Annotated in this window: 51 protein-coding genes, 1 tRNA gene, 1 pseudogene and 1 riboswitch (1 of these 54 running past the window's edge); of the genes and pseudogenes, 25 read left to right on the top strand and 28 right to left on the bottom strand. The window is 69.3% G+C overall.

Annotated features, from left to right (window positions below; all coding sequences use genetic code 11):
* Positions 1 to 137: 137 nt before the first annotated feature.
* The 3 genes from ACFVH0_RS29520 to ACFVH0_RS29530 form a co-directional block, all read right to left on the bottom strand.
* Complete coding sequence (locus tag ACFVH0_RS29520; protein WP_114245532.1) at positions 138 to 1,169, bottom strand: alanine racemase; 1,032 nt, start codon at positions 1,167 to 1,169, stop codon at positions 138 to 140.
* Positions 1,170 to 1,303: 134 nt separating this feature from the next.
* Positions 1,304 to 2,422: a peptidoglycan bridge formation glycyltransferase FemA/FemB family protein gene (locus ACFVH0_RS29525; protein ID WP_124719892.1), complete on the bottom strand. Its 1,119-nt coding sequence runs from the start codon at positions 2,420 to 2,422 to the stop codon at positions 1,304 to 1,306.
* 229 nt (positions 2,423 to 2,651) lie between these two features.
* The gene (locus ACFVH0_RS29530; RefSeq protein ID WP_385825097.1) at positions 2,652 to 2,966 is read right to left on the bottom strand and encodes a hypothetical protein; all 315 of its coding nucleotides are present in this window, start codon (positions 2,964 to 2,966) and stop codon (positions 2,652 to 2,654) included.
* A 276-nt stretch (positions 2,967 to 3,242) separates the two neighbouring features.
* Here ACFVH0_RS29530 and rpsF point away from each other — a divergent pair, with 276 nt between their 5' ends.
* The 4 genes from rpsF (at position 3,243) to rplI (ending at position 4,958) form a co-directional block, all read left to right on the top strand.
* The gene (rpsF, locus tag ACFVH0_RS29535) at positions 3,243 to 3,533 is read left to right on the top strand and encodes a 30S ribosomal protein S6 (RefSeq protein ID WP_072487610.1); all 291 of its coding nucleotides are present in this window, start codon (positions 3,243 to 3,245) and stop codon (positions 3,531 to 3,533) included.
* Between the two features lie 74 nt (positions 3,534 to 3,607).
* On the top strand, positions 3,608 to 4,213 hold the full coding sequence (locus ACFVH0_RS29540; RefSeq protein ID WP_385825100.1) for a single-stranded DNA-binding protein: 606 nt from the start codon (positions 3,608 to 3,610) through the stop codon (positions 4,211 to 4,213).
* 43 nt (positions 4,214 to 4,256) lie between these two features.
* Complete coding sequence (gene rpsR / locus ACFVH0_RS29545; RefSeq protein WP_003967857.1) at positions 4,257 to 4,493, top strand: 30S ribosomal protein S18; 237 nt, start codon at positions 4,257 to 4,259, stop codon at positions 4,491 to 4,493.
* A gap of 18 nt (positions 4,494 to 4,511) precedes the next feature.
* A complete protein-coding gene (rplI, locus tag ACFVH0_RS29550; protein WP_124719895.1) occupies positions 4,512 to 4,958 on the top strand; it encodes a 50S ribosomal protein L9 in 447 nt (148 codons plus the stop codon).
* A gap of 211 nt (positions 4,959 to 5,169) precedes the next feature.
* On the opposite strand, the gene ACFVH0_RS29555 is transcribed toward rplI, so the two are convergent.
* Positions 5,170 to 6,507 carry an MATE family efflux transporter gene (locus ACFVH0_RS29555; RefSeq protein ID WP_385825102.1) on the bottom strand — a complete coding sequence of 446 codons (1,338 nt, stop codon included), beginning with the start codon at positions 6,505 to 6,507 and terminating at the stop codon, positions 5,170 to 5,172.
* Positions 6,508 to 6,984: 477 nt separating this feature from the next.
* On the opposite strand from ACFVH0_RS29555, the gene dnaB reads away from it, so the two are divergent.
* Together dnaB and ACFVH0_RS29565 are read left to right on the top strand one after the other, a co-directional pair.
* Positions 6,985 to 8,445 (top strand): replicative DNA helicase, encoded by a 1,461-nt coding sequence (gene dnaB, locus ACFVH0_RS29560; protein ID WP_206433546.1) that lies wholly within the window; start codon positions 6,985 to 6,987, stop codon positions 8,443 to 8,445.
* Between the two features lie 87 nt (positions 8,446 to 8,532).
* On the top strand, positions 8,533 to 9,909 hold the full coding sequence (locus tag ACFVH0_RS29565; RefSeq protein ID WP_385825104.1) for a serine hydrolase domain-containing protein: 1,377 nt from the start codon (positions 8,533 to 8,535) through the stop codon (positions 9,907 to 9,909).
* Positions 9,910 to 9,954: 45 nt separating this feature from the next.
* Here ACFVH0_RS29565 and ACFVH0_RS29570 read toward each other — a convergent pair whose 3' ends face one another.
* The 3 genes from ACFVH0_RS29570 to ACFVH0_RS29580 all read right to left on the bottom strand — a co-directional run bounded on the left by ACFVH0_RS29570 (position 9,955) and on the right by ACFVH0_RS29580 (position 12,139).
* Positions 9,955 to 11,118: a winged helix DNA-binding domain-containing protein gene (locus ACFVH0_RS29570; protein WP_385825106.1), complete on the bottom strand. Its 1,164-nt coding sequence runs from the start codon at positions 11,116 to 11,118 to the stop codon at positions 9,955 to 9,957.
* A gap of 27 nt (positions 11,119 to 11,145) precedes the next feature.
* Complete coding sequence (locus ACFVH0_RS29575) at positions 11,146 to 11,598, bottom strand: GNAT family N-acetyltransferase (RefSeq protein WP_385825108.1); 453 nt, start codon at positions 11,596 to 11,598, stop codon at positions 11,146 to 11,148.
* A gap of 73 nt (positions 11,599 to 11,671) precedes the next feature.
* Positions 11,672 to 12,139: a MarR family winged helix-turn-helix transcriptional regulator gene (locus ACFVH0_RS29580; RefSeq protein WP_266797268.1), complete on the bottom strand. Its 468-nt coding sequence runs from the start codon at positions 12,137 to 12,139 to the stop codon at positions 11,672 to 11,674.
* Between the two features lie 141 nt (positions 12,140 to 12,280).
* Here ACFVH0_RS29580 and ACFVH0_RS29585 point away from each other — a divergent pair, with 141 nt between their 5' ends.
* Both ACFVH0_RS29585 and ACFVH0_RS29590 read left to right on the top strand, forming a co-directional pair.
* Positions 12,281 to 13,492 carry an MFS transporter gene (locus ACFVH0_RS29585; RefSeq protein WP_385825110.1) on the top strand — a complete coding sequence of 404 codons (1,212 nt, stop codon included), beginning with the start codon at positions 12,281 to 12,283 and terminating at the stop codon, positions 13,490 to 13,492.
* A 108-nt stretch (positions 13,493 to 13,600) separates the two neighbouring features.
* Positions 13,601 to 14,026, top strand: a complete 426-nt coding sequence (locus ACFVH0_RS29590; RefSeq protein WP_385825112.1) for a heme-binding protein — start codon at positions 13,601 to 13,603, stop codon at positions 14,024 to 14,026.
* 55 nt (positions 14,027 to 14,081) lie between these two features.
* On the opposite strand, the gene ACFVH0_RS29595 is transcribed toward ACFVH0_RS29590, so the two are convergent.
* Positions 14,082 to 14,951: a GNAT family N-acetyltransferase gene (locus tag ACFVH0_RS29595; RefSeq protein ID WP_385825114.1), complete on the bottom strand. Its 870-nt coding sequence runs from the start codon at positions 14,949 to 14,951 to the stop codon at positions 14,082 to 14,084.
* Between the two features lie 5 nt (positions 14,952 to 14,956).
* A complete protein-coding gene (locus ACFVH0_RS29600; protein WP_385825115.1) occupies positions 14,957 to 15,484 on the bottom strand; it encodes a DUF2269 domain-containing protein in 528 nt (175 codons plus the stop codon).
* A gap of 324 nt (positions 15,485 to 15,808) precedes the next feature.
* Here ACFVH0_RS29600 and ACFVH0_RS29605 point away from each other — a divergent pair, with 324 nt between their 5' ends.
* On the top strand, positions 15,809 to 16,990 hold the full coding sequence (locus tag ACFVH0_RS29605; RefSeq protein WP_385825117.1) for a globin domain-containing protein: 1,182 nt from the start codon (positions 15,809 to 15,811) through the stop codon (positions 16,988 to 16,990).
* A gap of 84 nt (positions 16,991 to 17,074) precedes the next feature.
* On the opposite strand, the gene ACFVH0_RS29610 is transcribed toward ACFVH0_RS29605, so the two are convergent.
* The 4 genes from ACFVH0_RS29610 to ACFVH0_RS29625 all read right to left on the bottom strand — a co-directional run bounded on the left by ACFVH0_RS29610 (position 17,075) and on the right by ACFVH0_RS29625 (position 20,295).
* Positions 17,075 to 17,554 carry an NUDIX domain-containing protein gene (locus ACFVH0_RS29610; protein ID WP_385825119.1) on the bottom strand — a complete coding sequence of 160 codons (480 nt, stop codon included), beginning with the start codon at positions 17,552 to 17,554 and terminating at the stop codon, positions 17,075 to 17,077.
* Between the two features lie 63 nt (positions 17,555 to 17,617).
* Positions 17,618 to 18,514: a LysR family transcriptional regulator gene (locus tag ACFVH0_RS29615; RefSeq protein WP_385825121.1), complete on the bottom strand. Its 897-nt coding sequence runs from the start codon at positions 18,512 to 18,514 to the stop codon at positions 17,618 to 17,620.
* Positions 18,515 to 18,705: 191 nt separating this feature from the next.
* On the bottom strand, positions 18,706 to 19,836 hold the full coding sequence (locus tag ACFVH0_RS29620; protein WP_385825123.1) for a cystathionine gamma-lyase: 1,131 nt from the start codon (positions 19,834 to 19,836) through the stop codon (positions 18,706 to 18,708).
* Positions 19,837 to 19,917: 81 nt separating this feature from the next.
* A complete protein-coding gene (locus tag ACFVH0_RS29625; protein ID WP_385825125.1) occupies positions 19,918 to 20,295 on the bottom strand; it encodes a phage holin family protein in 378 nt (125 codons plus the stop codon).
* A 68-nt stretch (positions 20,296 to 20,363) separates the two neighbouring features.
* Between ACFVH0_RS29625 and ACFVH0_RS29630 the strand changes: the two genes are divergently transcribed.
* From ACFVH0_RS29630 to ACFVH0_RS29645, 4 genes are all read left to right on the top strand, one after another.
* Complete coding sequence (locus ACFVH0_RS29630; RefSeq protein ID WP_072488196.1) at positions 20,364 to 20,681, top strand: cupin domain-containing protein; 318 nt, start codon at positions 20,364 to 20,366, stop codon at positions 20,679 to 20,681.
* Between the two features lie 214 nt (positions 20,682 to 20,895).
* Positions 20,896 to 21,108 (top strand): DUF5326 family protein, encoded by a 213-nt coding sequence (locus ACFVH0_RS29635; protein WP_266731284.1) that lies wholly within the window; start codon positions 20,896 to 20,898, stop codon positions 21,106 to 21,108.
* 242 nt (positions 21,109 to 21,350) lie between these two features.
* Complete coding sequence (locus ACFVH0_RS29640) at positions 21,351 to 22,121, top strand: IclR family transcriptional regulator (protein ID WP_385825128.1); 771 nt, start codon at positions 21,351 to 21,353, stop codon at positions 22,119 to 22,121.
* A gap of 101 nt (positions 22,122 to 22,222) precedes the next feature.
* A complete protein-coding gene (locus ACFVH0_RS29645) occupies positions 22,223 to 22,660 on the top strand; it encodes an SsgA family sporulation/cell division regulator (RefSeq protein WP_072488197.1) in 438 nt (145 codons plus the stop codon).
* 78 nt (positions 22,661 to 22,738) lie between these two features.
* Here ACFVH0_RS29645 and ACFVH0_RS29650 read toward each other — a convergent pair whose 3' ends face one another.
* Positions 22,739 to 24,061 carry a YibE/F family protein gene (locus tag ACFVH0_RS29650; protein WP_385825130.1) on the bottom strand — a complete coding sequence of 441 codons (1,323 nt, stop codon included), beginning with the start codon at positions 24,059 to 24,061 and terminating at the stop codon, positions 22,739 to 22,741.
* A gap of 70 nt (positions 24,062 to 24,131) precedes the next feature.
* Positions 24,132 to 24,265, top strand: a riboswitch (TPP riboswitch).
* Here ACFVH0_RS29650 and thiC point away from each other — a divergent pair.
* Positions 24,258 to 26,066, top strand: a complete 1,809-nt coding sequence (gene thiC / locus ACFVH0_RS29655) for a phosphomethylpyrimidine synthase ThiC (RefSeq protein ID WP_385825131.1) — start codon at positions 24,258 to 24,260, stop codon at positions 26,064 to 26,066. Its footprint overlaps the riboswitch before it by 8 nt.
* Before the next feature lie 10 nt (positions 26,067 to 26,076).
* On the opposite strand, the gene ACFVH0_RS29660 is transcribed toward thiC, so the two are convergent.
* From ACFVH0_RS29660 to ACFVH0_RS29675, 4 genes are all read right to left on the bottom strand, one after another.
* Positions 26,077 to 27,180: a hypothetical protein gene (locus ACFVH0_RS29660; protein WP_385825133.1), complete on the bottom strand. Its 1,104-nt coding sequence runs from the start codon at positions 27,178 to 27,180 to the stop codon at positions 26,077 to 26,079.
* 129 nt (positions 27,181 to 27,309) lie between these two features.
* Positions 27,310 to 28,134: a hypothetical protein gene (locus tag ACFVH0_RS29665; protein WP_385825135.1), complete on the bottom strand. Its 825-nt coding sequence runs from the start codon at positions 28,132 to 28,134 to the stop codon at positions 27,310 to 27,312.
* A 182-nt stretch (positions 28,135 to 28,316) separates the two neighbouring features.
* Entirely contained in the window at positions 28,317 to 29,390 is a 1,074-nt protein-coding gene (locus ACFVH0_RS29670; RefSeq protein ID WP_385825204.1) for a metallophosphoesterase, read from the bottom strand.
* Positions 29,391 to 29,548: 158 nt separating this feature from the next.
* Entirely contained in the window at positions 29,549 to 30,661 is a 1,113-nt protein-coding gene (locus ACFVH0_RS29675; RefSeq protein ID WP_266416741.1) for a LacI family DNA-binding transcriptional regulator, read from the bottom strand.
* 370 nt (positions 30,662 to 31,031) lie between these two features.
* Between ACFVH0_RS29675 and hisC the strand changes: the two genes are divergently transcribed.
* The 5 genes from hisC (at position 31,032) to ACFVH0_RS29700 (ending at position 40,322) form a co-directional block, all read left to right on the top strand.
* Positions 31,032 to 32,111: a histidinol-phosphate transaminase gene (hisC, locus tag ACFVH0_RS29680; RefSeq protein ID WP_385825137.1), complete on the top strand. Its 1,080-nt coding sequence runs from the start codon at positions 31,032 to 31,034 to the stop codon at positions 32,109 to 32,111.
* Between the two features lie 279 nt (positions 32,112 to 32,390).
* On the top strand, positions 32,391 to 33,899 hold the full coding sequence (locus ACFVH0_RS29685) for a cytochrome ubiquinol oxidase subunit I (RefSeq protein ID WP_385825139.1): 1,509 nt from the start codon (positions 32,391 to 32,393) through the stop codon (positions 33,897 to 33,899).
* Positions 33,900 to 33,917: 18 nt separating this feature from the next.
* A complete protein-coding gene (cydB, locus tag ACFVH0_RS29690) occupies positions 33,918 to 34,919 on the top strand; it encodes a cytochrome d ubiquinol oxidase subunit II (protein WP_385825141.1) in 1,002 nt (333 codons plus the stop codon).
* Positions 34,920 to 35,024: 105 nt separating this feature from the next.
* Positions 35,025 to 38,558, top strand: coding sequence for a thiol reductant ABC exporter subunit CydD (cydD, locus tag ACFVH0_RS29695; RefSeq protein ID WP_385825143.1), 3,534 nt, complete (start codon positions 35,025 to 35,027; stop codon positions 38,556 to 38,558).
* A 57-nt stretch (positions 38,559 to 38,615) separates the two neighbouring features.
* Positions 38,616 to 40,322, top strand: coding sequence for a GAF domain-containing sensor histidine kinase (locus ACFVH0_RS29700; RefSeq protein ID WP_385825145.1), 1,707 nt, complete (start codon positions 38,616 to 38,618; stop codon positions 40,320 to 40,322).
* 87 nt (positions 40,323 to 40,409) lie between these two features.
* Here the strand turns inward: ACFVH0_RS29700 and ACFVH0_RS29705 are convergent, their stop codons facing one another.
* The 6 genes from ACFVH0_RS29705 to ACFVH0_RS29730 all read right to left on the bottom strand — a co-directional run bounded on the left by ACFVH0_RS29705 (position 40,410) and on the right by ACFVH0_RS29730 (position 46,695).
* Entirely contained in the window at positions 40,410 to 41,276 is an 867-nt protein-coding gene (locus ACFVH0_RS29705) for a Cof-type HAD-IIB family hydrolase (RefSeq protein WP_385825147.1), read from the bottom strand.
* A 119-nt stretch (positions 41,277 to 41,395) separates the two neighbouring features.
* Positions 41,396 to 42,307, bottom strand: coding sequence for an LLM class flavin-dependent oxidoreductase (locus ACFVH0_RS29710; RefSeq protein ID WP_385825206.1), 912 nt, complete (start codon positions 42,305 to 42,307; stop codon positions 41,396 to 41,398).
* A gap of 72 nt (positions 42,308 to 42,379) precedes the next feature.
* Positions 42,380 to 42,922: an RNA 2'-phosphotransferase gene (locus ACFVH0_RS29715; protein WP_385825149.1), complete on the bottom strand. Its 543-nt coding sequence runs from the start codon at positions 42,920 to 42,922 to the stop codon at positions 42,380 to 42,382.
* A 169-nt stretch (positions 42,923 to 43,091) separates the two neighbouring features.
* A complete protein-coding gene (locus ACFVH0_RS29720; RefSeq protein ID WP_385825151.1) occupies positions 43,092 to 44,069 on the bottom strand; it encodes a MerR family transcriptional regulator in 978 nt (325 codons plus the stop codon).
* Positions 44,066 to 45,847, bottom strand: a complete 1,782-nt coding sequence (locus ACFVH0_RS29725) for an SDR family oxidoreductase (protein WP_385825154.1) — start codon at positions 45,845 to 45,847, stop codon at positions 44,066 to 44,068. The genes ACFVH0_RS29720 and ACFVH0_RS29725 overlap by 4 nt, the downstream gene beginning before the upstream one ends.
* Positions 45,844 to 46,695, bottom strand: a complete 852-nt coding sequence (locus tag ACFVH0_RS29730; RefSeq protein ID WP_385825156.1) for a M24 family metallopeptidase — start codon at positions 46,693 to 46,695, stop codon at positions 45,844 to 45,846. The genes ACFVH0_RS29725 and ACFVH0_RS29730 overlap by 4 nt, the downstream gene beginning before the upstream one ends.
* 488 nt (positions 46,696 to 47,183) lie before the next feature.
* Here ACFVH0_RS29730 and ACFVH0_RS29735 point away from each other — a divergent pair, with 488 nt between their 5' ends.
* The 6 genes and pseudogenes from ACFVH0_RS29735 to ACFVH0_RS29760 all read left to right on the top strand — a co-directional run bounded on the left by ACFVH0_RS29735 (position 47,184) and on the right by ACFVH0_RS29760 (position 52,140).
* A complete protein-coding gene (locus tag ACFVH0_RS29735) occupies positions 47,184 to 48,185 on the top strand; it encodes an ABC transporter ATP-binding protein (protein ID WP_385825208.1) in 1,002 nt (333 codons plus the stop codon).
* The gene (locus ACFVH0_RS29740) at positions 48,175 to 49,083 is read left to right on the top strand and encodes an ABC transporter permease (RefSeq protein ID WP_385825158.1); all 909 of its coding nucleotides are present in this window, start codon (positions 48,175 to 48,177) and stop codon (positions 49,081 to 49,083) included. Before ACFVH0_RS29735 ends, ACFVH0_RS29740 begins: the two co-directional genes overlap by 11 nt.
* On the top strand, positions 49,080 to 49,991 hold the full coding sequence (locus tag ACFVH0_RS29745) for an ABC transporter ATP-binding protein (RefSeq protein WP_385825160.1): 912 nt from the start codon (positions 49,080 to 49,082) through the stop codon (positions 49,989 to 49,991). The genes ACFVH0_RS29740 and ACFVH0_RS29745 overlap by 4 nt, the downstream gene beginning before the upstream one ends.
* A 30-nt stretch (positions 49,992 to 50,021) precedes the next feature.
* Positions 50,022 to 50,741: an ABC transporter permease gene (locus ACFVH0_RS29750; RefSeq protein ID WP_385825162.1), complete on the top strand. Its 720-nt coding sequence runs from the start codon at positions 50,022 to 50,024 to the stop codon at positions 50,739 to 50,741.
* Positions 50,742 to 51,037: 296 nt separating this feature from the next.
* Positions 51,038 to 51,740: pseudogene (locus ACFVH0_RS29755) on the top strand (hypothetical protein).
* A gap of 312 nt (positions 51,741 to 52,052) precedes the next feature.
* A tRNA-Ser gene (locus ACFVH0_RS29760) sits at positions 52,053 to 52,140 on the top strand.
* A gap of 45 nt (positions 52,141 to 52,185) precedes the next feature.
* On the opposite strand, the gene ACFVH0_RS29765 is transcribed toward ACFVH0_RS29760, so the two are convergent.
* The 4 genes from ACFVH0_RS29765 to efeB form a co-directional block, all read right to left on the bottom strand.
* Complete coding sequence (locus ACFVH0_RS29765) at positions 52,186 to 52,989, bottom strand: HAD family hydrolase (RefSeq protein ID WP_385825164.1); 804 nt, start codon at positions 52,987 to 52,989, stop codon at positions 52,186 to 52,188.
* Positions 52,986 to 54,275: a serine--tRNA ligase gene (gene serS / locus ACFVH0_RS29770; protein ID WP_385825166.1), complete on the bottom strand. Its 1,290-nt coding sequence runs from the start codon at positions 54,273 to 54,275 to the stop codon at positions 52,986 to 52,988. Before serS ends, ACFVH0_RS29765 begins: the two co-directional genes overlap by 4 nt.
* A gap of 667 nt (positions 54,276 to 54,942) precedes the next feature.
* The gene (gene pheA, locus ACFVH0_RS29775) at positions 54,943 to 55,878 is read right to left on the bottom strand and encodes a prephenate dehydratase (protein WP_385825168.1); all 936 of its coding nucleotides are present in this window, start codon (positions 55,876 to 55,878) and stop codon (positions 54,943 to 54,945) included.
* A 27-nt stretch (positions 55,879 to 55,905) separates the two neighbouring features.
* Positions 55,906 to 55,937: the 3' end of an iron uptake transporter deferrochelatase/peroxidase subunit gene (gene efeB / locus ACFVH0_RS29780; protein ID WP_385825210.1), read on the bottom strand. The gene runs 1,222 nt beyond the window's last position; only the last 32 of its 1,254 coding nucleotides appear in the window; its start codon lies off the right edge, out of view; its stop codon occupies positions 55,906 to 55,908.

The following is a 55,937-nucleotide window of genomic DNA, read 5'->3' on the forward strand; positions in this document are numbered from 1 at the left end:
CGCCACCCCCCCCGGGGGGTGTTGGGCCGGGGGGTGTATGGGGGCGCGCCGCGCGGCCCGTCCCACGCCTGCGCGCGGGGCCTCCCCGGGGGGTAGCGCCCCGGCTCTGAACAGCTGTGTCGGCCGTACCGGTCGTACTAACGGTCGACGAGACGGTCGAACTGGGTGGTCGTGTGGCGCAGATGGGCCACCAGCTCATCGCCGACCTTCGGCTCCTGGGCGTCCGACGGGACGAACAGGATCGACACCTGCATGTGCGGCGGCTCGGCGAACCAGCGCTGCTTGCCCGCCCAGACGAACGGCGACAGGTTGCGGTTGACGGTGGCCAGGCCCGCGCGGGCGACCCCCTTGGCGCGCGGCATCACGCCGTGCAGGGCCTTCGGGGCCTCCAGGCCCACGCCGTGCGACGTGCCGCCGGCGACGACCACCAGCCAGCCGTCGGAGGCGGCCTTCTGCTGGCGGTAGCCGAAGCGGTCGCCCTTGACCACGCGGGTGACGTCCAGGACGGCGCCCCGGTACTCCGTCGCCTCGTGATCGCCGAGCCACAGCCGGGTACCGATGCGGGCGCGGAAACGGGTCTGCGGGAACTGCTGCTGGAGCCGGCCCAGCTCCTCGGCGCGCAGATGGCTGACGAACATGGTGTGCAGCGGCAGCCGGGCCGCGCGCAGCCGGTCCATCCAGCCGATGACCTCCTCGACCGCGTCCGAGCCGTCCGTGCGGTCCAGCGGCAGGTGCAGGGCGAAGCCTTCGAGCCGTACGTCCTCGATGGCGGCGTGCAGCTGCCCGAGCTCCTCCTCCTTGACGCCGTGGCGCTTCATCGAGCTCATGCACTCGATGACGACCCGCGCGCCCACCAGGGCGTGCACGCCGTCCACGGAGGACACCGACCGGATCACGCGGTCGGGCAGCGGCACCGGCTCCTCGCCCCGGCGGAACGGGGTGAGGACCAGAAGGTCGCCGCTGAACCAGTCCTTGATGCGGGCCGCCTCGTAGGTGGTCCCGACGGCGAGCGTGTCGGAGCCGAAGCGGATGGCCTCGTCGGCCAGCCGCTCGTGGCCGAAGCCGTATCCGTTGCCCTTGCAGACCGGTACGAGGCCGGGGAACTGGTCGAGGACGGATTTCTGGTGCGCCCGCCAGCGCGCGGTGTCGACGTAGAGGGAGAGCGCCATGGCCGGTCCGGAACCCTTCTGGTGGCTGCTGTGTGGGAGGTGTGTGAAGCCGAAACCCCATTGAAGCCAATGAAGCCGGTTTCGTCAGCGGGGCAACGCGTAACAGCGGTGCGACGCGTACGCCGCGACGCGGGTCAGCGGCGCGACATGTAGATGTCGAGCGCCTTGTGCAGCAGCTTGTTGAGCGGGAAGTCCCACTCGCCGAGGTACTCGGCCGCCTGGCCGCCGGTGCCCACCTTGAACTGGATCAGACCGAAGAGGTGGTCGGTCTCGTCCAGCGAGTCGGAGATGCCGCGCAGGTCGTAGACGGTGGCCCCCATGGCGTACGCGTCGCGCAGCATCCGCCACTGCATCGCGTTCGAGGGCCGGACCTCGCGCTTGTGGTTGGCGGAGGCGCCGTAGGAGTACCAGACGTGCCCGCCGACGATCAGCATCGTCGCGGCCGCGACGTTCTCGCCCTCGTGCCGGGCGAAGTACAGCCGCATCCGGTTGGGGTCCTCATTGTTGAGGGCCGTCCACATGCGCTGGAAGTAGCCCAGCGGACGCGGCCGGAAGTGGTCGCGCTCCGCCGTGATCTCGTACAGCCGCTGCCACTCGGCGAGGTCGGCGTAGCTGCCCTGGACGACCTCGACGCCGGCCTTCTCCGCCTTCTTGATGTTGCGTCGCCACAGCTGGTTGAAGCCCTTGTGGACGTCTTCGAGCGACCGGTTGGCCAGCGGCACCTGGAAGACGTAGCGGGGCTGTACGTCACCGAATCCGGCGCCGCCGTCCTCGCCCTGCTGCCAGCCCATCTTCCGCAGCCGGTCCGCCACTTCGAAGGCACGCGGCTCGATGTGGGTGGCCTCGACGTCGCGCAGACGCTTCACTTCCGGGTCCTGGATGCCCGACTTGATGGCGGCCGCGTCCCAGCGGCGGATGATGACCGGCGGGCCCATCTTCACGGAGAAGGCGCCCTGCTGCTTGAGGTGCGCCAGCATCGGCCGCAGCCAGTCGTCCAGATTCGGGGCGTACCAGTTGATGACCGGACCCTCGGGCAGATAGGCGAGGTACCGCTTGATCTTGGGCAGCTGCCGGTAGAGCACCAGGCCGGCGCCGACGAGCTGTCCGTTCCCGTCGAACCAGCCGAGACTCTCCGAGCGCCACTCGGCCTTCACATCTGCCCATGCCGGGACCTGCATGTGACTCGCCGCGGGCAGATTCTGGATGTACGCCAGATGCTGCTCTCGGCTGATGGTCCTCAGGGTCAGGCTCATGCGGGGCGCTCCTCGGCAGGTGTGTCCCCATCGGTCAGGGGCTCCGGCTCTCGCGCCGAAGCCTACTGTGGCCGACGAGTACGCCGTCTGGCCCTATGGCCCTTGCAGCTTCGCCGCCGTCGCGACCCGGGTTGCCGGGTCCTTCCGGTACGGGGAACGGCGCGGGAACCCCGTGAGGTTCCCGCGCCGTTCCGCTTGTCCGGATTGTGGCTGCTGTGTCTGTCGCGAATCAGCCCACCAGGCCACCGAAGAGGCCGCCGTGGGCCATGCCCAGGAAGAAGCCGATGGCGGCCGCGCCCATGCCGACGATCAGCGGGAACCGCTCACGGGTGGTCACCGAGATGTACTGCCCGTACGCGCCAGTGAGGATTCCGATGAGTCCGGCCCACGAACTGATCAGATGCAGGTTGTGGAACATCGCCGTGATGAAGGCGAGCGCACCGAGGATCAGCGTCACCGCCACCAGGGTCTCCTGGAGCGGATGAGTCTTGCCGTCCGTGGCGAGTAGGGAAACGGGGGGACGGGGTCGTATTGCCTGTGCCATGGAGTACCTCCTGGCCGAATGGGGCGCGTAGTGGCGCCGCTCACACCCGATGTGTCCAGATTGCGTCTCCTGACCACCGGATTTCAACCGGAAGCCGTTGTGCGGGTACTCTGTACGGTCTGCACCGGTGTCTGCCCAGGCCAGCACGGCAGCCTCTCCCCATGGAGGGCGTTGTCAGTGGCGGCTGTTCTACTCGGAGACACTGATGCTCACGCATCACGACCCTCCTGCCACGGAACGACCGTGGCCGCTGAGTCCAAAGGAGGTGGGTTCCACATGCGTCACTACGAGGTGATGGTCATCCTCGACCCCGATCTCGAGGAGCGCGCTGTCTCCCCGCTGATCGAGAACTTCCTCTCCGTCGTCCGTGAGGGCAACGGAAAGGTCGAGAAGGTCGACACCTGGGGCCGTCGTCGTCTCGCTTACGAGATCAAGAAGAAGCCCGAGGGCATCTACTCGGTCATCGACCTGCAGGCCGAGCCTGCGGTCGTCAAGGAGCTCGACCGCCAGATGAACCTGAACGAGTCGGTCCTCCGGACCAAGGTCCTCCGTCCCGAGTCCCACTGAGCTTCTAGCTCAGTGGTCATCGGGTTCGAGTAGCAGCAAGCAGCCAGAAGCAATCCCCGCCGAGAGGTTCATCCATGGCAGGCGAGACCGTCATCACGGTCGTCGGCAATCTCGTCGACGACCCCGAGCTGCGCTTCACCCCGTCCGGTGCGGCGGTCGCGAAGTTCCGTGTCGCGTCCACTCCCCGCATCTTCGACCGGCAGACCAATGAGTGGAAGGACGGCGAAGGCCTGTTCCTCACCTGCTCGGTCTGGCGGCAGGCGGCGGAGAACGTCGCCGAGTCGCTCCAGCGAGGCATGCGCGTTGTCGTGCAGGGCCGGCTGAAGCAGCGGTCGTACGAAGACCGCGAGGGCGTCAAGCGCACGGTCTACGAGCTGGATGTCGAGGAAGTCGGCCCCAGCCTGAAGAACGCCACGGCCAAGGTCACCAAGACCACCGGTCGCGGTGGTCAGGGCGGCCAGGGTGGATACGGCGGTGGCCAGCAGGGCGGCGGCAACTGGGGCGGCGGTCCCGGTGGCGGTGGCCAGCAGGGTGGCGGCGGCGCTCCCGCCGACGACCCGTGGGCCACTGGCGCGCCGTCCGGCGGTCAGCAGGGCGGGGGCCAGCAGGGCGGCGGAGGCGGCTGGGGCGGAAGCTCCGGCGGTTCCGGCGGCGGCTACTCGGACGAGCCTCCCTTCTAGGGCAGCTCGTACCCCCACTTCTTGATCACACAGGAGAAACACCATGGCGAAGCCGCCTGTGCGCAAGCCTAAGAAGAAGGTCTGCGCGTTCTGCAAGGACAAGACCCAGTACGTGGACTACAAGGACACGAACATGCTGCGGAAGTTCATTTCCGACCGTGGCAAGATCCGTGCCCGCCGCGTGACCGGCAACTGCACGCAGCACCAGCGTGACGTCGCCACGGCAGTCAAGAACAGCCGTGAGATGGCGCTGCTGCCCTACACGTCCACCGCGCGATAAGGGAAGGGTGACCGAATCATGAAGATCATCCTCACCCACGAGGTCTCCGGCCTCGGTGCTGCGGGCGACGTCGTCGACGTCAAGGACGGGTACGCCCGTAACTACCTGGTTCCGCGTGGCTTTGCCATCCGCTGGACCAAGGGTGGCGAGAAGGACGTGGCGCAGATCCGCCGCGCCCGCAAGATCCACGAGATCGCCACGATCGAGCAGGCCAACGAGATCAAGACCAAGCTCGAGGCCGTGAAGGTCCGTCTGGCCGTTCGCTCCGGCGACGCCGGCCGTCTCTTCGGCTCCGTGACCCCGGCCGACATCGCCTCGGCGATCAAGGCCGCCGGTGGCCCCGACGTCGACAAGCGTCGCGTCGAGCTCGGCTCGCCGATCAAGACGCTCGGCGGACACCAGGTGTCCGTGCGTCTGCACCCCGAGGTCGCTGCGAGCCTCGGCATCGAGGTCGTTGCTGCCTAAGGGCACAGCTCACCTGAGCAGTTGAAGGGCCGCACCCCCGTGGGGTGCGGCCCTTCGTCGTGGTCTTCGTGCTGGCTTTCGGTGATGTTGAGCGGCGCCGAGTCGTGTCGAATGGTGTGGAGCGGCTCCTCGGTTCCTCGGGTTCTGGCACCTCGGGTTCTCGGTTTCACGGTTCTTCGGTTTCACGTGAAACAGGAACACGGCCGGTGGTTCAGCGGGTGGCCCCGGTGACTATCCACTTGCCGGAGCGGGTGCGCAGCCAGAGTGTCACCATGCGGACGGTCATCATCAGGGCCATCGCCCACCACAGCGTCGTCAGGCCACCACCGATCACCGGCACCAGCAGGGCGACCGGGGCGAAGACCGCGAGAGTGACGAGCATGGCCCCGGCCAGGTATCGCCCGTCGCCGGCGCCCATCAGCACGCCGTCCAGAACGAAGACCACACCTGCGATCGGCTGGGACAGCGCCACCACCAGGAGCGCAGGGAGCAGGGCGTCCTGTACGGAATGGTCGCTGGTGAACAAGGGCACGAACAGCGGTCGGGCAAGGACGATCAGTGCTCCGAACACCACCCCGGAGACGATGCCCCACTGCACCATGCGACGGCATGCCTCGCGTGCGCCCTTGGCGTCGCCGGCTCCCAGGTAGCGGCCGATGATCGCCTGGCCGGCAATGGCGATGGCATCGAGGGCGAAGGCCATCAGGCTCCAGAGGGAGAGGATGATCTGGTGCGCGGCTATCTCGGTGTCGCCGAGGCGGGCAGCGACGGCCGTGGCGATCATCAGGACGGCACGGAGCGACAGCGTACGGACCAGCAGCGGTACGCCGGCCTGGGCGCTGGCCCTGATGCCTGCCGCGTCAGGACGCAGCGAGGCGCCGTGTCGCCTGGCTCCCCGGACCACCACGATCAGATAGGCGGCGGCCATCGAGACCTGTGCGATCACGGTGCCCCAGGCCGATCCGGCGATCCCGAGGCCGGCGCCGTAGACCAGTCCCGCGTTGAGGGCGCCGTTGGCGGCGAAGCCTCCGATGGCGACATAGAGCGGGGTCCTGGTGTCCTGCAGACCGCGGAGAACGCCGGTCGCTGCCAGCACCACGAGCATGGCCGGGATGCCGAGGCTGGAGATCCGAAGATAGGTGATCGCGTAGGGGGCCGCCGTGTCGGAGGCGCCGAAGACGTCCACCAGCCAGGGGGCCGTGGGGAGGGTGACGGCGATGACGGCGATGCCCAGCAGGATCGCCAGCCAGATGCCGTCCATGCCTTGCCGGATCGCGGAGGCAAGATCGCCCGCCCCGACCCTTCGTGCCACCGCCGCGGTGGTGGCGTAGGCGAGAAAGACGAAGATGCTGACGGCAGTGGTCAGCAGGGCGGCGGCGACGGCCAGGCCGGCCAGTTGCGGGGTGCCGAGATGGCCGACGATGGCGCTGTCGACCATGACGAAGAGCGGCTCGGCGACGAGCGCGCCGAAGGCGGGAACGGCGAGCGAGATGATCTCGCGGTCGTGCCGTCGACGACTGGGTGGCGGGGGCGCCGGGGCCTGGATCATGGGGGCCAATCTAATCTTCCACAGGTAATAGATGCAATGGCTTAGTAGTCCTTACATTTGCTTGGGCTCGGCGTTCTCCCGTGGGCCGTTTGTCGTGATCTTGTGCTGACTCGGAAAGTTTTTCTCCCCCACAGGCCGTGGATGGGGAAAGGCCAGGTCAGCGCGGTGATGCTACGGGTGCTATGAGTTTGTCCACAGTGCTGTCCCCCGCTCCGTGCACAGGTTCTGCGGAGTTCTCCACAGCATCTGGTCGGTCGTCCACATGCCCTGTGGATAACCAGATTGGCTGACGGTGCCGGGCGGCCTACCGTGGACCGGCGCCCGCACCCCGTTCCGGACTCGGAACCACTCGGAACTCGACGCGCCGGAACCGGAGTCGGGCGTCTTGTTTGTCGGTGCTGTGCCGTAAGAAAGAGTGGCATGGCGAGGTCCGCGGAGCGGACGGGAGGAGGTGGCCCGGTGAGCATTCCCGAGCCTTTGGACGACCCCTGGGCCGAGACCGGTCCCAGCGACCGTCTGCCCGTTTCCCGGCAGCGCCGCGGTGAAGGCAGGGACCGCGGCGAGCAGCATGAACGCGGCAGGGAGAGTGGCGGCTGGGAGGGTGGCTCGCCCGGTTTCGAGCGGGTGCCGCCCCAGGACCTCGATGCCGAGCAGTCCGTGCTCGGCGGCATGCTCCTGTCCAAGGACGCCATCGCCGATGTCGTGGAGATCATCAAGGGCCACGACTTCTACCGCCCCGCGCACGAGACCGTCTACCAGGCGATCCTCGACCTCTACGCCAAGGGGGAGCCGGCCGACCCGATCACGGTGGCGGCCGAGCTGGTCAAGCGCGGCGAGATCACCAAGGTGGGCGGGGCGCCGTATCTGCACACCCTCGTCCAGTCCGTGCCGACCGCGGCCAACGCTTCGTACTACGCGGAGATCGTCCATGAGCGGGCGGTTCTGCGGCGGCTCGTCGAGGCCGGCACGAAGATCACGCAGATGGGATACGCGGCGGACGGCGATGTCGACGACATCGTGAACTCCGCGCAGGCCGAGATCTACGCGGTGACCGAGCAGCGCACCAGCGAGGACTACCTCCCGCTCGGCGACATCATGGAGGGCGCACTCGACGAGATCGAGGCGATCGGTTCGCGCAGCGGCGAGATGACCGGGGTACCGACCGGGTTCACCGATCTCGATGCCCTGACGAACGGTTTGCACCCGGGCCAGATGGTCGTCATCGCGGCCCGTCCCGCCATGGGTAAGTCCACGCTGGCCCTCGACTTCGCACGGGCCTGTTCGATCAAGAGCAATCTGCCCAGCGTGATCTTCTCCCTCGAAATGGGGCGCAACGAGATCGCGATGCGTCTGCTCTCCGCCGAGGCCCGGGTGGCGCTGCACCACATGCGCTCGGGCACCATGACCGACGAGGACTGGACGCGGCTGGCCCGCCGGATGCCCGATGTCTCGGCAGCCCCGCTCTACATCGACGACTCCCCGAACCTCTCCATGATGGAGATCCGGGCGAAGTGCCGTCGTCTCAAGCAGCGCAACGACCTCAAGCTCGTGGTCATCGACTATCTGCAGCTGATGCAGTCCGGCGGCTCCAAGCGCGCCGAGAGCCGCCAGCAGGAAGTCTCGGACATGTCCCGAAACCTCAAGCTGCTGGCCAAGGAACTTCAGCTTCCGGTCATCGCGCTCTCCCAGCTGAACCGTGGCCCCGAACAGCGCACGGACAAGAAGCCGATGGTCTCCGACCTGCGTGAATCCGGATCCATCGAGCAGGACGCCGACATGGTGATCCTGCTGCACCGCGAGGACGCGTACGAGAAGGAGTCCCCCCGCGCCGGCGAGGCCGACCTCATCGTGGCCAAGCACCGTAACGGTCCGACGGCAACGATCACGGTGGCCTTCCAGGGCCACTACTCGCGTTTCGTGGACATGGCGCAGACCTGACCGGCCTCCGCCGCAGAGCGCCGGGCGCGGTCCGGGCGCGGTGAAATGGGCTCGCCTCCGCCCGGTTCTGCGGGTAGTTGTTTGAGCATGACCTACTCAGCCGAACAGTTGCTTCCGGGGACGCGGCGCGCCCTCCTGCACCGCATCGCCACCGCTCAGTCGGAGGGCCGGGCGCCCTCGCTCGTCGCTGCGGTGCGGAGACAGGGGCAGACCGTCTGGAGTGGTGCCCGCAGTTGTGTGGACGGCCATGCCCCGGACGGCGACACGCAGTTCAGGATCGGCTCCCTCACCAAGACCTTCACCGCGGTGCTGGTGCTGCGCCTGCGTGACGAGGGGCTGCTGGACCTGGAGGATCCGCTGGAGAAGCATCTGCCAGGCACCGGAGTCGGCGATGTGACGATCCATCAACTCCTGGGGCACAGTGCGGGACTCGGCGCCGAGTCGCCCGCGCCCTGGTGGGAGCGGACCCCGGGCACGCTGCGACCCGAGTTGGCCGATGTGCTCGGCGAGCAGACGCGGCTGCACAGTCCGGGGCACCGTCACCACTACTCGAACCCCGGCTACACACTGCTGGGCGCACTGGTCGAGAAGGTGCGTGGGACGAGCTGGGCGGAGGTACTGCGCAGCGAGATCCTGGAACCGCTCGCCATGTACCGCACAGGCCCCCAGCCGCAGGCGCCGCACGCGGGTGGCTGGGCCGTGCATCCCTGGGCCGATGTCATGCTGCCCGAACCGGCCGAGGATCTCGGGCTGATGGCTCCGGCCGGTCAGCTCTGGTCCACGACGGATGACCTCCTGCGCTTCGCGGCCTTCCTGGCCGAGGGTGACGACCGGGTGCTCCGTACCTCCTCCGTGGAGCAGATGCGTGAACCGTCCGCGCCGGGCGAGCCCGGTGACTGGCAGTTCAATTATGGTCTGGGCCTCCAGGTGGTGCGGAGCGGGAACCGCACGCTGATCGGCCATACGGGCTCGCTGCCCGGATTCCTGGCCGCCCTGTGGATCAGCGTCGAGGACGATGTGGCGGCCGTCGTGCTCACCAACACGACAGCGGGCCTGATGGTCAGTGGTGTCGCAGCCGACCTCGTGGACATCGTGGCCGAGGCCGAGCCCCGCATCCCGGAGCCCTGGCGCCCGCTGCCGGAGGTGGATGCCGAACTGCTCGCGCTGACCGGTCCCTGGTACTGGGGCACGCGCGCGAACGTAGTGCGGATGGCCCCGGACGGCGGGCTGGAGCTTGCGCCCCTGCAAGGTGTCGGCCGCGGTGCCCGGTTCATCGCTCAGCCGGACGGCAGCTGGACCGGTCTCGACGGCTACTACGCGGGGGAGACGCTGCGCGTGGTCCGTAACAGCGACGGCAGCGTGAACCACCTCGACCTGGGGTCGTTCGTCTTCACGCGGGAGCCGTACGACCCGGCGGCAGCCGTTCCCGGCGGTGTGGACGAGGGCGGCTGGCGCGGCCTGTGAGCACGGGCGTCATGTTTCACGTGAAACGGCGGAGCGTGTGTCGGCTCAGGCCGCCAACTCCCGTTCCAGCGGGGTGCGGAAGCGCGGAGTGACTCGTGCCTGACCCACCCATTTCGAAAGCCGGGATGCCTCCGCCTCGATCGCCGCGGAAGCATCCCGGCCGACGTCGGACAACAGCCGCCAGACAGCCTCACCGTCGGCTCGCTGGGCCCAGCCGCCCACGATCCTGCCGTTCCACCACACAGTCGGGCCGATGTTGCCGGACCGGTCGAAGAGAGCCTCCCGGTGCCCGTCCGGGAGGTGGAACCCGCGATCGGCCCACCCCATGGCGCTGGGATCCAGAGCCGGAAGCAATGCGGCCCAGGGTTCCGGCGCCGCTTCCTGCGCCATGTCCTGGGCCAGTACCCACCCCACGGCTCCGCCGTCGAGCCGGACCTCTTCGGCCCCGACGGCCGTCAGGGCCTTACGTACCTGCCCCAGTCCCCAGCCCGTCCACCACTTGAGGTCGGCCTCGGTCGCCGGGCCGTAGGAGCGGAGCCATCGCCGGGCCAGCTCGGCCTGTGCCTGCGCAGGCTCCTCGGACGGCCAGGGCTCGGATGCCGTCCAGCGGAACTGGCTGGAGATCCAGGAACCGCGTGGCCGGTCCCGGCGGATGCGGCCCTCCGCGGCCAGGATCCGGATGACACGGGAGGCGACGCCCTGCACGGTCTCGGCCCTCTTGCCGGGGAAGAGGGTGATCTTCGTACGCAGAGCGGCCACGGCGGCGGAGAGTTCGGTGCCGGTGGCAGTGCCGAGGTCCGCGAGCGCGGAAAGGGTCTGCCGTTCGGCGTCGGCGAGCCAGCGCTCGTCCAGGCCGCTGCCGTCGTCCGCCAGGTGCTTGAGGAAGGTCCGGCGTTCCTTGGCGGCCACGGCCCGGGCGTTCGACGCGTCCACACAGGGGGCGAGCTCCCGCGATACGACGAAGAGGGTGTTCCGCATGGAGAGCTGCCGGACCAGCGAGACATCCTCGTAGAGAGCATTCTCCACCGGGACGACGTCCGCCTCGGTCATACGGGCACATGCGGAGAGGAAGACGGTGGCCGCGTCGGTGGCGTGCAGCGCGACGACCGCGTCGGCGACGGAGACCGGAGAAGCGGTCCGCATGGACGGGGCCAGGAGATGGCGCCGTCCGAGCCTGATCCTGCGTTGTTCGTCACTGATGCGGTGCACGGACGGCCTCCCGGATTCCGGCTGCGTTCAGAGGGCGAGCTTGAAGCCCACATGGCTGGCGGTGAAACCGAGCCGCTCGTAGAAGCGATGGGCATCGGTCCGGGTCGCATCCGACGTCAGCTGCACCAACTGGCAGTCCTGGCGCCGGGATTCGTCCACGGCCCACTCGATCAGCAGGGTGCCGAGGCCGCTGCCGCGCTCATCGGCGTGGATGCGTACGCCCTCGATGACCGAGCGGGTCGAGCCACGCCTCGACAGCCCGGGAATCACCGTCAGTTGCAGGGTTCCGACGACGCGGCCCTCGCGCACGGCGACCATCAGGTGCTGGTTCGGGTCGTTCGCCAGCCGTTGGAACGCGGTGCGGTACGGGGCGAGGTCGTCCGGCGACTCACGCCGGGCACCCAGCGGATCGTCGGCGAGCATGGCAACGATCACCGGGATGTCGGTGAGGGCGGCAGGGCGTATTTCCAGATCGGTCATGACCGGCAGGGTACGCAGACCGACCGGGCGGCGCACGGGTCCGGCCTGCCCGGTCGGGGCGAAGCCGGGCGGCTCACGCGACCGGTACGGGGACTTTCAGCGCTTCGACGGCCTCGACCAGCGGGGCCAGTTCGGGGTTCTTCGCGGCTTCGTCCAGCGCGGCACGCAGCGCGCTGTCATTGGTCGGCCGGGCCTCGTCCAGCAGGGCCAGGCCGGCCTCGGTGACATCGGTGTAGATGCCGCGGCGATCGGTGTCGCAGAGATACCGCGTCAGCAGTCCGCGGTCCTCAAGGCGGGTGACCAGGCGGGTGGTGGCGCTCTGGCTGAGCACGACCGCGTCCGCGACCTGCTTCATCTGGAGATGTCCACCGGGGCCGTTGTGCTGCCTGCTCAGAACGCCGAGCAGGGAGTACTCCCGCACGCTGAGCCCGTGCCCGGACTGCAGCGCCCGCTCGATACGGGCCTCGATCTTTCCGTGGAGCAAGGAGAGAGCGCACCAGCCCTGGGAGAGGGCGGTGAGTGCGGGGTCTGTCGCTGTCATGGGGTCTCTCCTCCGTGTCGGAGCCGCTTGCCTCCAGGATAGGCGACGACCGCAATAGCCCGCGCTTGCAATTAATCGGCGCCTGCAATTATTGTGGACGCTCGTAAGACGCAGACGCAATCTTCAGGGAAGGTGAAGCCCATGCCGCTGGCGCTTCTGGCCCTCGCCATCGGGGCTTTCGGTATCGGAACCACCGAGTTCGTGATCATGGGGTTGCTCCCCGAGGTTGCCGCGGACTTCCAGGTCTCGATCCCCACTGCGGGATTCCTCGTCACGGGATACGCCCTGGGCGTCGTTCTCGGGGCCCCGCTGATGACGGCCCTCGGCACCCGGGTCACCCGCAAACGCATGCTGGTGCTGCTCATGGGGCTGTTCGTCGTGGGCAACGTCGTCTCCGCGGTCGCCCCGGTCTTCGGCGTGATGGTCGTCGGCCGGGTGATCGCCTCACTCGCCCACGGTGCCTTCTTCGGCATCGGAACGGTCGTCGCGGCGGACCTGGTCGCTCCCCAGAAGAGGGCCGGCGCGATCGCCATGATGTTCACCGGCCTCACCGTGGCCAATGTCGTCGGCGTACCGCTGGGCACCTACATCGGGCAGAGCGTCGGCTGGCGCACCACGTTCTTCGTCGTCGCCGCGATCGGCGTCGTCGGCCTTCTCGGTGTCGCCAGGCTCGTCCCCGAACAGCCGCGGAACGAGGGCGTGCGGCTCCGTGACGAACTGGCCGCGTTCCGCAATGTGCAGGTCCTGCTCGCTATGGGGATGACCGTGCTGGGCTTCGGCGGGGTCTTCGCAGCGATCACCTACATCACTCCGATGATGACCGAGGTCGCCGGATACTCCACGTCGTCCGTCACCTGGCTGCTGGTCCTTCTCGGGCTGGGCATGGTGGGCGGCAACCTGATCGGCGGCAAGTTCGCCGACCGCCGTCTGATGCCCCTGCTGTACGTGTCGCTGAGCGCCCTCGCCGTGGTCCTTGCCCTGTTCACCCTGACCGCGCACAACAAGATCGCCGCAGCCGTCACCATTGTGCTGATCGGTGGCCTGGGCTTCGCGACCGTACCGCCGCTGCAGAAGCGGGTGCTCGACCAGGCGGCCGGTGCCCCGACTCTCGCCTCCGCGGCCAACATCGGCGCCTTCAACCTCGGCAACGCGCTCTCGGCGTGGCTCGGTGGCATCGTCATCGCGGCCGGCCTCGGTTACACCGCGCCCAACTGGGTCGGCGCAGCCCTGGCCGGCTCAGCCCTGGCCCTCGCGATCGTCTCCGGCGCGCTGGAACGCCGCACGGCCACGCCCAGCCGGCTCGTCGCCCGGCACAACCCCGAGCCTGCCCTGACCCCCGCGTCCCGGAGCTGACCCCGCTCACAGAGCGACACACAGCGCTTCACCGCACCACACAGCGCCTCGGCGCACCGGACAGACCATCACCACAGCACACCGCACCATCGCACCAAGGAGTCCCCCATGAGCACCACCACTGTCGCCGTCGCCCCGCTGACGACCCAGGACGCCGAAGCGCTCATCGACGCGGCCCGCGCCGCCGCCGAGGCCGCCGATGTCGCGGTCGCCGTCACCGTCCTCGACGCCGGCGGTCACCTGCTGGCCTTCCGGCGGGACGACCGGGCCGTCCTCATCGCCGGTGAGACGAGCACCCGCAAGGCCTACACGGCCCTTCAGCTCAACGCCCCCACTGCCGAACTGGTCGACGCGGTCCAGCCCGGCGGGCTCTTCCACACCCTGCCCACCGCCCTCGACCGGCCGTTGCTCTTCATCGCCGGTGGCGTTCCGGTACGCCGCGGCGGCCGGCTCATCGGCGCCATCGGCGTCGGCGGAGGCGCCCCCGACCAGGACCACGGCTTCGCGACGGACGCCGTGCGGTCGCTCGCCTGAAACGCTCGCCGGGCCCGCGGCCGGTGATGGCTCCGGGCCGGGCGGGCGTCGGCGGTCAGCCCATTGCCACGGTCAGCGGGGCGTAGCGACGGGTCCAGTCACCGGGCAGGTCCGAGGCCCCGAGTGTCATCACCGCGGTCGTGGAGTCGGACCGCAGGCCGCACTCCTCGAACCAGTCGAGCAGCTCGGTATGGCGCGCGTCGATATCCGCGCGCAGCGGCCGATCCGTCGCCTTTGCGAGCGAGGAGACGAGTGCCTGGGCCGTGGCTGTGTCGCGCGCGACCAAGGGGCCGACCGCGTGCATCCGGTCGCTCGGCCAGACGGCCGCGTAACCGATGAGACGTCCTCCGTCCTGGGCCACCCGGATGTGGTCGGCGTACGCGGGCAGCCGGGCGAGGACATGGGTCCGGTCGGCGCCGAAGACATCCGCATCCAGCCGGACCATGGCCTGCAGGTCCTCCGCCGTGGCCGGGCGGACGGTCACGGCGGAGGACCTGCCGCCGGTCGGCCGGAAGAAGCCGGTGACCCGCCGGGCGTGGCTCACGACCGAGAAGCCGAGCTGTTCGTAGAGCGGCTGCCCCGCGGCTGTCGCGTAGAGGCTGAGCGGCGTGTCTCCGGACTCGGCGAGCACATGGTGCATCAGCTGCCGCGCGACTCCCTGCCGCGCATGGCGTTCCGCGACGAGCACCATGCCGATGGCGGCCAGCCGGGGGCCGTAAGAGGTCACCACACAGCCGGCCATCAGGCCCTTGCCCTCGGGGTCGTCCACGCCGTAGCCGGTTCCGGCGGCTAGGAGCAGGCCCCATCTGTGCTCATCGCGGGGCCAGCCACGGTCTTCGCTGAGATCGGCGCAGGCGATCAGGTCACCCGGGGTGAGGCGCCTGACAGGCAGTTCGGTGATCGGACGGGGCAGTGAGCTGGGCATGAAGGTCAGGCTGTACGACCCGATGTTCGCTCGTCCACCCCTTTACCGATTCCGGACGAGCGGCGCAGCCGACGGCCGCGCCGGGTCGGTCCCCAGGGCTTCAGCACCGATATCGCGGTGACGAAGAGATACGTCGCCGTTGCCACCGACGGCGCGACCACCAGGTCGGCGTCGACGGCACCGTGCGCCGCGGCTTCGTTGATGCCGGGCCGCAGGGAGAAGATGGACAGCGCCACGGTGATCAGCGTGAGCCAGAACTTCGTCCAGACCCACCGGTGCCTGGCCAGCCCCCATGGGGTGCGGAGTGCCAGGACGACACCGCTGAGCAGTGAGAACAGGGCGACCGGCACGATCAGCCAGTCCCCGAAGATCTTCATGGCGCGGGTGGCGGCCTGTGCGGTGGCGGGGTTCCCGGTGGAGAAGGCCGCGATGGCGAGCGTCAGCAGTCCGACGGTCAGCCCCAGCCAGCTCACGGATACCGCGACATGCGCCACCAGGAGGCTGCGTCGGGCGGAGCGGTTGAGTGGTTTCACGTGAAACACGGTGCCGGGAGCGGGGCGATCGGGCGTCTGACGACGGGAGTAATCGCGCGTACTAGCCTCGGCGTACGGCACGCGTTCCTCTGCGGGCTTCCCTGCCGGGCGAGTTGTTGTGCTGCCCGGGGCTGATGCGTTCATGGGCGCCAGTCATCGGTTCACGGCCCGCCCGTGTCCGAGGCAAGGCATGCTGGGCCGGGGGATCGCGGACAGCGGCCGGACGGCGGCCGTCAGCGGGGCCCGACTGCGTTCGCGGGCAGGGGGGCCGCGGGCCGTGCTGGTGCGTAAGGCGACCACGAGACGTACGAGGCGAGGCACAGTATGGATGCTCCGGCCACCGGGTGGACCGAAGGCGGAACCGGCAGATCCGCCGACGCGATCCTGATCCATCGCACCCTGACCGAGATCTCGCCCGTCGCGGACCAGGTGACCTCGTATTTTTACGCGCTGCTCTTCGTGCGCCACCCGGCGCTGAGGGAGCTGTTCCCGGTCGCGATGGATGTCCAGCGCGACCGGCTCCTGCGGGCGATCCTCACCGCGGCCGATCGGCTGGACGATCCGCGCGCACTGACCGAGTACCTCGGCGAACTTGGGCGGGGCCACCGCAAGTACGGCACGCAGGCCGTGCACTATCCCGCGGTGGGGGAGGCGCTCATGGGCGCGCTGAGCCGCTACGCGACCACCACCTGGGACGGGGAGACCGAAGCTGCGTGGGTGCGCGCCTACACCGCGATATCGCAGATCATGATCGACGCTGCCGCCGAGGACGAGCAGCGGTCCCCTGCCTGGTGGCACGCGGAGATCGTGTCCCACGACCTCAGGACCCGTGACATAGCGGTGCTCACGCTCCGTCCCGACCAGGCCTACCCCTTCCTCGCCGGCCAGTACACAGCCGTGGAGACCCCGTGGTGGCCCCGGAACTGGCGGCACTACTCCTTCGCTTCGGCACCCCGCCCCGACGGTCTGCTCACCTTCCACGTCAAGGCGGTCCCGGCCGGCTGGGTCTCCAACGCCCTGGTGCACCGGGCCCGGCCCGGGGACATCCTGCGCCTCGGGCCGCCCACGGGCTCGATGACGGTCGACCACTCCACCCACAACGGTCTGCTCTGCCTGGGCGGAGGCACGGGCATCGCACCCATCAAGGCGCTCGTCGAGGATGTCGCGGAGCACGGCGACCGGCGTCCGGTGGAGGTCTTCTACGGGGCACGCAGCGATTACGACCTGTACGACATCGACACGATGATGCGGCTCCAGAGGACTTATCCCTGGCTCGCGGTCCGGCCGGTGGTCTCCACGGGCCCGGGAACAGGAGTGGGCCTGATGCGGGGACTGCTGCCCGAGGCGGTGCGGGAGTGCGGGCCGTGGCCCGAGTACGAGGCCTTTCTCTCGGGCCCGCCCGGCATGATCCGCAGCGGCGTGGACGCGCTCCGGGGCATCGGCATGCCGGCCGAGCGCATCCGGCACGACTCCTTCGACGAACTGGCCGCGTCCGGCCCCGCCTGACCACGGCGGAGGCAGGCACCACCACGGCAGAGGCGATCACCCGGAGCTGCGGCCGCCACCGTCGCCCCGGGCCACCAGCGGCGGTCAGCCCAGATCGGGCGCGTGCATCGCGCGTACGCCCTCGATGTTGCCGTCCAGGTAGTGCCGCAGCGACAGCGGTACGAGATGGACTGCGGCGATCCCCATCCTGCTGAACGGCACCCGGACGATGTCGTACTCCCCGCAGGGATCGTCGATCTCCGGGCCGTGCCGTCGGGACGGGTCCATCGAATCCAGTCGGCAGACGAAGAAGTGCTGGACCTTCACGCCCTTCACCCCGCCGCCCTCGATGTGTTCCACGGTGTCCACGAAACAGGGCACCACATCGGTGATCTTGGCGCCGAGTTCCTCGTCCACCTCGCGGTGCAGGGCGTCGACGACGGTCGCGTCCTCGGGCTCGACCCCGCCGCCGGGCGTGAGCCAGTAGGGATCCACTCCGGGCTTGGTGCGCTTGATGAGGATCAGGTCGTTGCCGTCGAGCAGGATGGCGCGTGCGGTGCGCTTGACCACGGGACGTTCGGTCATGGCAAGAGAGTGGCCCGCTGAACCGGTTCTGAAACACCGGACCGGTGCTGGGCGGCCCTGCGCTCACCAGTCGGCGGCAGCACGCAGCAGCCACTCGTGCGCCCGCGCGATGTGGGGCAGCGCGAGAGTGCCGGTCCGCACCGCCAGGAAGTAGGTGCGCAGCGGCGGAACCGGGGGATCCAGGAGGGCCACGACCTCGCCCCGCTCCAGCGCCCTCTCGCACAGATAGCGCGGCAGCACGGCAAGTCCGGCGCCGGCCGCGGTGCACTCCAGGACTGCCCGGAGGTCCGGCACGATGACGGCTCCCGCGAGGGCGGGCCGGCTCTCGAAGACGGCGGCCCAGTAGCGGGAGACGAGCGGCAGGCTCTCGTGGACCTCCACGACCGGCAGCTGCTCCAGCACCACGGGCCCCTTGTGCCGCAGCGCCCCGGGGCCGAGGCGCCCGGCCCAGCGCGGCGCGGCGACCAGCACATGCTCTTCGTCGCAGAGCGCGGTCGCGGCGAGCAGCCCACCGCGTGGACGGGCCGTCGCGATGGCCAGGTCATGATGTCCGGCGGCCAGTCCCTCCAGCGCTTCCTCGGCGCCGGTGAAGAAGGAACTGCGCAGGGCCACGCCCTGGGCGACGAGCGGGGTGAGCGAGGGCAGGGCACGCATCGATGTGAATTCGGGAGGCCCGGCCAGATGAAGCGTCCGTACGCCCGACTCCTCGTCGAGCTCCGCCTCGGTGATCTCGATCAGCGCGTCCAGATGGGGCGCCGCCCGGTGCGCGAGCTCGTCGCCGATGGTCGTCGGGGTCACGCCGCGGGCCCTGCGCAGGAAGAGCGGGCGGCCCAGTTGCCGCTCCAGGGTCCGGATCTGGGAGGTGACCGCGGGCTGGGAGAGGCCGAGCAGGGCAGCGGCCCTGGTGAAGGAACCGGCCCGGTGCACCGTGACGAACGTACGCAGCAGGGTCAGGTCCATGCCCTGTCCCTCCCACCCTCGCGACGCTTCGGACCCGTACAACTATAAATATGTCGATAGGTCGCTGTCGCTACTGTGATTGGACACTGACTGAGAGTCAACTAGCCTTGTTCGGGCGGCTCGTCGCAGGAGGAGCCGGGGTGGTCCGAGCCACGAGGGGGGAGGCTCGGACCGCCCGTACCACTGGTCGGTCAGCGCTCGCCCAGTGCCGCGTCGAGCGCCCGTTCCACATCCGTGACCAGGTCGGCGGGGCTTTCCGCGCCGACCGAGAAGCGGATGAAGCCCTCGGGCACCGCGTCCCCGCCCCAGCGCGCCCGGCGCTCGGCGGTGGAGCGCACACCGCCGAAGCTCGTCGCGTCGTCGACCAGCCGCAGCTCGGTCAGGAAGCGCTCGGCCCGTTCGCGGTCGGGCAGTACGAACGACACCACGGAGCCGAAACGCCGCATCTGCCGCACGGCCTTCGGGTACGAAGGGTCGGAGGGCAGCCCGGGATAGCGCAGCCCGGTCACCTCCGGCCGCTTGCCGAGCGCCTCCGCCAGGGTCAGGGCGGTGGCGCACTGCCGGTCGGTGCGCAGCTCCAGCGTGGCCAGCGACCGGTGCGCGAGCCATGCCTCCATGGGGCCCGGGATGGCGCCGATCACCTTCCGCCAGCGTCGTATCCCCGCCGCCAGCTCCTGATCACGGCAGGTCACATGGCCGAGCAGAATGTCCCCGTGTCCGGTCATGCCCTTGGTGTCACTGGCGACCGAGAAGTCGGCCCCCAGCTCCAGCGGACGCTGGCCGAGCGGTGTGGCGAGGGTGTTGTCGACGGCCACCAGCGTGCCGGCCGAGTGCGCCGCCTCGACGAGCCGGCGCACATCGCAGACATCGAGCCCCGGATTGGACGGGGTCTCGATCCACAGCAGCTTGGCGCCTTCGAGGACCGCCAGCTGGGCATCGCCGCCGGTCGGCGCGGTCCGCACCTCGACGCCGTACGCCTCCAACTGCTCGCGCACCAGCGGCAGGGCCTGATAGCCGTCGTCGGGCAGCACGACCACATCGCCGGTGCGTGCCTGGGACAGCAGCACGGCCGAGATCGCCGCCATTCCGGAGGCGAAGACCGTGGTCTCGACGGGCTCCCCCGGTGCCTCCAGCTCACCGATGGCCCGTTCCAGATGGGTCCAGGTCGGATTGGTGTCCCGGCCGTAGGTGTACGGACCGGTCGGCTCACCGGAGAGATGGAAGTGTGCGGCGAAGACCGGTCCGGGCAGGGTGGGCTCGAACTGCTCCGGTTCGGGCAGCCCGGCCCGTACCGCCCGGGTTCCGTCACCCATGGTGCTCATACCGCTTCCTCGCTTCTCTCCCGGTACTTCTCTCTCCGGTGTGCCACCGGCCTGAACTGCACTGTCTCAAGAGGCGTCGGGTCAGTCCTCGTCGGGCAGGATCACGTTCAGTGCCCACGACACGATGGAGATGATCAGGCCGCCGAGCACGGCGGTCCAGAAGCCGTCGACATGGAAACTCAGATCGAACACACCGGCCAGCCAGGAGGTCAGCAGCAGCATGAGCGCGTTGACCACCAGCGTGATCAGCCCGAGCGTGAGGATGAAGAGCGGCAGGGTCAGCAGCTTCACGATCGGCTTGACCACGAAGTTCACCAGGCCGAAGAGCAGGGCAACCACGATCAGAGTGAGCGCCTTGCGGCCGGTGCTGCCACCGGTCAGCGTGATGTCCTGGATCAACCAGATGGCCACGGCCAGCGCACCTGCGTTGGCGATCGTCTTGACTACGAAATTCTTCATGTGTCTGATCGTGGCAGACCTGATCGGTGGCGGACACCGGCAGCGCAGAGGCAAGGGGCGGACAGGCCATGAAGGCATTCAGACTGGACGAACTGGAGGCGGAACGGGCCGCCAACGACGGCGCGTATCTGCAGTTCGTGAAGGAACGGAACATGTCCGTCGGCCTGTACGCGCTGGACGCCGGGGAGCTGGACCCGCAGCAGCCGCACAACCAGGACGAGGTCTACCTCGTCGTCAGCGGCCGCGCCTCCATCACGGTCGGCATGGAAACCACGCAGGTGGGCAGAGGGAGCGTGGTGTACGTACCGGCCGGCGTCGCCCACAAGTTCCACCACATCACCGAGGACCTGCGGGTGATGGTGGTCTTCTCGCCCCCGGAGAGCTGAGCGGATCCTCCGGGAGGACCGGGCGGATGCTGCGGGAGGGCTGGGCCGATCCGCCGGGAGAGCTGGGCCGATCCGCCGGAGGGCGGGGGTCCGGTCTCAGGGATCCCTCAGGGGTCGATCAGGGGACTTCAAGGGCTTCGGGCCCCCCACCGGCCCCCTCCGCGCCCCTAGCATCGAGGCAGGAACTCATGGAGACGAGGTAAGGACGATGGCCGTGCGGGAGATATTCGCGGGGATGCCCTGGTGGGTGAAGTGGATCGCGGTGCCGGTCATCGCGATCGTCGTGTTCGGAGGTCTGATCGCCAGCGTGATCGGGTTCGTGATCGGACTGCTCTTCAAGGTCCTGATCTTCGTGATCCTGGTCGGCGGGCTCATCTTCGTCGTACGCAAGTTCATGTCGTCGTCCTCGTCGCGCGGCGACTGGTAGGACCATCGGAAGCCGACCGGGGCATTAGCCCAGCTGAGCTAAGCGAAAGACGAAACGACGCCCCTCGCGGACCCGGCGGATAGGGTGGCAGTTCGCTGCCACCACCTGGGAATTAACAGTCCGTCACCACACTGACCAGTGGTTCTACGGCGTTCGGCATCCGGACCCCAGCCGTGTGGCAGTTCGTGGGGGCGGCCCCCACAGGCGGGCTGACTACCCGTCACCATGCCTGGGGGTGACTGTTGACCACGGCATCGAGCACTGCTGCCCCGACGCTGATCGGCTCGGTACAGCGAGCGCTGAGGCTGCTGGAAGCCGTGGTGACCCATCGCGACGGGGCGCCCGCGAAACAACTGGCCAGGGAAGCGGGTCTTCCCCTTCCCACGGCGTACCACCTGCTGCGCACCCTGACGCACGAGGGATACCTGCGCCGGGAGAACGGTGTCTTCCTCATCGGGACCGCGGCGGAACGCCTGGTCGGCGAAGGGGCTTTGCAGAATCGTCGCGGCGGAATGGCCGAGTCGCTGGGCCGCTGGCGCGACATCATCGGCGCCCCCGTGTACTGCGCCGTCTACCGCGAGGGCGAGATCGAACTCATCGCGGTCGCCGACACCCCCGCCATCCCCGCCGTCGACGAGTGGGCGTCCTTCCGGGAGACCGGCCATGCCCACGCGATCGGCCAGTGTCTGCTGAGCCAACTCGACGAGAAGGCCCGCGAGGACCACCTCGACCGTCACCCTGTGCGTCCGCTGACCCGCTACTCGGTGAAGGACCGCGCGACGCTTCTTGAGCGGCTGCGGTCGATGGAGCGGACGGAACCTGTCATCGAACGACAGGAGTACGCCCTCGGAACGGTCTGCGCGGCCATCCCGATCACGGCCGGATTCACCGCTGCCGCGATGGCGATTTCGATACCCCTGGAGCAGGAGAGCCGGTTGCTCCCCGCAGTCGAACAACTACGTGGCGAAGTGGCCAACCTCTTGCGTTCGTTCGTGTTCTCTATCAGTATCTGAAAAATCACTCCTTGTGATCTGCTATCGCGTGCACCACGATGGCGTCAATAGGGCCACGGGGGATCATTCCTGGCCAGATTCATCTACTGCGGGGTTGAACGATGCGCGAGTCGGTTCAAGCTGAGGTCATGATGAGCTTCCTCGTCTCCGAGGAGCTCTCTTTCCGGATCCCGGTGGAGCTCCGGTACGAGGTCTGCGATCCGTATGCGATCCGGATGACCTTCCATCTGCCCGGTGACGCCCCCGTCACCTGGGCATTCGGCCGTGAGCTGCTGCTCGACGGCCTCAACAGCCCAAGTGGCGACGGCGATGTGCACATCGGCCCCACTGAGCCCGAGGGGCTGTCCGACGTACATATCCGGCTCCAGGTCGGCGAGGACCGGGCCCTCTTCAGGGCCGGTACGGCACCACTTGTGGCGTTTCTCGACCGGACCGACAAGCTTGTGCCACTTGGGCAGGAGTGCACGCTGGGTGACTTCGAGGGCAATCTGGAAGACGCACTGGGCCGGATTCTCGCCGAGGAACAGAACGCGGGCTGAGCGGAACGGCGCCGTCGACCGGCTCACCGGTCGAACACGGTACCTGCCGAATGGGTGAATTGCTCACCGCGGAGATGCTCAGGGCTTCGTCCTGCGACGACGGCCCCTCCCGGTCCGTACGGGTGCCGAAGCTCCGGCTTCCGCGCCGAGCCCTGTGCGGTCCGCGGAGACGACCAGCGCGGCGAGCACCGTCGTCACCGGCACCGAGGCGACCAGTCCGATCGATCCGACCAGCGTTCGTACGATCTCCTCCGCCACCAGCTCGCTGTTGGCCACCGTCCCCATGCTGCTCTGCGCGATGGAGAACAGCAGCAGCAACGGCAGTGCGGCGCCCGCGTAGGCGAGCACCAGCGTATTGACGACCGAGGCGATGTGGTCGCGCCCGATCCTGATCCCTGCCCGGTAGAGCCCCCGCACACCCAACGCCGGGTTCGCCTGGTGGAGTTCCCAGACCGCCGACGTCTGGGTCACGGTCACATCGTCGAGGACCCCGAGCGAACCGATGATGACACCGGCCAGAAGCAGACCGCTCATGTCGATGTGCGGGTACAGGCCATGGATGAGGCCGGTGTTGTCGTCGGTGTTGCCGGTCAGGCTCGCCCAGCCGATGAAGAGCGATCCGAGCAGTCCGATCAGCAGCAGTGAGATCAGTGTGCCGATCACCGCGACCGAGGTGCGGGCGGTCGGGCCGTGGCACATGTAGAGCGCGATCAGCATGATCGCACTGGCCCCGACCACGGCGACCACCAGCGGGTTCGAGCCCTGGAGAATGGCCGGGAGGATGAACAGGGTGAGCACGGCGAACGAGACCGCGAGCGCGACGAGTGCCATGACTCCGCGCATGCGGCCCACCGCGACCACGACCAGGGCGAAGATCCCGGCCAGCAGGGCCATCGGGAACTTCCGGTTCACATCCGTCACCGAGTACTGCAGATCACGAGGCGCGTCGGGGGCGTACGCCACGACCACGCCCTGACCGTCGCGCAGCTGACGCGGTGCGTCGGGCTGGACGATCTCGGTGAAGGTCCGGCCCTTGTCGTGACCGGTCGACACCTCGATCGTGGCCTTCTTGCACAGCCCCCTCGTGCTTCCCGAGGGCGGTGTGGCTGCCCCGTCCATGGGCGTCTGGACCGCGTTCACCTCCTTGCAGTCCACCATGTCGATGTTCACCACCTTTCCCTGCTGGGTCTGCCGGTCGAATCCGACGCCGGTCCGTTCGTGCGGCGGCGTACCACCCGGCCAGAGCGCCACCAGACCGACGAGGACGGCGGTGGCGAACGGGACCAGTACGGCCGCGATGACCTTGCGCAGATGCTTGGAGACGGGTGCGGCAGGGCCATGGCTGTGCGAGTGACCGTGCTGATGGCCCTGCGGTTCGTGGTCGATCTGGGTGGACGTCACCGGCCGATCATCGCAAGAAGAGACGGGCCCACTGTTCACCGAGCGGGACGGGGCGCTAGCGTGGAGGAACCTTTGCACACGCGGGAGCTCGGAGCACCGGGCTGAGAGGGCGCTGATCTCCGTACGTCCGTACGGGACAGGCTGCGCCGACCGCCGAACCTGTTACCGGGTAATGCCGGCGTAGGGAGTAGGTCTCATGACCACATCGGACGCACGCACGCCTGCCTCGAACCAGAGCGACGAGGCCGGGAAGTCCATCGGCTGGCACAAGGGGTACGTCCGGGGCTCGCGCCCGGACCTCCAGGTGCCGGTCCGTCAGGTGCACCTCACCAACGGCAAGGACGTGACGCTGTACGACACGTCGGGTCCGTACACCGATCCCACCGTAGAGACCGATGTCCGTCGCGGGCTCGCACCGCTGCGGGAGAACTGGATCATCGCCCGCGGCGACACCGAGGAGTACCCGGGCCGCCCCGCCCGCCCCGAGGACGACGGGCTCAAGCACACCTCGCCGCGTGGCGGACTGCGCAACCTCGACGCGGTGTTCCCCGGCCGCCCGCGGCTGCCGCGCCGCAGCCGGGACGGGCAGCCGGTGACCCAACTCGCGTACGCCCGCCGGGGCGAGATCACCCCGGAGATGGAGTACGTGGCCATCCGGGAGAACGTCGGGCCCGAGGTGGTGCGCGAGGAGATCGCGGCCGGCCGGGCCGTGCTGCCTGCCAACGTCAACCACCCGGAGATCGAGCCGATGATCATCGGCAAGCGGTTCCTGGTGAAGGTCAATGCCAACATCGGCAACTCCGCGGTGACGTCCTCCATTGAGGAGGAGGTGGAAAAAATGACGTGGGCGACGCGTTGGGGCGCCGACACCGTCATGGATCTGTCCACCGGCCGCAACATTCACACCACCCGTGAGTGGGTTCTGCGCAATTCCCCCGTGCCGATCGGCACCGTCCCGCTCTACCAGGCCCTGGAGAAGGTCGACGGCCGGGCGGAGGAACTGACCTGGGAGATCTACAAGGACACGGTCATCGAACAGGCCGAGCAGGGCGTCGACTACATGACGGTCCACGCCGGCGTGCGCCTGCCGTACGTACCGCTGACTGCCCGCCGCAAGACCGGAATCGTCTCGCGCGGCGGTTCGATCATGGCGGCTTGGTGCCTCGCGCACCACAAGGAGTCGTTCCTGTACGAGCACTTCGAGGAGCTCTGCGAGATCCTCGCGGCCTACGACGTGACGTACTCACTGGGCGACGGGCTGCGTCCCGGCTCGATCGCCGACGCCAATGACGAGGCGCAGTTCGCCGAACTGCGCACGCTCGGCGAGCTGAACGCGGTCGCCAAGCGGTTCGGCGTGCAGACCATGATCGAGGGCCCGGGCCATGTCCCGATGCACAAGATCAAGGAGAACATCGACCTCCAGCAGGAGATCTGCGAGGAGGCGCCGTTCTACACGCTCGGCCCGCTGACCACCGATGTCGCGCCGGCGTACGACCACATCACCTCGGGCATCGGCGCGGCGATGATCGCATGGTGGGGCACCGCGATGCTCTGCTACGTCACGCCGAAGGAGCACCTCGGCCTGCCCAACCGGGATGATGTGAAGACCGGCGTCATCACCTACAAGATCGCTGCGCACGCGGCGGACCTCGCCAAGGGACACCCGGGGGCGCAGGACTGGGACGACGCGCTCTCCGACGCCCGGTTCGAGTTCCGCTGGGAGGACCAGTTCAACCTGGCCCTCGACCCGGACACCGCGCGGGAGTTCCACGACGAGACACTGCCGGCCGAGCCGGCGAAGACGGCCCACTTCTGCTCGATGTGCGGTCCGAAGTTCTGTTCGATGAAGATCAGTCAAAGCATCACAAAGCAGTTCGGCGGTGACGCGGGCTCGACGCCTGAAGAGATCGAGGCCGGGATGCTGGAGAAGTCGAAGGAGTTCGCGGCAGCGGGCAACCGTGTGTACCTGCCGCTCGCGGAGACGGGCGGTAAGTCGGCCGACTGACCCGGCCGCGTCAGCGGAGGGGGGCCCGCCAGGTCACCAGTCCCGGCCGGTCCGCCTCCGCGAAGCCCACCGCGAACGGCTTGTCGTTGTCGTCCGTCACCATGTGGATGCTGCACTCCGTCACGCTCTCGCCCGGCGAAACCACCCGGGTGACCCAGTCGGACGGACAGCCAGGGATCTTCGTGTCGGCGACGAAGGGGGTCTTCCCCTGGATCTGCCGACCGCCCTCGGTGAGCAGGCTGACGCTGTCGGCCTGGTCGGTGTAGAGGTCATCCGGGCCGGGGTTGGTGTAGGTGACCGATACGTAGTACGGGACGCCGCGCCGCTCGTTCTCGTTGAGGTCGAGGTCCAGGCCCGCGAGGTCGGCCGCACTGCCCCGGCGTACGGATGCCAGCCTGGCGGGCAGTTCGAGGACGTTCTCGCCAGTGAGGACGCCATCCTCGCCGGCGTCCCACCGGACGCGGACGACGTCGCCCGGCTCCTTCAGCCCGGAAGACACGGCCTTGAGGCCGCCCTCGACGGGCCAGGTGGCTACCGCGCCGCCCTCGTCGAGGTAGCCGTCGGCGATGTGGGTCAGCGACAGCACGCCGACACCCTTGGGCAGTACGTAGGTCACGCAGGTGGTGTACGAGTCGCCGGGCGCCAGCGTCTTCGGCGCGGTGTCCGCGCAGGGCAGGTCGACCCCGCCCGGCCTGCCGCCGCTGACGTAGGCCTGCTCACCGCGCTCCCAGTCGGTGCCGTTCAGGGCGAAGTCGCTGTCCACGACGTAGGCATCGGGGATCTTCTTGCGACCGGTGTTGGTGACCTTGAAAGTGAGGTAGTGGGGGACCATGCCCTTCAGCCCTTCGTCCACGCGCCCCGCCCCCTGCATGTCCTCCCCCGAGCCCCGGACCAGGCTCTTGACCGTGACCCTGACCTTGTACGACCGGTCGTCGCCGTCCGTGTGGACGACGTCCCGTGCGCCCGTCCGCACAGGCAGGTCCGTCCAGGAGGCAGGCCGTTCCGCGGCTCGCTGCACGTCCCCGCCCGCACCTTGCTCCCCCGTGCACCCGGCGAGGAGGGATATCGCCGCCGCGCCCAGAGCGGCCTTCTTGACGTGGTTGGACAGGCGCATGGACTTCCCTTGCCGCACGATGATCCGGACTTGCCGGAGGACTGACGCATCGTAGGACGTCACACCGGAGGTGGAGGCGGCGAGTGGAGGGCCGGGTGCGGTTGTGGGGCGGCGCCGACCGGGCACCGGTCAGTCCAGTTCGTGCTCGGGGCCGCCGAAGTCGGGGCTGGTGAAGTCCGGTGAGGTGAACGTCGGCCGGGGGCCGGCGGCCGGGCCGTCGTCCGGGCTGGAGAAGTCCGGCGGGCTGTAGCCGACCTTCGGGATGCGGTTCGCCGAGCGGACCGGGGTGCGCGAGGCCGGGCCGGCGTCGGGATCGGCGAGCGCGTCCCGCAGGAACGGCAGGATGCCGCGCTCCAGCAGGGCGTGACGCCACGCCTCCCTGGCCCGCGCCACGTCCTCCGGCAGCTCCTCCTCGTCGTCCTCGACGGGCTGCGGCTCCGACCCGTTGCGCAGCGCCGTGATGAGCAGCCCGACGGCGGCGACCAGGATCGCGGCGGCCGTGACCGCCGCGAAGAACCAGCCCGCCGAGACCATGGTGGAGGCGAAGGGCGGCGCCGGGTCGAGCAGCCTCAGCAGATAGCCGGCCAGCAGGAATATGAACGCGGCGGTACCGGCGAGCACCGGCGCCAGGACCGTGACGACGGCTCCTATGCCGGCGCCCGGTCGATGCGAACGGCGCGTGCCGGGGCCGGGGTTCGCGTCCTGGTCGGTTTCGTCGACGGGGCTGCGCAGCTCCTCGCGGGCCTGCACATAGTGCTTGTACTCGGTGGCGGCCGTCGCAGTGATCAACTCGGTGGCGTCCAGCGCCATGGTGCGCAGTTGCACGGCGTTGAGCCGTTCACCGACCGCGGCCAGATCCGGCCGTTCATGGGCATGACGCAGTGCGTCGTCGAGGATCCGCTCGTACTCGGGTCGGTCCTCGGCCAGCAGGTGCGGAGCGCTGTTCATGTGCATCCCCCGATGCTCCGTCGGGCCTGAGTGCCCGCTGAGAGCGAGCAGTTGGGCGGAAACGGAGGAGAGCCTGCTACTGATACGCCGATGGTAGAGCGCCCACGGCACGGGGTGACAGGGGGTTTCCGTAAATAGGCCCGGTGGTCGGCGTGGTCAGGTCGTGGGACCGTCTTCCCGAAAGAGCGTCAGTCATGCAGAGGCAGCTGGACGACCAGCAGCTTTCCGGCCATGGTCACTCCGCCGTCCATGGCGATGGCGAGCCCGTCCGCGTACACGTGCGGACCCTCGACCACGGGGCCGGAACCATCCTCTCCGTCTTCCGAGCCGACCTCGCCGAGGAGGTACGGAATGGGGCTGTGACCATGGACGATGCGCTGTCCCCCGTAGGCCGACATCAGCTCCCGGACGGCCTGCGGACCCGACTCGTCGCGGAAGGCGAACCGCTTGGTGAGCTTCCGGAAGAGGTCCCAGCACTCATCGGCGTCGTTACGCGTGAGAATGGCGTGCACGGTGTCGTTGACGTCCTCGATGGTGCTGCCGTATTCGAGGTACGCCGTCGTGTCGGAGTGCATCAGCAGATGCCCGTCCTCCTCGACGACCGCGTCGAGTCGGGACATCCACTGGAGATGGACGTCCTGGAGGCGCTCCATGTCGTTCTTCTGGCCCCCGTTGAGCAGCCAGGCCGCCTGGAAGGTGGCGGTGCCCGCACCGGAGTTGACCGGGGTGTCGCTGAACCGCTTGGCGCCGAGGAGCAGCAGTTCGTGATTGCCCATCAGGGCCTTGCAGTAGCCGCCGGCCGCCGCGGCCTCGGCGGACAGGCGCATCACGAGGTCGATGACCCCGATGCCGTCCGGGCCCCGGTCGGTGAAGTCGCCGAGGAACCAGAGCCGGGCGTTGCCCGCCGCCCACTTGCCGTCGGCGTCGATGAGGCCCTGCTCGGCGAGGGCGGCGTGGAGCTCGTCCAGATAGCCGTGGACGTCGCCGACGACGTACAGCGGTCCGCGGCCCTGCTCCGGGACGGGGCGCGGGTCGGGCACCGTCGGGACCTCCAGGGTGTCACCGCGGTTGATCACCGGAAGGTCGCGCGCGGTGGGCGTGTATCCGTCCGGCGGCACGTCGCCGGGGACGGTGTTGCCCGGGTGCGCCGACGGCGGCGGCACCGGGCTCTGGGCATAGGGCGGTACGCGGAAGTCGCGCAACGTCGCCGTCCGCACCACGGGTTCCTGACCGGCCCCCTGTGTCATCGACCCCTCCACCACCGTCGCGCCGCCGTACACCTGACGGGCCCTGCTGGTCGGGGCGGTCCGCGGTGTCGTGCGCCCATCATAGGAATGCGGATCGTGCTCTGTGACGCACCAGGGGTGGTGAATCCGGACGCACGTCGGGTTCATCGGCCGTTTGGTCCGGAATCTCCTGATCAGTCACCTGCTGGAGAGCGGGGTGCGCTGACCGTGGTGCGGGGCGGACGGCGTTGCGAGGAGGTCCGCACGATGAGTTCGGTCGGTATGACCTGCTCCACCGGTCCGTCCTGGTCCACGCCCTCGATGGCGTCGATCAGGAGCTGGACGACCGCGGTGCCGATCCTGCGCGGCTTGAGCGAGAGGGTGGTGATGGGCGGCTCGGTCGTCGCGTACACGGTGGACTCGCTGCAGCAGACCAGCAGCAGGTCCTCCGGGACGCGCAGGCCGTACCGACGGGCCGCCGCCAGCAGATCGGTGCCGTTGGGGTCGAAGAGCCCGTAGACGGCGTCGGGGCGGTCGGGGCGGGCGAGCAGCCGGTCGGCGGCGACCGCGCCCGCGCAGGGGTCGTGGGCGGGGTACGACTCGTACACCGGGTCCTGGCCCACGCGCTCGCACCAGTGGAGGTACGCGGTGGTGGAGAGGCGGGTGTACGTGTCGGTGGTGGTGCCGGTGAGCAGGCCGATGCGGCGGGCCCCGGCGGCGGCGAGATGGTCGAGCAGGTCGAGTACGGCGGCCCGGTGGTCGTTGTCGACCCAGGCGGTGACCGGGAGCGTTCCGGCCGGGCGTCCGTCCGAGACGACGGGCAGCCCCTGGCGCACCAGCTCCGTGACGACCGGGTCCTGGTCGGACGGGTCGATCACGACGGTGCCGTCGAGTGCGACGTTCGACCAGACGTCGTGGCGCGAGGTGGCGGGCAGGATGACGAGGGCGTAACCGCGGGCGAGCGCGGCGGAGGTGGCGGCTCTGGCCATCTCCGCGAAGTACGCGAATTCGGTGAAGGTGAAAGGTTCGTCCCCGTAGGTCGTCACGGTCAGGCCGATCAGGCCGGACTTGCCGGTACGGAGGGTTCGGGCCGCGGCGGAAGGGCGGTAGCCCAGGCGCTCTGCGACCTCGCGGACATGGCGGCGGGTGGCGTCCGGGAGCCTGCCCTTGCCGTTGAGCGCGTCGGAGACGGTCGTGATGGAGACCCCGGCGGCGGCGGCCACGTCCCGGATTCCCGCTCGTCCCTGCCGGCCGCCGCGCCGGGGTGTGTCCGTCCGGCTCACCTGGTGCTTCCCTGCTGCTGTCATGGCGAGCCGATAGTAGGGCTCGGAGGGGCGGTTGGCCTGGTCGCATATTCGCTCGTTGACAGGCACGTTTCTGCATGATCATCAACGGTCAAATTCCTTGCAAACCAAGGGTGTTGAAGGGATTGGCCATAGTGTGTCATGCATGGAACCCGGTGGGCCTGCTAAATGGCCGATGTCTCGAAGAGGTCTCATCTCACCTCTTCGGGGGACGCGCGCCACGGAGTGAGCCACCGGCGCGCGCCGGAGCAAAAAGCGCTCCCCCCATTCCTGGTCGCACCGGACGATTGGGCACTTCGGCCATTCGCAGCGGCGCCCAATCCTCATAAGGTGAGCAGTATTGATGTGTACAGACGATCGAGGAGGACCTGCGGTGAGCGAGACGAGCCCCAAGCTACGTGCCGAGCTGGACGGCGTCCCCGCCTATGTACCGGGCAAGCCGGCTGCCGCCGGTGGACCGGTCGCGTTCAAGCTGTCCTCCAACGAGAATCCGTATCCGCCGCTGCCCGGGGTGATGGAGTCCGCCCTGGCGGCGGCCTCGAACTTCAACCGCTACCCGGACATGGCCTGCACCGGCCTGATGAACGAGCTGGCCGACCGTTTCGGTGTGCCCCTCTCGCACCTCGCCACCGGAACCGGCTCGGTCGGAGTGGCGCAGCAGCTGCTCCAGGCCACGTCGGGCCCGGGCGACGAGGTCATCTACGCCTGGCGCTCCTTCGAGGCGTACCCGATCATCACGCAGATCAGCGGCGCGACCTCGGTGAAGGTGCCGCTGACCGACGGTGAGGCGCACGACCTCGACGCGATGGCGGACGCGATCACGGACCGCACCCGGATGATCTTCGTCTGCAACCCGAACAACCCGACCGGCACCGTGGTGCGCCGGGCCGAGCTGGAGCGGTTCCTGGACCGGGTGCCGGGCGATGTGCTGGTGGTGCTCGACGAGGCGTACCGGGAGTTCATCCGCGATGCCGAGGTGCCGGACGGCATCGAGATCTACCGGGACCGGCCCAATGTGGCGGTGCTGCGGACCTTCTCCAAGGCGTACGGCCTGGCGGGGCTTCGGGTCGGTTTCGCGGTGGCCCACGAGCCGGTGGCAGCCGCGCTGCGCAAGACGGCGGTGCCGTTCGGGGTCAGCCAGCTCGCCCAGGACGCGGCGGTCGCCTCGCTGCGTGCCGAGGACGAACTCCTGGGGCGGGTGGGCTCCTTGGTGTCCGAGCGCGAGCGGGTGCAGCGGGCCCTGGCCGGCCAGGGGTGGACCGTGCCGGAGTCCCAGGCGAACTTCGTCTGGATGCGGCTCGGGGACCGTACCGCCGACTTCGCCGCGGCCTGTGAGCGGGCCGGAGTGGTGGTCAGGCCGTTCGTGGGCGAGGGCGTGCGGGTCTCGATCGGGGAGGACGAGGCGAACGACCTGTTCCTGAAGGTGGCGGAGTCGTACCGCAAGGAGCTGTAGCGCGACGGCGCAGGCCGCCTGCGCGACTCAGGGCCCGGGCCCCGCACCTCGTTCGTCGAGGCGCGGGGCCCTCTCGCTCTTGGGGCCGGGGCGTCTGGTTCGGGCGGATTGATCGGAACGCCCCAAAGGGGTACCCCGCCCGAACGTCCCGAAAGTCTGTGCGCCATAATGCTTGTGAATGTGAACGCGTTCACAAGCGTGTCCTGTTTCCTCCCATGATTAGTCGGATTTAAAGGGCAAACTGCCGGTGTGACTACGGCGACGTAAGGAGAAGACGACGTGGAGCTAGCTCTGGCGCCGGAGACCCTGGCGCGATGGCAGTTCGGTATCACCACCGTCTATCACTTCCTGTTCGTTCCCCTGACGATCTCGCTCGCCGCGCTCACCGCCGGCCTGCAGACCGCCTGGGTCCGGACGAACAACGAGAAGTACCTCAGGGCGACGAAGTTCTGGGGCAAACTCTTCCTGATCAACATCGCCATGGGCGTCGTCACCGGCATCGTCCAGGAGTTCCAGTTCGGCATGAACTGGTCCGACTACTCACGGTTCGTCGGCGACATCTTCGGTGCTCCGCTCGCGTTCGAAGCACTGATCGCGTTCTTCTTCGAGTCCACGTTCATCGGCCTGTGGATCTTCGGCTGGGACAAGCTGCCGAAGAAGATCCACCTCGCCTGCATCTGGATGGTCTCCATCGGGACGATCCTGTCCGCGTACTTCATCCTGGCGGCCAACTCCTGGATGCAGCACCCGGTCGGCTACCGGATCAACGAGGAACGCGGCCGGGCCGAGCTCACCGACTTCTGGCACGTGCTCACCCAGAACACCGCGCTCGCCCAGTTCTTCCACACCATCACCGCGGCCTTCCTGGTCGGCGGCGCGTTCATGGTCGGCATCGCCGCCTTCCACCTGGCGCGCAAGAAGCACATCCCGGTGATGCGGACCTCGCTGCGGCTCGGACTGATCACCGTGGTGATCGCCGGACTTCTCACCGCCATCAGCGGTGACCAGCTCGGCAAGGTCATGTTCAAGCAGCAGCCGATGAAGATGGCCGCCGCCGAAGCGCTCTGGGAGGGGCAGAACTCGGCACCCTTCTCGATCTTCGCGGTCGGCGACGTGGCCAAGGGCCACAACACCGTGGAGATCTCCATCCCGGGGATACTGTCCTTCCTCGCGGACGACAGCTTCACCTCGTACGTCCCCGGCATCAACGACATCAACAAGGCCGAGCAGGAGAAGTTCGGCCCCGGCGACTACCGCCCCAACATCCCGGTCGCGTTCTGGAGCTTCCGCTGGATGATCGGATTCGGGATGGCGTCCTTCGCCCTCGGCATCCTCGGACTGTGGCTGACCCGGAAGAAGTTCATGCTGCCGCCGGGACTGCGGACCGGTGAGGACGAAGTGCCGCACCTGGTCCTCTTCAAGAACAAGGCACTCAGCCCGAAGTTCGCCAGGTGCTACTGGATCGTCGCACTCTGGACCCTGCTCTTCCCGCTGATCGCCAACTCCTGGGGCTGGATCTTCACCGAGATGGGCCGCCAGCCCTGGGTCGTCTACGGAGTCCTCCAGACCCGCGACGCGGTCTCCCCCGGTGTCTCGCAGGGCGAGGTGCTCACCTCGATGATCGGCTTCACCCTGCTCTACGCCGTGCTCGCGGTCGTCGAGGTCAAGCTGCTCGTGAAGTACATCAAGGCCGGTCCGCCGGAGCTGACCGAGGCCGACCTCAACCCGCCCACCAAGATCGGCGGCGACCATGACGACGCCGACCGGCCGATGGCCTTCTCCTACTGAGAGCAGAGGAGCTGAGAGATGGAACTCCACAACGTCTGGTTCGTACTCATCGCCGTCCTCTGGACCGGCTACTTCTTCCTGGAGGGATTCGACTTCGGGATCGGCGTCCTCACCAAGCTGCTGGCCCGCGACCGCAAGGAACGCCGGGTCCTGATCAACACGATCGGGCCCGTCTGGGACGGCAACGAGGTGTGGCTGCTCACCGCGGGCGGTGCGACCTTCGCCGCCTTCCCCGAGTGGTACGCCACCCTGTTCTCCGGCTTCTACCTGCCGCTGCTGATCATCCTGGTCTGCCTGATCGTGCGCGGGGTCGCCTTCGAGTACCGGTCCAAGCGGTCCGGTGAGAAGTGGCAGACCAACTGGGAACACGCCATCTTCTGGACCTCGTTGATCCCGGCCGTGCTCTGGGGTGTGGCCTTCGGGAACATCGTGCGCGGCGTGAAGATCGACGCCGACATGGAGTACGTGGGCAACTTCTGGGACCTGCTCAACCCGTACGCCATTCTCGGCGGACTGGTCACGCTCTTCCTCTTCACGTTCCACGGTGCCGTGTTCGCGGGACTCAAGACGGTCGGGGACATACGGGAGCGGGCCGGAAAGCTGGCACTGAAGCTGGGGATCGTCACCGCGGTGCTCGGGCTCGGCTTCCTGACCTGGACCCAGGCCGACAACGGGGACGGCTGGAGCCTGCTGGCGATGATCATCGCCGTGGTGGCGCTGGTCGCCGCGGTCGCCTTGATCGCGGCGGGACGCGAGGGCTGGTCGTTCGCGTTCTCCGGCGTCACTGTCGCGGCGGTGGTCGCCATGCTCTTCCTGACGCTCTTCCCGAACGTCATGCCGTCCTCGCTGAACGACGCCTGGAGCCTCACGGTCACCAACGCCTCGTCCACCCCGTACACACTGAAGATCATGACGTGGTGCGCGGGGATCGCCACTCCCGTCGTCCTGCTGTACCAGGGCTGGACGTACTGGGTGTTCCGCAAGCGCATCGGTACGCAGCACATCGCCGAGGCGCACTGAACGAAGCCGGAGCCTGACCGGCGGATCATGGTCGGGGCGCGACGCCGACCAGATCCGCCGGGCGGTCCCCGGTCCATCGACCGAGCTCGCTAGGGGCTGTTTCACGTGAAACCGATCGACCCGCGTCTGCTCCGCTACGCCCGCGCCACCCGCCTCTTCCTGGCAGCCGTGGTGGCGCTCGGAGTGGTCGGGGCGGCGCTGGTCATCGCCCAGGCCATGCTCATCGCCGAAGTGGTGGTGGGCGGGTTCGAGGACGGACTGACGGTCTCCGGGCTGCGTACCCCGCTGATCCTGCTCGCCGCGGTCGCGCTCGGCCGGGGCCTGGTCGCCTGGCTGACCGAACTGGCCGCGTACCGGGCCAGCGCGGCGGTCAAGTCCGAACTCCGCGGCCGGCTGCTGGAGCGGGCCGCGTCGCTCGGGCCCGGCTGGCTGAGCGGTCAGCGCACCGGTTCCCTGGTGGCGCTCGCCACCCGTGGTGTCGACGCGCTGGACGACTACTTCGCACGCTATCTGCCGCAGCTCGGACTCGCGGTGGTCGTGCCGGTGGCGGTCCTGGCCAGGATTGTCACCGAGGACTGGGTCTCGGCGGCGATCATCGTCGTCACGCTGCCGCTCATCCCGCTCTTCATGATCCTGATCGGCTGGGCCACCCAGTCGCGGATGGACCGCCAGTGGCGGCTGCTGTCCCGGCTCTCCGGACACTTCCTCGATGTGGTCGCCGGACTGCCGACGCTGAAGGTCTTCGGCCGTGCCAAGGCGCAGGCCGAGTCCATCCGTACGATCACCTCGCAGTACCGCCGGGCCACGCTGCGCACCCTGCGGATCGCGTTCCTGTCGTCCTTCGCCCTGGAGCTGCTGGCGACGCTGTCGGTGGCCCTGGTGGCCGTAACCATCGGCATGCGGCTGGTGCACGGCGAACTCGACCTCTACACCGGCCTGGTGGTGCTGATCCTGGCGCCCGAGGCCTATCTGCCGATCCGCCAGGTCGGAGCGCAGTACCACGCGGCCGCCGAGGGGCTCTCGGCCGCCGAGGAGATCTTCGCGGTCCTGGAGACCGAGCCCCGGCAGGCCGGCACGGCGGACGTACCCGCTTCGCTCCGGCTGGAGCTGGAAGGGGTGACCGTACGGCACGAGGGCCGTACCGAGCCTTCGCTGAACGAGGCCTCATTGGTGGTGGACGAGGGGGAGACCGTGGCCCTGGTCGGCCCCAGCGGCGTCGGGAAGTCCACCCTGCTCGACGTGGTTCTCGGGTTCACGGCACCCGACGAGGGACGGGTACGGATCGGCGGAGCCGACCTGGCGACGCTCGCGCCGGAGCGGTGGCGGGAACGGATCGCCTGGGTGCCGCAGCGCCCGTACCTCTTCGCGGGCACCATCGCGGAGAACGTACGGCTGGCCCGGCCGGACGCCGAAGACAGCGCGGTCACAGCCGCGCTGCGGGACGCCGGGGCCCTCGACTTCGTGGCGGAACTGCCGGACGGGGCACGGACACTCATCGGCGAGGACGGCGCGGGCCTCTCCGCCGGACAGCGCCAGCGGCTCGCACTGGCGCGGGCCTTCCTCGCCGACCGCCCGCTGCTGCTGCTCGACGAGCCGACCGCGAGCCTGGACGGCGAGACGGAGGCGGGGATCGTCGAGGCGGTACGACGGCTGGCCGTGGGCCGGACCGTGCTGCTGGTCGTGCACCGCCCGGCGCTGCTCCCGGTGGCCGACCGGGTGGTGACCCTGGACCCGGACGCGACCGTGCGGCCGGCCGGGTCCGAGTCGTCCGCAGCCCTACCGCGGCCGACGGGCGCGCCCTCCGCCCCTGCCGAAGTGACGCCGGAGCCCGAGGTGTTGCGGGAGACCGCGGCCCGCTCCGGACGGGTCCTGGCACGGGTCAGGGAGGCCGCCGGGGCACAGCGCGGCCGGCTGGCACTCGCGCTGCTGCTGGGCAGCCTCGCCCTGGGTTCGGCCGTAGGTCTGATGGCCGTCTCCGGCTGGCTGATCTCCCGTGCCTCCGAACAGCCCCCGGTGCTCTATCTGATGGTCGCGGTGACCGCGACCCGCGCCTTCGGGCTCGGCCGGGCCGTCTTCCGCTACGCCGAGCGTCTGGTGTCGCACGACGTGGTGCTCAAGATGCTCGCCGAACTGCGCGTCGCGGTCTACCGGGGGCTGGAGCGCGTCGCGCCCGCCGGACTCCGCCGCACCCGGCGAGGAGACCTGCTCTCCCGGCTCGTCGCCGATGTCGACGCCCTGCAGGATTACTGGCTGCGCTGGCTGCTGCCCGCCGCGACCGCCGTGGTCGTCGGCACGGCGGCCGCCGGGTTCGTCGGCTGGCTGCTGCCGGCGGCGGGCGTGGTGCTGGCCGCCGGGCTGCTGCTCGCCGGAGTGGGCGTGCCGCTGGTCAGCAGCGCCTGCTCCCGCCACACGGAACGTCGCCTCGCCCCCGCCCGCGCCGATCTGGCCACCCGGATCACGGACCTGCTCGGCGGGACCGCCGAACTGACCGTCGCAGGTGCCCTGCCCGTCCGTACGGAACGCACCCGGGACGCCGACGGCGTCCTGACCCGGATCGCCGCCCGTGCGGCGACCGCCACCGCGCTCGGCGGCGGCCTCATCGCCCTGGTCGCCGGCCTCACCGTCGTCGCCACCGCACTCGTCGCCCTTCCCGCCGTGTACGACGGCCGGCTCGCGGGCGTGGAACTCGCGGTGGTGGTGCTCACCCCGCTGGCCGCCTTCGAGGCCGTGACGGGGCTGCCGCTCGCCGTGCAGTACCGCCGGCGGGTCGAGCGGAGCGCGGAGCGGGTGTACGAGGTGCTGGACGCCCCGCTGCCCGTGCACGAGCCCGAGAGCCCGGCCGAGGCACCCGCGTCGCCCTTCCCGCTGGAGGTACGGAGGCTGTCCGCGCGGTACGCCGGAGCGGCGCGGGACGCACTCGACGGCGTCGACCTGACGTTGACGGCGGGCCGGCGGATCGCCGTCGTCGGGCCCTCCGGCTCCGGCAAGACGACCCTCGCTCAGGTCCTGGTCCGCTTCCTGGACGCGCGGGCCGGGACGTACCGGATCGGCGGCGTCGAGGCCGGTGCGCTGGAGGGGGACACGGTCCGGCGGTTCGTCGGGCTGTGCGCCCAGGACGCCCATGTCTTCGACAGCTCCATCCGGGAGAACCTGCGGCTGGCCCGGACCGGCGCCACGGACGAGGAGCTGCGGGACGCCCTCGGCCGGGCACGGCTGCTCGACTGGGCCGACGCCCTGCCGGACGGGCTCGACACCCTCGTCGGCGAACACGGCGCACGCCTCTCAGGTGGCCAGCGCCAACGCCTCGCCCTGGCCAGGGCGATCCTCGCCGACTTCCCCGTACTCGTCCTGGACGAACCCGCCGAGCACCTCGACCTTGCGACCGCGGACGCCCTGACCGCGGACCTGCTGGCCGCCACCGAGGGACGTACGACCGTCCTGATCACCCATCGTCTGCAAGGTCTCGAAGCCGTCGACGAGGTGCTGGTGCTCGACGGGGGCCGGGTCGTGCAGCGCGGCCCGTACGCCGATCTCGCCGCCGGGGAAGGCCCCCTGCGCCGGATGCTGGAGCGCGAACGCGAGACCACGACGCGGGCAGCCGAGCGGGCGGCCGGAGAAGCCGTGGGGGCGCCCGCGTGATCCGGGCGGGCCGACAGCCGACTTTCCTCCCCAATCGGGACTAACTACTCTCGGGGTATGCCGGAGCAGGACCCGAAGGACTCACTCGAAGCGGCTACCCAGGCGACCCGCAGCCTGCAGGGCCTGTCCACCGAAATCACCGCCCGCATTCCGCAACTGCTGGAGGCCATGCGCTCCGTCGGCGCGGGCCTGGAACTCCACTCCACCCTCGACCGGATCTGCGAGACGGCCGCCGAACTCGCCCACTCCCGCTACGCCGCCATCGGCGTCGTCGACGAGGAGGGCAAGGGGCTCTCCGACTTCGTCACCTACGGCGTGCCGGACGAGGTGGCGGACGAGATCGGTCGCCGCCCCGACGGGCACCGGGGGCTGCTGGGCGCGCTGATCCACGACCCGGCTCCGGTGCGGCTCGCCGATCTGACGGCCGATCCGAGGTTCGCCGGCTTCCCGCCCGGCCACCCCCCGATGCGGACCTTTCTCGGCGTCCCGATCCGGGTGCAGGGGGAGATCTTCGGGAACCTCTATCTGGCCGAGAAGGACGACGACGGCGAGTTCAACGACTACGACCTGCACATGGTGCGGGTGCTCGCCACCGAGGCCGGGATCGCCATCGGCAACGCCCGGCTGTACGAGGCGGCACGCCAGCGCGAGCGGTGGATCGACGGATCGGTGGCCGTGACCACCGCGCTGCTCTCCGGCGGGGACGCCGACGACGCGCTCTCCGTCGTCGCCGAACAGGCCCGCCGCCTCGCCGACTCCGCAGCCGGGATCGTGCTGCTGCCCACCGAGGACGGCGGGCTGGAGATCGTCGCCGTCTCCGCGGACGACCCCACCTCCTCGCTCGGGGTGATCATCGGGCCCGAGAGCTCGGTGGCGGCGAAACTGCTGGGCGGCGAGGCGGTCTTCGTGGACGATTCGGCCACCGACGCCCGCATGGTCACCAGGCTGGCCCATCGGTACGGCCCGAGCATGCTGCTGCCCCTGCACAGCGGCGGGCGGGTGCTCGGCGCGCTCGCGACTCCCCGTGCCCGGGGCGACCGGCCGTTCACGGAGACCGAGCGGACCCTCGCCACCCAGTTCGCCTCGCAGGCGGCGCTCGCGCTGATGATGGCCGAGGCGCAGCGGGACCGGGAGCGGCTGGCGGTCTACGAGGACCGGGACCGGATCGCCCGCGATCTGCACGATCTGGTCATCCAGCGGCTGTTCGCCACCGGGATGATGCTGGAGAGCGCCCAGCGCCGGTCGGTCGTGCCCGAGGTGCAGACCGGGATCGGCCGGGCGGTCGATGAACTGGACGTGACCATCCAGGAGATCCGTACCGCGATCTTCGCGCTCCAGCAGGAACCCGCCGAGGCGCCGTCCGGGCTGCGCACCCGGGTCCTGCGTGAGATCAACATGGCGGCGGTCCCGCTGGGCTTCAAGCCCTCGCACCGTTTCCTCGGCCCGGTCGACGCGCTGGTCGGCGAGCTCACCGGCAAGAACCTGATCGCGGCGCTGCGGGAGGCGCTGTCCAATGCCTTCCGGCACGCCGAGGCGTCGTCGATCGACGTGGTCGTCGACGCGACCGCCACGCTGCCCGACGGGAGTGACGCGGTGCGGCTCTCGGTCGCCGACGACGGGGTGGGCATACCCGAGGGCGGCCGGCGCAGCGGACTGCGGAACCTGGCCCGCCGGGCGGAGTCGCTCGGCGGTGCGAGCTGGTTCGGCCCCGGGATCGGGGAGGACGGGGGCGGTACGACCGTGGTGTGGGAGGCGCCCCTCTGAGGCGCTTGCCGGGGCAGCCGGGGGCGCTTCCCGGGGCAGCCGTCCGAGGCGCTTCTCCGGGCGGCTGACCTGGAAGACCCTCGGGGCTCAGTGCCCGGCGGCGGAGGTCCGGCGCTCGGCGATCAGCTGCTCGATGACGACCGCGACACCGTCCTCGCCGTTGGTGGTGGTCCGGCCGGAGGCGGCGGCGAGTGCGGCCGGGTGGGCGTTGCCCATCGCGTAGGAGGTGCCCGCCCAGCTCAGCATCTCCACGTCGTTGGGCATGTCTCCGAAGGCGACGACCTCGGCGGGCGAGATGCCGCGCTCGGCGCAGCAGAGTTCCAGCGTGCTGGCCTTGGAGACCCCCGGGCCGCTGATCTCCAGCAGGGCCGTGGGGCTGGACCGGGTGAAGGAGGCCCGGTTGCCGGCCGTCGTACGGGCCAGGGCGAGGAAGTCGTCCGGGGTCAGCTCGGCGTGGTGCGCGAGGAGCTTCAGCACGGGGACACCGGTGCCGGGCGACTCCTCGTGCAGCAGCTTCTCGGCGACGGCGACCGTGGCGCCCGAGTCCAGGTGGAACGGCGGGTAGTCCGGTTCGTAGTGGATGCCGGTGGCCAGCTCGACGGCGAAGGTGGTGCCGGGGGCGGCGGCGCGCACGGAGTGGACGACATCGAGAGCGATGGCGCGCTCCAGCGGCCGGACCTTGACCAGCTCGCCGCCGGCGTGCAGATCGGCGACCGCCGCGCCGTTGGCGCAGATCGCCAGGCCGTGGCCGTGCACATGGTCGCTGACGACATCCATCCAGCGGGCCGGGCGTCCGGTGACGAAGAAGACCTCGATACCGGCCTCCTCGGCGGCGGCCAGTGCGGCGACGGTGCGGTCGGAGACCGTCTTGTCGTCGCGGAGCAGGGTGCCGTCCAGGTCGGTGGCGATCAGCCGGACAGCGGCAGGCGGAGGCGAGTCGGTAGCTGAGGTCACCCGTCCATTCTCGCGTACGAGGGTGCACGGTCGTGCGGAGGGGCGCACATCTGAGGATGCGCGCCCCTGACCAGGTGAACATGCCCGGTGCATATGCCACCGGTTCCGGTGGTGATGGATCAGCGGCCGAGCTGGTCCAGGGCCTCGGTGGCGATGCGCTCGAAGACCTTCTCGTCCGCCGCGAAGTCGGAATCGGGGATCGGATCGTGGATGACGATCTCGGTGATGCCGAGCTCGAAGTGGGTGCCCGCGAAGTCCACGAAGGCGTCGAGGGACTGGAGCGGGTCGCCCGGCGTGAACCCGGTCAGAAGGACCTTGTCCAGCTCGGCGGCATCCCGGCCGATGGCCTCGCAGGCGGCGCTCACCTTGGTGAGCTGCCCGCGGATGGCCTCCACGGACTGCTCCGGGGTGCCCGTCCCGTACAGCTTCGGGTCGCCCGTGGTGACCCAGGCCTGCCCGTACCGGGCGGCGAGCCTCATCCCGCGCGGGCCGGTGGCGGCAACCGCGAACGGCAGCCGGGGCCGCTGCACACAGCCGGGGATGTTCCGCGCCTCGTTCGCCGAGTAGAACGTGCCCTCGTATGTCACCGAGGGCTCACGCAGCAGCTGGTCGAGCAGCGGTACGAACTCCTCGAAGTGGTCGGCCCGTTCGCGCGGCGTCCACGGCTCCTCGTCGCTCCGGCGCAGTGTCGTGGCGTCGAAGCCGTCGCCGCCGGCGCCGATGCCGAGGGTGATGCGCCCGCCGGAGACGTCGTCGAGGGTGATGAGGTCCTTGGCGAGGGTGACGGGGTGCCGGAAGTTGGGGGAGGTGACGAGGGTGCCCAGGCGGAGGCGGTCGGTGGCGGTGGCCGCGGCGGTCAGGGTCGGGACCGCGCCGAACCAGGGGCCGTCGCGGAAGCTCCGCCAGGCCAGGTGGTCGTAGGTGTAGGCGGCCTGGAAGCCGAGCTCCTCGGCGCGCTGCCAGACCTTCCGCCCCTCGCTCCAGCGGTGGATCGGCAGAATCACAGTGCTCAGACGCATGGCTACGACCATACGGGGCCAGGAGCGGACGATCCCGTTCCGTGCGGACGGTCCCATGGTGCTGCCGGGCGGCCGAGTCGCCGGTCAGCCGCGGAAGCGCAGGAACTCGGGCGGTACGGAAGCGGTGAGCCAGACGCCGTTGGCGCTGACGTGGAAGGTGTGGCCCGCGCGGTGCATCGCGCCCGCGTCCACGGACAGGACGACGGGCCGGCCCCGCCGGGCACCGACTCCGGTCGCCGTCTCGCGGTCGGGCGAGAGATGGACGTGCGTGCGGTTCATGGGCCGCAGACCCTCGCTCCGGATCGAGTCCAGCGCGTGGCCCACCGTGCCGTGGTAGAGGTACGCGGGCGGTTCGGCCGGCGGCAGGTCGAGATCCACCGGGACGGTATGGCCCTGGCTCGCGCGGATCCGGTCGTTCTCGACGGCGAAGCGCTGCTTGTCGTTGACGGCGACGACATGGTCCAGCTCGGCCCGGGTGAGGGGGACGTTGTTGCGGGCCATGGCGCGCAACAACGTGTCGATCGGCACCCAGCCGTTCGCGTCGAGCGTGATGCCGATCCGTTCCGGCTGGTGGCGCAGGTGTTTCGAGAGGTACTTGGACACCTTTACGGTGCGTCTTTCATCCATACCACCAGGGTGCCGCCGATGGTCTCGTCAGTGCATCCCGGTTTCGCCCACGATGTGCTGAAGCAATTCTCGGACGTGCTGAAGAATTTTTCGTCCACAGGTTTGATCCACAGTCAACTTGAGTTATCCACAGGCTATTTGGCGATTCTGTGGACAAGTCAAAGAGAAATCAACCGCTTTGGTCAATTTGCTCTGCTTTGAGGGTAGGTGGAGCAAGTGCGTCCAATGTTCTTGATTGCACCTCGCGTTCTGTGGATGCCGTGACGAAGGCGGAGACGTTCTCCTGTCCAACCAGCTGCTGCACCGCCCGGATTGTGCCGGCCGGGAGGTCCACCCGGCCGGTCGCGAGGGCGAGGGAATCCGACCCGAGCGGCGTGTCCGCGCCGAGGTGATGATGCAGATGACGGGTCGCGAACGTCCGCATCGCACGGGCGAGTTCGGCATCGACCGTCTGCTGGGCGAGCGGGCGAAGCCTGCGCACCATCGCGGCCGCCTCGGCGGCGTCCGCGTCGGTCGGCGGCCGGTGGCCGAGATAGCGGGCGAAGACGTGCTCTGTGGTGAACTCCAGGAAGCGCGAGGCGATCTGCTCGACCCGGCCGCGAAGTTCCCTCAGATGGTGGGAGATCGCGCCGAGCGGCACACCGGCCGCGTACAACTCCACTGCCACGGCCAGCTCTTGTGGGCTCGGCACCAGGAACTCGTCGTCCCTGCCCGGGATCGGTTCGAGCACGCCGAGATCCACCGCTTCGGCGACCGCCTCGTCGTGCGGGGTGCCGCCGAACTTGCGGTTCAGCTCGTCCCGGGTGATCCGGTCGGCCCGTTCGTCCGTCCAGGGACCGTGCACCTCGGCCACGAGCCCGAGCACCCCGCCCAGACCGCGGCCGGTGTCCCAGGCGTCCAGGAGCTCCTTGATGCTGGCCAGCGTGTAACCGCGGTCCAGCAGATCGGCGATCTGCCGGAGCCGGGCGAGATGGGTGTCCCGGTACACATTGGCCCGGCCGCGCCGCTCCGGTGTCGGCAGCAGACCGCGGTCCTGGTAGGCGCGGATCGTGCGGACCGTGGCCCCGCTCGCGTGCGCCAGGTCCTCGATCCGGTACTCGGCGGCGGGCTTCCGGTCCGCCGCCGGCGACTGCCCGGGGCCGCTCACAGCGGCGGCTTCAGCCGGGCGATCCCGCGCAGCGCGCCGGGGCTGAACCGGGACAGGATGCGGGCGCCGCGGGCCTCCGGGGTCACCGGCACGACGGCCTGGTTGCGCGCCACCGCCTTGAGGATCGCGTCGGCCACCCGCTCCGGCGGGTAGTTGCGGAGCCCGTACAGCCGGCTGGTCCGCTTCCGCAGGCGCTTCTCCTCCGTGGCGTCGGCACCGGCGAAGTGCGTCGTCGCGGTGATGTTGGTGTTGACGATGCCGGGACAGATGGCGCTGACCCCGATCGACCGATCGGCGAACTCGGCCCGCAGGCATTCGCTGAGCATCAGCACGGCCGCCTTGGAGGTGCTGTACGCGGGCAGCGCCCGGGACGGCTGATAGGCGGCGGCGGAGGCCGTGTTGACGATGTGGCCGCCCTGGCCGCGCTCGGCCATCTGCCTGCCGAAGATCCGGCAGCCGTGGATGACGCCCCACAGATTGACGTCGAGGACGTTCTTCCAGTCCTCGCTCGTGGTGTCCAGGAAGGAGCCGGACAGGCCGATCCCGGCGTTGTTGACCAGGACGTCGACGATTCCGTACTCGGCGGCGACCTTCTCGGCGAGCTTCTCCATCGCCTGCTCGTCGCTGACGTCGACCGCCTCGCCCCAGGCGGCCGGAGCGCCTATGAGCCGGGCCATCTCGGCCGTCCTGGCCGCGCCCTCCGCGTCCCGGTCCACGGCCACCACCCGGGCGCCCGCCTCGGCGAACGCGAAGGCGGTGGCCCGACCGATGCCGCCGGCCGCGCCCGTCACGAGTACCAGCCGGCCACCGAACCTGTCCGCGTAGACCCCGGTCGGCGCGGTGTCCTGCACCGGACGGCCATCCTCCTTGGCGGCCTCGTTGGCGGCGACGAACTCACTGATCCAGGAGGCGAGCTGGTCCGGCCTGGTGCGCGGCACCCAGTGTTTGCCGTCGAGAGTGCGGCGTACCAACTGGGGTGCCCAAAGCTCCAGTTGGTCGTACAGCTTCTCCGACAGGAAGATGTCGCCGGTCGGGGTGATCAGCTGGACCGGCACATGTGCGTAGGCGTCGGTGCGCGGCCGGCTCAGCCGGGCGCGGACGTTGTCGCGGTAGAGCCAGGCGCCGTGCGCCGCGTCGTCGGGCAGCGAGGACGTCGGGTAGTCGCCCGCCGGGACCTTCTCCAGCCGTTCGAGCATCCGCGGCCACCGCTTGCCGAGCGGGCCGCGCCAGGCGAGCTCCGGCAGGACCGGCGTATGCAGCATGTAGACGTACCAGGACTTGGCGCCCTGGCCGAGCAGCTGGCCGACCCGGCGCGGGGTGGGCCGGGCCATCCGCTGCTTGATCCAGTGCCCGAAGTGGTCCAGGGAGGGGCCGGACATCGAGGTGAACGAGGCGATCCGGCCCTCGGTCCGCTTGACCGTGGCGAACTCCCAGGCCTGGACGGACCCCCAGTCGTGCCCGACCAGATGCACCGGCCGGTCGGGGCTCACCGCATCGGCGACGGCCAGGAAGTCGTCGGTGAGCTTCTCCAGGGTGAAGCCGCCGCGCAGCGGCTTCGGGGCTGTGGACCGGCCGTGACCGCGCACGTCGTACAGGACGACATGCCACCGGTCGGCGAGCTGCTTCGCCACCTCCGTCCAGACTTCCTTGCTGTCCGGGTAGCCGTGCACCAGGACGACCGTGGGCTGTTCCGCGTCGCCCAACTCGGCGACGCACAGCTCGATTCCGCCCGTACGCACCCGGCGCTCGCGCACTCCCGGCAGGTCTCGCAGACTCATGCCGCCACCCTTTCCTCGGCCCAGCGCCGCACGTGCGGCAGATCGTCGTCCAGCCAGAAGGCGCTCTGCTCGGGGTCCTTGGAGTCGGTGACCACCAGGATCTCCTCGAACTTGGCGCCCGTGCCGCGGAATCCGAGATGCGGCTCCACCGCCCACAGACCCGGCTGCGGCGAGTGGTCGGAGAAGCGGTAAGGGCTCCACAGCGGCGACCAGCCGTCCCGGTGCCCGTGCAGCGCGTCGCTCATCAGCCCCTTGAGGGACTGGGTGCCGAAGCCGAACACATGCGGGGACCAGCGGCGCTCGGCGACGCGGTCGACCTTGTGGGCTATGACGCCGAAGGGGTAGGCCCGATGCCGGTTGGCGTACCCCTGCTTGATCATCAGGCGTTCGACGTTCTCGTATATCTCCCGCAGTGAGCGACGCTCGCGCACCTCGCGCAGTATCAGCTCGCGGTGGGCCTCCAGATCGGCCAGCAGCTTGTCGTGCAGGGGGTTGAGCCCGAGACAGCCGGAGTAGCCGATGTCGGCCGTGAAGCCCTTGTACACCGGGGCCATGTCCAGGATGAACGGCATCCCCGGCTCCAGCTTCCGGTTGGTCGGGAAGAACTGCAGGGGCACCTTGAAGCCGGCGAACGCCGTGCGGTCCCCGAACCAGGCGAAGGGGAGGTGGAACCAGTCCCGCACCCCGCGCTCACGCAGCCAGTCGCGCTGCATGCGGGCCGCCTCTCGCTCGGTCACTCCCGGCTTGAGCCGGCCCGCGACCGCCTCCGCGCAGGCGTACGCGAGGCTCTGGACTTCTCTGAACCCCTGCAGCTCCGGGGCCTTTTCGTCCTTCACTGCCGAGGTCATGCCACCGTCCGTTCCCTGCCGTGTGCGGTACGTGCCCGTAACGTGACACTGATGAATGTGACAATGTCCGGCGACTACGTCAAGGGGTGTGCGGAGACCTGTGGACAACCAGGGCCTTTCGTTTGGATCAGGCCGGGCTGGCGTGCCCCGGCGCCGCGTTTCGCGGCGTTGTCGTCGGTCGCCAGGGCTCCTTCCCCGAGCTCTCGGCCCCGCTCGACCGGGGGAGACCTCATCCGACTCCCTCCTCCGCCTTGCGATTCACGGCACCGGATCCCGCTCCCTGATCCGGCCCGATCCGAACGGAAGGCCCTGGGCCGGGCCGCCCTCCGGCAGGCCACTCATCCTTCGCGGTGGCCCCCTACGGGTCCGTACATCTGGAGTCGGAGGCCGATCCAGCCGCCAGGGCTGACGACTGATGTGGCCCGCGCCACTACCTTCGGACTGTGACTGTGATCGCGACCGAAAGCCTGAGCAAGCGGTTCCCCCGGGTGACCGCGCTTGACCGGCTCTCCTTGGACATCGGCCCCGGTGTGACCGGCCTGGTGGGTTCCAACGGAGCCGGCAAGTCCACATTGATCAAGATCCTGCTGGGTCTGTCCCCCGCCACCGAAGGCCGGGCCGCGGTGCTCGGGCTCGACGTCGCCACCAGTGGCGCCGCCATCCGGGAACGGGTCGGCTACATGCCCGAGCACGACTGCCTGCCACCGGACGTCTCGGCCACCGAGTTCGTCGTCCACATGGCACGTATGTCCGGACTGCCGCCGACGGCAGCGCGTGAGCGCACCGCCGACACGCTCCGGCACGTGGGCCTGTACGAGGAGCGCTACCGCCCCATCGGCGGCTACTCGACCGGCATGAAGCAGCGGGTGAAGCTGGCGCAGGCGCTGGTCCACGACCCGCAGCTGGTCCTGCTCGACGAGCCGACCAACGGCCTCGACCCGGTCGGCCGCGACGAGATGCTCGGACTGATCCGCCGCGTCCACACCGACTTCGGCATCTCGGTCCTGGTCACTTCGCACCTCCTGGGCGAGCTGGAACGCACCTGCGACCACGTCGTCGTCATCGACGGCGGCACGCTGCTGCGCTCCAGCTCCACCAGCGACTTCACCCAGACCACCGCGACCCTCGCGGTCGAGGTCACCGACAGCGACACCCACCCGGACGGCACCGACGCGCTCCGCCAGGTCCTCACCCGGGCCGGCGTGAAGTTCATCGGCCAGGACGGCCTCGACGCGCAGGGGCTGCCCGGCGCGGGCCACATCCTGCTGGTCGAGGCGGTCGGCGAGGAGACGTACGACATCGTGCGCGACAGCGTCGCCGGGCTCGGACTCGGCCTCGTACGGATGGAGCAGCGGCGCCACCACATCGCCGAGGTCTTCCGTACCGAGGGGGCGTCCGAGGCCACGGGGCCCGCACCGCACGCCGCGGAGCGGAACGCCGTACAGCAGCCCGCCGCACAGCAGAAGGGGAGCGGTCGCGATGAGCACTGAGACCGGGACCGTGGCCGGGAGCGACACCTCCCGCATCCACAACATCGGATACCGCTCCTACGACGGCCCGCGGCTGGGCCGTGGCTATGCGCGGCGATCCCTCTACTCGCAGTCCCTGCGAGGGGCTTTCGGACTCGGCCGTTCCGCCAAGTCCAAGGTGCTGCCGATGCTGCTCTTCGGCGTGATGTGCCTGATCGCGGCGATCATCGTCGCCGTCGCCATCGCCAACCCCGCGGCGACGGCCCTGCCGATCAAGTACACCGCGTTCGCGATCTATCTCCAGGCCGTGATCGGCCTCTTCCTCGCCGCACAGGCACCGCAGTCGGTCTCCAGGGACCTGCGCTTCAAGAGCGTGCCGCTGTACTTCTCGCGGCCGATCGAACGGGTCGACTACGTCGTGGCCAAGCTGGCCGCCATGGCCTCCGCGCTCCTCATCCTCACCGGCACGCCGCTGCTCATCCTCTATGTGGGCGCGCTCCTCGGGAAGTTCGACTTCGCCGACCAGACCAAGGGATTCGGACAGGGGCTGGTCTCGGTGGCACTGCTCTCCGTGCTCTTCTCCGCGCTGGGCCTGGTGATGGCCGCGCTGACACCGCGCCGCGGCTTCGGCGTCGCCGCGGTGATCGCCGTGCTGACCATCACCTACGGCGCGGTCTCCACGGTCCAGGCCATCGCCTGGCAGACGGGCTCCGAAGGGGCCGTCGAGTGGCTGGGGCTGTTCTCCCCCATCACGCTGATCGGCGGCGTGCAGAGCGCGTTCCTCGGGGCCAGCTCGGCCTTCCCCGGCGGGTCGGCCCCGGGAACCGGGGCCGGCGTGGTCTATCTGATCGTTGTTCTCGCGCTCGTCGCCGGCTCGTACGCCGTACTGATGCGCCGCTACCGGAGGGTCGGGCTGTGACCACCATCGAGATCGAACACACCTCGCGCTGGTTCGGCAATGTGGTCGCCGTCAACGACGTGAGCATGACGGTGGGACCGGGCGTCACCGGGCTGCTCGGGCCCAATGGCGCGGGGAAGTCCACGCTGATCAACATGATGGCCGGTTTTCTCGCCCCGTCGACGGGCACGGTCACGCTGGACGGCAGGCCGATCTGGCGGAACGAGGCCGTGTACCGGGAGATCGGGATCGTGCCGGAGCGGGAAGCCATGTACGACTTCCTGACCGGCCGAGAGTTCGTCGTCGCCAACGCGGAACTCCAGGGACTCGGCGACGCGGAGGCGCAGCGGGCGCTGGCCACGGTCGAGATGGAGTACGCGCAGGACCGCAAGATCTCGACGTACAGCAAGGGCATGCGCCAGCGCGTGAAGATGGCGTCCGCCCTGGTCCACGAGCCCTCGGCGCTGCTGCTCGACGAGCCGTTCAACGGCATGGACCCGCGCCAGCGGATGCAGCTGATGGAACTGCTGCGGCAGATGGGGGCACAGGGCCGTACGGTGCTCTTCTCCTCCCACATCCTCGAAGAGGTCGAGCAGCTCGCCTCCCACATCGAGGTGATCGTGGCCGGACGGCACGCGGCCTCCGGCGACTTCCGCAAGATCCGTCGGCTGATGACGGACCGCCCGCACCGCTATCTCGTACGTTCCAGCGACGACCGCGCCCTCGCCGCCGCGCTGATCGCCGACCCGTCGACGGCCGGCATCGAGGTGGACCGGGGGGAGCAGGCGCTGCTCATCCAGGCGGTCGACTTCGGACGCTTCACCGAGCTGCTGCCCAGGGTCGCGCGTGAGCACGGAATTCGTCTGCTGACCGTTTCGCCGTCCGACGAGTCCCTCGAATCGGTCTTTTCCTATCTCGTAGCGGCCTGAGTAGTGGCCTGAAAGGAGCTGTGAATCGTCATGTACGACCCCACAGTCGCCCGGCTCACCTACCGGGCCCTGCTCGGCCGGCGCCGGGCCGCCATCCTGTTCGTCCTGCCGGTACTGCTGGTGGTCATCGCCGTCGCGGTACGGATGTTCGCCGGGTCCGATGACCAGGTGGCCTCGGACGTGCTGAGCGGCTTCGCCATCGCCACGATGGTGCCGCTGATCGGTGTGATCGCCGGAACCGGGGCCATCGGTCCCGAGATCGACGACGGATCCATCGTCTACCTGCTGTCCAAGCCGGTGAAGCGACCGACGATCATCTTCACCAAGCTGATCGTGGCCATCGCCGTGACGATGGTCTTCTCCGCGCTGCCCACGCTGATCGCGGGCCTGGTCCTCAACGGCAACGGCCAGCAGATCGCGGTGGCCTACACCATCGCGGCACTGGTCGCCTCGATCGCGTACAGCGCGCTGTTCCTGCTGCTGGGCACCGTCAGTCGGCACGCGGTCGTCTTCGGCCTCGTCTACGCGCTGGTGTGGGAGGCCCTGTTCGGCTCGCTGGTGCCGGGAGCGCGCACGCTCAGCGTCCAGCAGTGGTCCCTCGCGGTCGCCGAGAAGGTCGGCGGCTCGGGCGCGATCACCTCCGACGTCGGACTGACGACCGCGACGGTCCTGCTGGCGGCGGTCACGGTGGTGGCCACCTGGTACGCGGGCCAGAAACTGCGCACGCTGAAGCTGGCCGGCGAGGAGTGACTCGCCCTGCCCGCCCCGTCAACCCTCGCCTTCCGGGCGGGGGTTGACGCATTTCGGACAGTCATACGGGTAACTGTACGGTTATCGGTTCGTTGGGCAGGCTGCGTGGAGGCAACTGGAATCCGTGGCGTCGTGGCTTTCGTGAAAGAAGGGAATGCCGGTGCCGGCGAGGCAGAGCCCGCCGGGTCGGTCATTGAGTGAGTGGCAACCGTGAGCGTCCTCCGCCCCTCAGGCCCGGGACAGGGCTGCCCGCCGACGGTGCACGAACCGTCGTCCCATGACCGGAAGGCATGCCCATGCCCACAGAAGTCGCCCTGCTCGAATCGCGTGCGCTGCGCGTGGAGCAGATGGAGCGCGTCGATGTCCTCGACAAGGTAAGAGCCTTGTCATGCTCCCGGACGGAATTCACCTTCGCACAGAGGATGTGGCTCGGTACTTCGAAGTATCCACAACCGCCGTCAGAAGGCTCACCGACCGCCATCAGGACGAGCTGATGGAGAACGGGATGCGCGTGCTGCGCGGCGCTGAACTGCGCTCCTTCCATTGCGACATGTTGTCGCTATGGGCGGGGGAGGCACCGGAAAGTTTTCCACAGGCAGCGGCCCGGCTCAGGGTCCACACCCGCAGGACCGGACCGTCCTCGACGTCGCGATGCTTCTTCGCGACAGCGACATCGCCCGCTGCGTACGTACCTACCTTCTCGACGCCGAGCAGGACCTGCGCGCGGGCTACGCCTCGCTCGAACACCGCGTCACCCGGGTGGAGAGCTGCCTGGCCGGAGTCGGCAGCGCGCTACAGGAGCTCGGGCCCGTCCTCAACCGGATGTCGCACCGGCTCGGCAGTCCCGACCGGAGGCTGGACGTCACCCGTCAGGTCGTCGGCTCCATGAGCGTGCGGCTGGGCCACATGTCCTAGGACATCGTTCGTATCGACGGCAGGATGGATGAACTCGCCCGCGACCTGAAGGATCTGAGCCGCCGCAACAACAAGCAGCGCTGATCCGGCAGGAGTTCGCGGCCCTTCGGCCCCGCCCGGATAACGTGTGGCGTCGAAGGGCCGTCCCCGGCACAGTGGTTGACACGGCACGCGCCGAAACAAACGGCACAGGCCAAAACGCACGGCACACGCCGACACGTAACCACAGGCCGGGATAGGAGCGCGACGATGACCGGGAGTCCGAGTCCGTCGAGTTCCCCGCAGGGCGGACCCCAGCCGGCACCGGAGCAGTCACTCACCGACGACTGAGCACGGTGAGGCTCGGGACGAACGCCCGGGGCGGCACCGTGCGCGCATCGCGCCGGCCGCCCTCCCGGAGGATTGGCCGAGTGGTAAGGCAGCGGCTTGCTAAGCCGTCGTCGGGGCCGTGAACCCCGCGCGCGTTCGATCCGCGCATCCTCCGCCGCAGCAGAGCCACGCACCCGTACGTGACCCTGCGCCCGCGCCCCTACGACCGGAGCAGCCGCTCCAGGACCACGGCGATGCCGTCGTCCTCGTTGGACGTGGTGATCTCCTGCGCCACGGCCTTCAGGTCCGCGTGCGCGTTGGCCATCGCCACGCCCCGCCGGGCCCAGGCGAACATCGGTATGTCGTTGGGCATGTCGCCGAAGGCCAGGGTGTCCGCGGCCTTCACGCCCAGCCGGCGCGCGGCCAGCGAGAGGCCGGTCGCCTTGCTCAGCCCCAGCGGCAGGATCTCCACCACTCCGGGACCGGCCATGACCACGTCCACGAGATTGCCGACGGCCGCGCGCGCGGCCGTCGCCAGGGCGTCGTCGGCCAGGTCCGGATGCTGTATGTAGACCTTGTTCAGGGGCGCGGACCACAGCTCGGCCGGGTCCTTCACGAAGACCGCCGGAAGCGGACCTTCCTGTACCCGGTAACCGGGGCCGACCATCACCTCGCCGTCGAGCCCGTCACGGCTCGCCGCCAGGGCCAGCGGACCGACCTCGGCCTCGACCTTGGACAGCGCGAGTCCGGCGAGCTGCCGGTCCAGCGTCAGCGAGGTCAGCAGTTTGTGCTCGCCCGCGTGGTAGACCTGCGCGCCCTGGCCGCAGACGGCGAGCCCTTCGTAACCCAGGTCGTCCAGGATGTGGCGGGTCCAGGGGACCGCGCGGCCGGTGACGATGATGTGCGCGGCACCGGCCGCGGTGACCGCGGCCAGTGCCTCACGGGTGCGCCCGGAGACCGTGTCGTCGTCACGCAGCAGCGTGCCGTCGAGATCGGTCGCGACGAGCTTGTACGGAAAGGTCACTTGGCGACCGGCTCCAGAACCTCGCGCCCGCCCAGATACGGCCGGAGCACCTCGGGCACCCGCACCGAACCGTCGGGCAGCTGGTGGTTCTCCAGGATCGCCACGATCGTGCGCGGTACGGCGCAGAGCGTGCCGTTCAGCGTGGACAGCGGCTGGAGGACCTTCTTGCCGTCACGGGTGTCGCGCATCCGGACGGACAGGCGGCGGGCCTGGAAGCCGTTGCAGTTCGACGCGGACGTCAGCTCGCGGTACTTGCCCTGCGTCGGGATCCACGCCTCGCAGTCGAACTTCCGGGAGGCCGAGGCGCCCAGGTCGCCGGTGGCGACGTCGATCACCTGGAAGGGCAGCTCAAGAGCGGTGAGCCACTGCTTCTCCCAGTCGAGGAGCCTGCGGTGCTCCGCCTCGGCGTCCGCCGGGTCGACGTACGAGAACATCTCGACCTTGTCGAACTGGTGCACCCGGAAGATGCCCCGGGTGTCCTTGCCGTACGTACCGGCCTCGCGGCGGTAGCACGGCGAGAAGCCCGCGTAGCGCAGCGGCAGCTTCTCGGCGTCGATGATCTCGTCCATGTGGTACGCGGCGAGCGGGACCTCGGAGGTGCCGACCAGGTAGTAGTCGTCCTTCTCCAGGTGGTACACGTTCTCCGCGGCCTGACCGAGGAATCCGGTGCCTTCCATGGCGCGCGGACGGACCAGCGCCGGCGTCAGCATCGGGATGAAGCCGGCCTCGGTGGCCTGCGCGATCGCCGCGTTGACGAGGGCGAGCTCCAGCAGTGCGCCGACACCCGTCAGGTAGTAGAAGCGCGAACCCGAGACCTTGGCGCCGCGCTCCATGTCGATGGCGCCGAGCTTCTCGCCGAGCTCCAGGTGGTCCTTGGGCTCGAAGCCCTCGGCGCCGAAGTCACGGATCGTGCCGTGCGTCTCCAGTACGACGAAGTCTTCCTCGCCGCCGACCGGTACGTCCTCGTGGACGATGTTGCCGATCTGGAGCATGAGGCTCTTGGCCTCGGCGTCGGCCTCGTCCTGCGCCGCGTCGGCGGCCTTGACGTCGGCCTTCAGCTGCTCGGCCTTCTTGAGCAGCTCGGCGCGCTCGTCGGGCGAGGCCTTGGGGATGAGTTTGCCGAGCGCTTTCTGCTCGGAGCGGAGTTCGTCGAAGCGGACACCGGACGACCTGCGCCGCTCGTCGGCGGAGAGAAGAGCGTCGACGAGTTCGACGTCCTCTCCACGGGCGCGCTGGGAGGCGCGAACACGGTCGGGGTCCTCACGGAGCAGGCGAAGGTCAATCACCCCTCCAGGCTACCGGCCTGTACTTGCACAGCTCGAACCGATATTGCCGAGCGTGTCACTTTGCCCTAATTGCCTGAATTGGTAATGCTGGGGGAGATTGTGCGGCCGAAGTCGATCCCGACCGTCAATAAAAAGAGCCTACTCCCCTAAATGGGGCAGAAGGCTTCACTCGTCTTGACGTATCACCCTTGCCTGGAAGGGCAGTTGGTCGTTGCTTGTCCACAGGTTCCCAGGCTTCTCAAAGTTATCCACAGGCTGTGAAGAAGATCTGTGGACGCCGGAGGAGGTCATTCCGAAAGCTGCGCCATGGCTCGCGGATTTCCCGTTCAAACCCACTTCAGACGCTCGTTCGGGTGGGAATTCCCCCTTTTGAAGAGTTGATCAACGGAATTGAGGCAACACGGGACGGCTCGGGTGATCTTCCGGCCTGTGGATGCATCTGGGGCAACTGGAGCGATATGTCGACCATGTCGCATTGGAGTGTCGACTTGTCCCCAGGTCGAGAACCGCCCCTGTGGATAACTCTGTGGATGCAGAAAATCGGTGGATAGCACCGACGGTCGTGGCGTGCCGAGCCCCGGGCACTGACGCCCTCCCGTCCCGCAGGACGAAACCCGTCACCCCCGGCCGACACCGAATTCCGCCCCTGTCAGCCCTGCCGGTCCCGTCAGCCCCGGCCGTCCAGGTTTCGGGCCAGCCAGTCGGAGGCCTCGGTGAACTCCGCGTCCGACGTACCCGCCCGCAGCGGCCGTACGTCCTGCACCGCCACACCGGCCCTCGGATAGGAACCCAGGAAACGCACCTTCGGGCAGATCCGCTTCAGCCCCATCAACGCCTCACCGACCCGGCGGTCCGCGATGTGCCCCTCGGCATCCACCGCGAAGCAGTAGTTCCCGATGCCCGCTCCCGTCGGCCGCGACTGGATCAGCATCAGGTTCACCCCGCGCACCGCGAACTCCTGGAGCAGTTCGAGCAGCGCACCGGGATGGTCCTCGCCCAGCCAGATGACCACCGACGTCTTGTCCGCGCCCGTCGGCGCCGCCGGCCGGGCCGGGCGGCCCACCAGCACGAAGCGGGTCTGCGCGTTCTCCGCGTCATGGATCTCGGTCACCAGCGGCTCCAGGCCGTAGGTCGCCGCCGCGAACTCACCGGCGAAGGCCGCGTCGTACCGGCCCTCCTGCACCAGCCGGGCGCCGTCCGCGTTGGACGCCGCCGACTCCCACACGGCGTCCGGGAGGTGGGCGGCCATCCAGTTGCGCACCTGCGGCTGGGCGGCCGGGTGCGCGGTGACCGACTTGATGTCGGACAGCTCCGTGCCCGGCCGCACCAGGAGCGCGAAGGTGATGGAGAGCAGCACCTCGCGGTAGATCATCAGCGGTTCGCCGGTGGTGAGTTCGTCGAGCGTCGCGGTGATGCCGCCCTCGACGGAGTTCTCGATCGGTACGAGAGCCGCCGCGGCGGCCCCGCTGCGTACCGCGTCCAGAGCCGCCGGTACGGAGACCATCGGGACGAGTTCTCGGGTGGCGGCTTCCGGGAGCGTACGGAGGGCGACCTCGGTGAAGGTGCCTTCGGGGCCGAGATATGCGTAGCGCGTGGCGGACATACCGTCACCCTAATGCGCCCCGGTGGCTCAGGACTCCAGCAGCCGCTGCCCCACGTATT

It is taken from the genome of Streptomyces sp. NPDC127117, from assembly GCF_042677325.1.
Taxonomy (GTDB): domain Bacteria; phylum Actinomycetota; class Actinomycetes; order Streptomycetales; family Streptomycetaceae; genus Streptomyces.

What these genes read in the sequence shown, in the direction of transcription:
- ACFVH0_RS29520 (WP_114245532.1), bottom strand. Translation starts at nt 1,169, where the DNA reads ATGGCGCTCTCCCTCTACGTCGACACCGCGCGCTGGCGGGCGCACCAG.
- ACFVH0_RS29525 (WP_124719892.1), bottom strand. Translation starts at nt 2,422, where the DNA reads ATGAGCCTGACCCTGAGGACCATCAGCCGAGAGCAGCATCTGGCGTAC.
- ACFVH0_RS29530 (WP_385825097.1), bottom strand. Translation starts at nt 2,966, where the DNA reads ATGGCACAGGCAATACGACCCCGTCCCCCCGTTTCCCTACTCGCCACG.
- rpsF (WP_072487610.1), top strand. Translation starts at nt 3,243, where the DNA reads ATGCGTCACTACGAGGTGATGGTCATCCTCGACCCCGATCTCGAGGAG.
- ACFVH0_RS29540 (WP_385825100.1), top strand. Translation starts at nt 3,608, where the DNA reads ATGGCAGGCGAGACCGTCATCACGGTCGTCGGCAATCTCGTCGACGAC.
- rpsR (WP_003967857.1), top strand. Translation starts at nt 4,257, where the DNA reads ATGGCGAAGCCGCCTGTGCGCAAGCCTAAGAAGAAGGTCTGCGCGTTC.
- rplI (WP_124719895.1), top strand. Translation starts at nt 4,512, where the DNA reads ATGAAGATCATCCTCACCCACGAGGTCTCCGGCCTCGGTGCTGCGGGC.
- ACFVH0_RS29555 (WP_385825102.1), bottom strand. Translation starts at nt 6,507, where the DNA reads ATGATCCAGGCCCCGGCGCCCCCGCCACCCAGTCGTCGACGGCACGAC.
- ACFVH0_RS29565 (WP_385825104.1), top strand. Translation starts at nt 8,533, where the DNA reads ATGACCTACTCAGCCGAACAGTTGCTTCCGGGGACGCGGCGCGCCCTC.
- ACFVH0_RS29575 (WP_385825108.1), bottom strand. Translation starts at nt 11,598, where the DNA reads ATGACCGATCTGGAAATACGCCCTGCCGCCCTCACCGACATCCCGGTG.
- ACFVH0_RS29580 (WP_266797268.1), bottom strand. Translation starts at nt 12,139, where the DNA reads ATGACAGCGACAGACCCCGCACTCACCGCCCTCTCCCAGGGCTGGTGC.
- ACFVH0_RS29585 (WP_385825110.1), top strand. Translation starts at nt 12,281, where the DNA reads ATGCCGCTGGCGCTTCTGGCCCTCGCCATCGGGGCTTTCGGTATCGGA.
- ACFVH0_RS29590 (WP_385825112.1), top strand. Translation starts at nt 13,601, where the DNA reads ATGAGCACCACCACTGTCGCCGTCGCCCCGCTGACGACCCAGGACGCC.
- ACFVH0_RS29595 (WP_385825114.1), bottom strand. Translation starts at nt 14,951, where the DNA reads ATGCCCAGCTCACTGCCCCGTCCGATCACCGAACTGCCTGTCAGGCGC.
- ACFVH0_RS29605 (WP_385825117.1), top strand. Translation starts at nt 15,809, where the DNA reads ATGGATGCTCCGGCCACCGGGTGGACCGAAGGCGGAACCGGCAGATCC.
- ACFVH0_RS29610 (WP_385825119.1), bottom strand. Translation starts at nt 17,554, where the DNA reads ATGACCGAACGTCCCGTGGTCAAGCGCACCGCACGCGCCATCCTGCTC.
- ACFVH0_RS29615 (WP_385825121.1), bottom strand. Translation starts at nt 18,514, where the DNA reads ATGGACCTGACCCTGCTGCGTACGTTCGTCACGGTGCACCGGGCCGGT.
- ACFVH0_RS29620 (WP_385825123.1), bottom strand. Translation starts at nt 19,836, where the DNA reads ATGAGCACCATGGGTGACGGAACCCGGGCGGTACGGGCCGGGCTGCCC.
- ACFVH0_RS29625 (WP_385825125.1), bottom strand. Translation starts at nt 20,295, where the DNA reads ATGAAGAATTTCGTAGTCAAGACGATCGCCAACGCAGGTGCGCTGGCC.
- ACFVH0_RS29630 (WP_072488196.1), top strand. Translation starts at nt 20,364, where the DNA reads ATGAAGGCATTCAGACTGGACGAACTGGAGGCGGAACGGGCCGCCAAC.
- ACFVH0_RS29645 (WP_072488197.1), top strand. Translation starts at nt 22,223, where the DNA reads ATGCGCGAGTCGGTTCAAGCTGAGGTCATGATGAGCTTCCTCGTCTCC.
- thiC (WP_385825131.1), top strand. Translation starts at nt 24,258, where the DNA reads ATGACCACATCGGACGCACGCACGCCTGCCTCGAACCAGAGCGACGAG.
- ACFVH0_RS29660 (WP_385825133.1), bottom strand. Translation starts at nt 27,180, where the DNA reads ATGCGCCTGTCCAACCACGTCAAGAAGGCCGCTCTGGGCGCGGCGGCG.
- ACFVH0_RS29665 (WP_385825135.1), bottom strand. Translation starts at nt 28,134, where the DNA reads ATGCACATGAACAGCGCTCCGCACCTGCTGGCCGAGGACCGACCCGAG.
- ACFVH0_RS29675 (WP_266416741.1), bottom strand. Translation starts at nt 30,661, where the DNA reads ATGACAGCAGCAGGGAAGCACCAGGTGAGCCGGACGGACACACCCCGG.
- cydB (WP_385825141.1), top strand. Translation starts at nt 33,918, where the DNA reads ATGGAACTCCACAACGTCTGGTTCGTACTCATCGCCGTCCTCTGGACC.
- ACFVH0_RS29700 (WP_385825145.1), top strand. Translation starts at nt 38,616, where the DNA reads ATGCCGGAGCAGGACCCGAAGGACTCACTCGAAGCGGCTACCCAGGCG.
- ACFVH0_RS29710 (WP_385825206.1), bottom strand. Translation starts at nt 42,307, where the DNA reads ATGGTCGTAGCCATGCGTCTGAGCACTGTGATTCTGCCGATCCACCGC.
- ACFVH0_RS29715 (WP_385825149.1), bottom strand. Translation starts at nt 42,922, where the DNA reads ATGGATGAAAGACGCACCGTAAAGGTGTCCAAGTACCTCTCGAAACAC.
- ACFVH0_RS29725 (WP_385825154.1), bottom strand. Translation starts at nt 45,847, where the DNA reads ATGAGTCTGCGAGACCTGCCGGGAGTGCGCGAGCGCCGGGTGCGTACG.
- ACFVH0_RS29730 (WP_385825156.1), bottom strand. Translation starts at nt 46,695, where the DNA reads ATGACCTCGGCAGTGAAGGACGAAAAGGCCCCGGAGCTGCAGGGGTTC.
- ACFVH0_RS29740 (WP_385825158.1), top strand. Translation starts at nt 48,175, where the DNA reads ATGAGCACTGAGACCGGGACCGTGGCCGGGAGCGACACCTCCCGCATC.
- ACFVH0_RS29750 (WP_385825162.1), top strand. Translation starts at nt 50,022, where the DNA reads ATGTACGACCCCACAGTCGCCCGGCTCACCTACCGGGCCCTGCTCGGC.
- pheA (WP_385825168.1), bottom strand. Translation starts at nt 55,878, where the DNA reads ATGTCCGCCACGCGCTACGCATATCTCGGCCCCGAAGGCACCTTCACC.